The organism is Pseudomonas sp. SWRI111, assembly GCF_014268555.1.
GTDB classification, from domain to species: Bacteria; Pseudomonadota; Gammaproteobacteria; order Pseudomonadales; family Pseudomonadaceae; genus Aquipseudomonas; species Aquipseudomonas hamedanensis.
This window is the reverse complement of record NZ_JABWQQ010000027.1, coordinates 1-57,671: the sequence shown is the minus strand read 5'-3', so window position 1 is coordinate 57,671 and position 57,671 is coordinate 1. Positions and strand designations below refer to the sequence as shown.

Below are 57,671 nucleotides of genomic sequence, written 5' to 3'. Positions count from 1 at the left end.
CACAAGCCCACCGACGGTTTTGTCGAGGAGGCGCGCAACCAGCAGGAGGTGCGCTACAAAATCATCTCCGGCATGGTTCGCGACTTCCCCAATCAGGTCGCCATCGCCTACACCCCGGATGACTTCCGCCGTCTGCACGGCGAAGGCAAGTTTGCCATCTTCATCAGCATGCTTAACGCCTATCCGCTGGGCAACGATCTGGACCTGCTGGACACCTGGGCTGCGCGCGGCATGCGCATGTTCGGCTTCAGTTACATCGGCAACAACCAGTGGAGCGATTCGTCGCGACCGCTGCCGTTTTTCAATGATTCCCCGGACGCCCTAAACGGCCTCTCGGAGGTCGGCAAGCAAGCCGTGCACCGCCTCAACGACCTGGGCGTGATCATCGACGTTTCGCAGATGTCGACCAAGGCCCTGGAGCAAGTCGCACAACTGAGCCGCACGCCTATGGTCGCCTCGCATTCGGCGCCGCGTGCCTCGGTGGATATTCCGCGCAACCTCAGCGACAAGGAGATGCAACTGATCAAGCAAAGCGGTGGCGTGGTGCAAGTGGTCGGTTTCTCGGCCTACCTGCGACCGCTGACCCAAGGCACCCAGGACAAACTCAACGCCCTGCGCGCACGCTTTGATCTGCCACCGCTGCCGAACCTGGCGATGGCGTTGATGCCGGGCGATCCGATCATCGCCGCGTGGCCGGAACAGAAGTTCGGCCAGTACGCCGGCCAGCTGTACGCAATCCTCGAAGAAGAGCCGAAAGCCACGCTCAAGGATCTCGGCGATGCGATCGATTACACCGTGCGCAAAATCGGCATCGACCACGTCGGCATCGCCTCGGACTTCAATGAGGGCGGCGGCGTCAAAGGCTGGGAAAACGTCGGCGAGATCCGCAACGTCACCGCCGAACTGTTGCAGCGCGGCTATTCCGAAGCCGACATCGCCAAGCTCTGGGGCGGCAACTTCCTGCGCGTCTGGGACCAGGTGCAAAAAGCTGCGAAACCCGTGGCCAGCCTGAATTCTTCTTTGCGAGCAGAAGCGAACCGTCCCCATGACTGACCGTCGTACTTTTCTCAAACAGGCCGGCATCCTTGCCGCCAGCCTGCCGCTGGGCGCTGCCGTTCACGCCTCGGCGCCAGGCGCCGCAGCGATTGCGACAGCCGTGCCGAAGGACAAGTGGGCGCAACTGCGCCAACTGTTCAATCAGGATCCCGCCTACCTGCACTTCTCCAACTTTCTCATCACTTCGCACCCGCGTCCGGTGCAGGAAGCCATCGACCGGCACCGCGCAACCCTCGACCGCAACCCGGGCTTGATGATGGATTGGGACCTCGAGGAAACCTGGAAGCACGAGGCCGAGGTGCGCGAATGGGCCGGGCGTTATCTGCAAGCCAAACCGGCGCAGATCGCCCTGACGGGCAGCACCACCGAAGGTCTCGCCGCGATCTACGGCGGTATTCATGTGCGTGCGGATCAGGAGATTCTCACTACCGTTCACGAGCATTATTCGACCGAGTTCAGCCTCGACTTCCGGGTGAAGAAGCAAGGCACGCAGGTTCGCAAGATCAAACTGTTCGAAGACGCCCATCGGGTCTCGACAGAGGAAGTGCTGAGCGCGATTCGCCAGGCGATTCGCCCCAACACTCGGGTGTTGGGCATGACGTGGGTGCAATCGGGCAGCGGCGTGAAACTGCCCATCGGCGAGATTGGCAAACTGGTCGATGAGGTCAACCGCACGCGCGCCGACGCCGACCGGATTCTCTATGTGGTCGATGGCGTTCACGGCTTTGGTGTGGAAGACCTCAGCTTCCCGGACATGCACTGCGATTTCTTCATTGCCGGCACCCATAAATGGATGTTCGGCCCGCGCGGCACCGGGATCATCTGTGCCCGTTCCGAGCAGCTCAGGGACGTCACGCCGAGCGTGCCGACGTTCTCTCAAGACACCGACTTCGCCACCAGCATGTCACCCGGCGGCTATCACGCCTTCGAACATCGCTGGGCGTTGAGCGAAGCGTTCAAGTTGCATCTGCAACTGGGCAAGGCCGAGGTGCAGGCACGCATCCATGAACTCAACACGTATCTCAAGCGACGCCTGCAAGAACATCCGCAGATCGAGCTGGTGACGCCGCTGAGCCCGGCACTGTCGGCCGGGTTCACCTTCTTCCGGGTCAAGGACCGCGACTGCGACAAAATCGCCGCCTACCTGATGAAAAACCGCGTGGTGGTCGATGCCGTGGAACGCGACGTCGGGCCGGTGGTGCGCACCGCGCCGGGCCTGCTCAACACCGAAGCGGAAATCGATCGATTCATGACGCTGCTGGTCACGCAGCTATGACCTTCACGACTGTTGTCTTCCCTTGCTCGAGACCCCACATGAACAGTGACATGCTTATCCCAACGCGACGCGTCCCGACCTTGAAACTGCTGGCAGGGCTGGCGCTGAGCGCATCGCTCGCCGGCCTGTTGCCGGGCACCGCCGCGGCCGCCGAACCGCTGCCGGCGGGCAAGGTGTTCAAGGACTGCAAAAATTGCCCGGAAATGGTCGTGTTGCCCGCGGGCAAATTCACCATGGGCACCCCGGAAACCGAAGTCGGCCGCGAGCCCGACGAAGGCCCGATGCACGAAGTGACGTTTGCCAAGGCATTCGCCATGAGCCGCTTCCAGATCACCGCCGGTGAATGGGACAGCTACGTCAAGGAAACCGGGGTGAAGATCGCCAACGGCGATACGCGCCCAGGTCGCGAATGCGTGGCAAGCAAACCACGCTATAAACAGGAACCGCGGCAACCGGCGGTGTGCATGGATTTTGCCGACGTGCAGGCGTATGTCGCCTGGCTGTCGAAAAAGACCGGGCAGAACTACCGCATGGTCAGCGAAGCCCAACGCGAATACGCCGCGCGCGCCGGCTCGACCGGGCCCTTCCCGTTCCCGTTCGATGCAGCGGGCGAATACAGCATCGCCAAGCATGCCAACACCTACGGCCCGACCGATGGCTACAGCTTCAGCTCGCCGGTGGGTAGCTATCCGCCGAACGCCTTTGGCGTGTACGACATGCATGGCAATGTCTACGAATGGATCGCCGACTGCGAACATCCCAACTATGTTGGCGCGCCAACCGATGGCAGCGCCTGGGTCGAACCCGGTTGCGAGTCGTACAACATCCGCGGCAACGACTGGGGCGAAGCGCCGGTATTCTCGCGCTCTGGCAACCGCAACAATATCTACCCCTCCACCCGGGGCGACTGGATCGGCTTTCGCGTAGTGCGCGATCTCTGAAACGCGCCGAAACGACAAGATCCGGGTGCGAGCGAGCTTGCTCGCTAAAGCGCACTGTCAGCTACAGATGCATCGCCTGACCTGACGCCTTCGCTAGCAGGCTCGCTCCCACAGTTTTTGTGCCGAACCCGGTCAGAACCATCACCATAAGCCTGTGTGGGAGCGAGCTTGCTCGCGAAAGCGGTGGGTCAAGCGGTGGAGATGTTGACTGTGCTGGCCTCTTCGCGGGCAAGCCCGCTCCCACAGGTTCTTGTGCCGGACCCGGTCAGGAACATCACCACAAGCCCGCTCCCACAGGTTCTTGTGCCGAACCCGGTCAGGAACATCACCACAAGCCCGCTCCCACAGGTTTTTGTGCCTGCCCCCGGTCAGGAGCATCACCACAAGCCAGTGTGGGAGCGGGCTTGCTCGCGAAAGCGGTGGGTCAGGCGGCAGAGATGTTGACTGTGCTGGCCTCTTCGCGGGCAAGCCCGCTCCCACAGGTTTTCGTGCCGGACCCCGGTCAGGAGCATCACCACAAGCCAGTGTGGGAGCGAGCCTGCTCGCGAAAGCGGTGGGTCAGGCGGCGGAAATGTTGGCTGTGCTGGCCTCTTCGCGAGCAGGCTCGCTCCCACAGGTTTTTGTGCCAGCCCCCGGTCAGGGACACCATCACAAGCCAGTGCGGGAACAAGCTTGCCGACTCCCACAGCTTTGACGACCTGCGGGCCGCCGTCAGTCGCTGACCGTCTAAATTAAGCGCTTTACCAGACGTTCTATTGGGTATCTGTCTCCACGACCCAAGGAACTGTTCCCCCATGTCCCAGCCCCCACGCGGTGCCATCCACGAATTGTTCACGCTTCTCAGGCCGTTCAGGCTCGTCGTCATTGTGTCGATCCTGCTGGGCATGGTCGGCGGCCTCAGCGTGACGGTGCTGCTGGCGACGATCAATTCGGCGCTGCATTCCGAAGCCGGCCTGACCCAGGGTGTCGTCGCCCTGTTTGCCGGGCTCTGCCTGCTGGCGCTGCTCAGTTCGATCTGCTCGGACATCGGCACCAACTTCGTCGGCCAACACATCATCGCCACCTTGCGCAAACAGCTGGGCGAGAAAGTCCTGTCGGCACCGATCGAGCAAATCGAGCGCTATCGCAGCCATCGCCTGATCCCGGTGCTGACGCACGACGTCGACACCATCAGCGACTTTGCCTTCGCCTTCGCTCCGCTGGCGATTTCCCTGACCGTGACCCTCGGCTGCATGGGTTACCTGGCGATGCTGTCGTGGCCGATGTTCCTGATCATGGTGGTCGCGATCATCATCGGCACCGGCATTCAGTATTTCGCTCAGGGTCGAGGTATCCAGGGCTTCATGGCCGCGCGTGACGCCGAAGACGAACTGCAAAAGCACTACAACGCCATTGCCGAAGGCGCCAAGGAACTGCGCATCCACCGGCCGCGCCGTCAGCGCATGTTCGTTGCCGGCATCAAAACCACGGCCGAGTTCATCTGCCGCACGCAGATCCGCTCGATCAACACGTTCGTGATCGCCAAGACGTTCGGCTCGATGCTGTTCTTCGTGGTGATCGGCCTGGCGCTCGCCTTGCAGACCTACTGGCCGAGCGCCGACAAAACCGTCATGAGCGGTTTCGTCCTGGTGTTGCTGTACATGAAAGGCCCGCTGGAACATCTGGTCGGGACTCTGCCGATCGTCAGCCGCGCGCAAATCGCGTTCCGCCGTATCGCCGAGTTGTCGGAACAGTTTTCCTCGCCCGAACCACACCTGCTGCTCGACGACCACGGCCAGAAAGCCCCGGCCGTTACCCGCCTCGAACTCAAGGACGTCAGTTATGCCTTCCCTGCCGTGCCGGGCAGCGAGGCGTTCCGTCTGGGCCCGGTCAATCTGACAATCGAACAGGGCGAGATCATTTTCATCGTCGGTGAAAACGGCTGCGGCAAGACCACCCTGATCAAGTTGCTGCTGGGCCTGTACCCGCCGCAACACGGTGAAATCCGCCTTAACGGGCAGCCCGTGAACGCCGAGAACCGCGACGATTACCGCCAGTTGTTCACCACGATTTTTGCCGACTACTACTTGTTCGACGACGTGGTGCAAGGCGATACGCACATCCCCGATGACGCCAACAAGTACCTGCAACGCTTGGAAATCGCCCACAAGGTCAGCGTGCAGGACGGCAGTTTCACCACCACTGACCTGTCCACCGGGCAACGCAAGCGTCTGGCGCTGGTCAATGCCTGGCTCGAAGAACGGCCGGTGCTGGTATTTGATGAATGGGCGGCGGACCAGGACCCGACCTTCCGGCGGATTTTCTACACCGAGCTGCTGCCGGACCTCAAGCGGCTGGGCAAAACCATCATCGTGATCTCCCACGATGACCGTTATTTCGACGTCGCCGACCAATTGGTGCGCATGGAAGCGGGTCGCGTGATGACGGAGCTGGCGCCGGCCTGACCGCGGAACAGTACGTGCGGACAATCCCGTCGCTGGCGATAGACGATTTTTTCGCAGTGTGCGGGATTTATTTTTCCGGTTTCATCGGGTTGTTGCGTCTAATTATCATTAACTACAAAACTGCACACGCCTTTCAGGAGCATTTGAAGTAATGCACAGCCCATCCTTGTCCCGCGCACCACTGGCCACGGCGATCCAGCGTCAGACTCAGCGCCAGGTGATCCTGCCCCGCGCCCTGCTGACTACCCTGCTTCTGCTGGGTGCCGGTGAGGTCCTTGCGGCGCCGACCAGCATCAACGTTGCGGCCCAGCCGTTGTCCAGTGCCTTGCAGCAACTCGGGCAACAGTCCAACTTGCAGATCATCTACGACCCGCAGCTGCTGCAAGGGCTGAAAGCCAACGCGGTGTCCGGCACTCTGGAGCCGGAAGAGGCCTTGCACCGTCTGCTGCTGGGGAGCGGCCTGACGTACCAGATTACCGGTAACACAGTGTCGTTGACTCCGGTCAGCGGCGCTGCCGGCGATGCCATGCAGTTGGGCGCGATCTCGATTTCCGGCAAGGCACCGGGCTCGCAGACCGAAGGCACCGGGCTGTACACCACCTACTCGTCGAGTAGCTCGACGCGTCTGAACCTGACGCCGCGGGAAACGCCGCAGTCGGTCACCGTGTTGACCCGCCAGCGTCTGGATGACCAGAAGCTGACCAACCTGACCGACGTGCTCGACGCCACCGCCGGCATCACCGTGACCCGCAACGGCATGGGCACCGAGAACGACACTTACTGGTCGCGCGGCTCGCAGATCCAGAACTTTGAAGTAGACGGCGTACCCACATCCACGCGTCTGGACAACTACACCCAAAGCACCGCCATGTACGACCGCGTGGAAGTCGTCCGAGGCGCGACAGGCCTGATCAGCGGCCTGGGCAACCCGTCGGCGACCATCAACCTGATCCGCAAGCGTCCGACCGCTGAAGCTCAGGCCAGCGTTACGGGCGAGGCCGGCAACTGGGATCGCTACGGCACCGGCATGGACGTTTCCGGCCCGCTGACCGAATCCGGCAATGTGCGTGGGCGGCTGGTCGTCGATTACAAGACCCAGGGCTCGTGGGTTGATCGCTTCAAACAGGATTCGCAACTGGTCTACGGCATCACCGAGTTCGACCTCAGCGAGGCGACACTGCTGACCGTCGGCTTCAGCTACCAGAAAACCCAGGTCGACTCGCCGATGCGCGGCGGCTACCCGTCGTATTTCACCAACGGCGAAAAATCCCACGTTCACCGCTCGCTGAATACCTCGCCGGACTGGTCTTATAACGACCACGATCAAACCAACTTCTTCACCTCCGTCGAGCATCAGTTCGATAACGGCTGGAGCGGCAAGATCGAATACGGCCATACCGAGAACAAATTCGACCAGCTCTATGCGGTGGCCACCGGCACCCTCGACCAGGCCACCGGCTCCGGCACGGGTCTGCTGCCGGTCCGCTGGTCCGGTACGCCGCGCCAGGACAATATCGACGCCTACTTCACCGGCCCGTTCTCGCTGTTCGGTCGCGAGCATGAGTTGATCCTCGGCGTAACCGCGACCAACTACAAGGAATCCACACCGAGCTACGGCGACTGGCTGCGTGACTACAGCTTCAACGTTCCGGACATCAGCCACTGGGACGGCAACTCGCCAAAACCGGCCACGCCTGTCGTCAGCAAGGGCCACATGGAAGAGAAGCAACTGGGTACTTATCTGACCTCACGCTTCCACGTCACCGACGACCTGACCGTCATCCTCGGCGGCCGTCTGACTGACTGGAAACGTGACACCGACACCCAGCCATACGGCGGTGAAGCGAGTACCGTGAAGGAACGTGAAACCGGTATCTTCACGCCCTACACCGGTGTGGTGTACGACCTGGATGACAACTGGTCGCTGTACGCCAGTTACACCAAGATCTTCAACCCACAGGCGTCCTACGTTCGCGACATCAACAACAAATCGCTCGCACCGACCGAAGGCAAAGGCTACGAAGTGGGCGTCAAGGGCACGTTCTTCGACGAGAAACTCAACACCAGCCTGGCCTTGTTCAAACTTGAGCAGGACAACCTCGCGGTGTGGATGTCTGACACCCAGGCTTATCGCCTGGAGCAAAGCACCGAGACCAAGGGCGTTGAACTTGAGCTGAACGGCGAACTGGCTGAAGGCTGGCAAGCGTCTGCGGGCTACGCCTACAGCGTCACCACCAACGCCGACGACGCGCGCATCGTCACCAACGCGCCGCGCCACATGCTCAAGACCTTCACCTCGTATCGCCTGCCCGGCGCGCTGGACAAGGTCACCGTCGGCGGTGGCGTGAACTGGCAATCGAAGATCGGCGAAGACCTGCGCTACTACGAACAAGGCAGCTACGCGGTCACCAACCTGATGGCGCGTTACGACATCACCAAGAACCTCAGCGCCTCGCTCAACGTCAACAACCTGTTCGACCGCGAGTACTACTCGATGGTCTACTACGACGGCATGTACGGCGCTCCGCGCAACTTCATGACCAGCTTCAAGTACAGCTTCTGATCCCGGGCCACGGCCTGAAGAAACGCACCGTCTGACGGTGCGTTTTTTTATGCCCGCCGTTCATCGGCAACAAAAAAGGCCGGAGGGTTTGCCCCGCTCCGGCCTTGGTGTGTGACAGGTCAGTCTTATGGGTAGAGCGCCTCGCGCAACACTTCGGTCAGCTCCTGATACACGCTTTCAATCTTGCCAGTGACCATCGGCATGCGCAGGAAGTCGTGTACCAGTGCGGTGTATTCCTTGCACTGCACCGCCACACCGCTCGCCTGCAGACGTTGCGCATACGCATGGCCTTCATCGATCAACGGATCGAAGCCGGCGAGCGCCAGGTGAACCGGTGCGACACCGCCCAGGTTCGGCGCCAGCAACGGCGAGAAACGCCAGTCGGCGCGGTCTTCTGCTGTGCGCGCGTAATGATCGTAGAACCACTCCAGCGTCGGATTTTCCAGCAGATAACCTTCGCTGAACAGTTCCCGCGATTCCGTGCTGCGCGACGCGTCGGTCACTGGATAACACAGCAGTTGCAGACACGGTTGCAGCGCCTGCGCACTGGCCGCCGCCTCAATCGCCAGCACCGTCGCCAGGGTAGCGCCGACGCTGTCACCGGCCAATGCCAGCCGCGAGCTGTCAAGGTTCAGCGCGCCAGCCTGCTGCGCCAGCCAGGTCAGCGCGTCGGCGGCATCGTGCAACGCCGTGGGGAACTTGAACTCCGGCGCACGACGATATTCCACCGCGACCACGGCGCAGGGCGTGCGGTGACAGAACTCGCGGCAAATACCGTCGTGGGAATCAAGACTGCCCACTACAAAACCACCGCCGTGGAGGAACACCGTCACTGGCAGCGCCTGCTTGCTGTCGGTGATTGGCGTATAGATCCGCACCGCCAGCGAGTCGCCGTCACGGGTCGGGTAACTCAGATCGCGCGACAGCACCTGCGGTACTTGCCAGCGCATGCGCGCCGAAGATTGCTCGAACGCTTGCCGCGCCTGTGCCGGCATCTGCTGATGAAAAGCCTGCGTAGCGTCTGTCTGGTTGGCCTCGACCAAGTCGAGAAACGCAGCGATTTCCGGATTCAAAGACATTAAGGACATCCTGGTGCGGCCCGCAGGCCGCCCCTCTATCGAAGGTTGAAAAAGGCTCATGCCGACTGCGCCAGACAGTGTTCGATCAGGGCTTGCAACTCGCGCTGGTAATCGGCCATGAGGCGCTCGACGGTGCTGGTCCGGTAACGCCGTGTGCTGTAAATGCAGCGGAACGCCAAACGGCCGTTGTACACCTGCCCCACCAGTTCCAGCCAGTTGGCCATGCCCGCGTCCATGTCATAGCTGTCGCCGATGTTGTCATCGGCCGGCACCAGCAAGGCCTGCTCGTCAAAGCTCTGATCGAACTGCCCCAGATAGTTGAAAGTCACGCGCGCCTGCGGCAGTGCCGCCAGACGCTGCGCCAGCGGCGCGCCCGCCATGTGTCGCAACGCGCCGTAGCCGACCCCCTTGTTGGGCAGACTCTGCAGTTGATCGCGCACCGTGACGATCGCCTCGCCGATATCAGTGTCGTGCCCGGGCGCCAGACGCACCGGGAACATGGTGGTGAACCAGCCCAGGGTGCGGCTCAGGTCGAGGTCCTCGAAAAGGTCTTCGCGCCCATGCCCCTCAAGTTGCACCAGCACCGACGACTCATCGTTCCAGCGGCACAGCACGCGACCCAGCGCGGTCAACAACAGGTCGTTGATCTGCGTCTGGTAAACCGCCGGTGCCTGTTTGAGCAGACTGGCGGTCAACGTTTCATCGAGGTTCATCACCGCCTCGGCGCGATGGCGCACCAGATTCTTGCCACGCGGGTTGTCACAACGCAGCTCTTTGCCGGGCTGGTCGAGGGTTTGCAGCCAGTAATCCAGCTCCTCGTCAATCAGCGTGCGGGTGTGCGCGCTGAGGTGTTCGGCCCAATCGCGAAAGCTGCTGGTGCGCACCGGCAGTTCGGGTTCGGCGCCCAGGCAATAGGCGTCGTATGCGGTTTGCAGATCCTGCAACAGAACCCGCCACGACACGCCGTCGATCACCAAGTGATGGATGACCAGCAACAGCCGCGCCTCGCCGTCCGGCAGCGTCGCCAGCAAGCCACGCACCAGAGGTCCCTCGCCCAGCTTCAGGCTGCGCTGCGCCTGATTGGCGAGCACTTCCAGTTCATCCTTGTCGGCCACTTGATGCACCCACAGCAACGGCGTCTGCCGGGCCTGTTGCCGGCACGCTTCGAGGCTCTGGTAATGCTGGGTCCAGACGCCGCCCTCGCGGACGAAGCGCAGGCGCAGCGCATCGTGCTGCTCCAGCATGGCCATCAGCGCTTTCTCCAGCGCCACGGCATCGAGCGCTTGTCGCGACCGCAGGATCAGCGCCTGGTTGAAGTGGTGCGGCGCAGCCATTTCCTCGTCGAAGAACCACTGCTGGATCGGGATCAGCGGGAACGCGCCCTCGCGCACCGCCCGAGTCTCCTCGGCGCTGGCACGGTGAACCGCTTGCTGGTCGAACAGATTACCGATGGTCTGGAACCGCATCAGGTCGCGCAGTTTCAGATCGAGTTTGAGCTGCGGATGGTTACGCGCCCGGGAGATCACTTGCAGGCTCAGAATCGAGTCGCCACCGAGTTCGAAGAAATTGTCGCTCAAGCCCACCTGCTCAACCTGCAGCACTTCTGCCCAGATTTGTGCGAGCAAGGCTTCTTCCTCAGTGCGCGGTGCCACGTACTGTTCAAGCTGCACCTGCGGCTCTGGCAAGGCTTTGCGATCGAGTTTGCCGTTGGGCGAAACCGGCAGCCGCGCCAGACACATGATCTGCGCCGGCACCATGTAATCCGGCAAGCGTGCCCGCAGTTCTCTCTTGAGCCGCTCGACAGTGCGCGCCTCATCATCGCTGGCACACACCACATAACCGAGCAGTTGCTTGCCGGACACACCGTCACGGGCAATTACCACGGCGTCGGTGACCCCGTCCTGCAAGCGCAGGCAGGCTTCGATTTCGCCGAGTTCGATACGGAAACCGCGCACCTTGACCTGATGGTCGGCGCGGCCGACGTAATCCATCACGCCGTCATCCCGCAGGCGTACCAGGTCGCCGCTGCGATACAGGCGACTGCCCGGCGCACCGAACGGGTCCGGCACGAAACGTTCGGCGGTGATCGAAGCTCGCCCGTGATAACCCCGGGCGACCCCGTACCCGCCGATGTGCAGTTGTCCGGACAGACCGGCCGGCAACGGATTCAGATCATCGTCCAGAATCCACAGCGAGCGCTGACCGACAACGCGCCCGATCGGCGCATACGCTGCGGCGCAAGGCTCGTCGTGGGCGGCTTTCCAGAGCATCGGGGTGACCACGGTTTCGGTCGGCCCGTAGCCGTTGGTGATGTATTGCGGACGCAGGACGCTGCGCACCTCTTGCAGGGTCTGCTCCGGCACCGCGTCGCCTCCCAGGCAATAGATGCGGACCTTGGGCGCGCTCGAACCACTGGCCTGCACGTATTCGGCGACTTGCTTGAGATAGGCCGGCGGAAAACAGGCAATGTCGATCGACAGGGTCTGCAACGCGTGGCTGGTCTGCTCCGGCGTCCACAGTTCATTGTCGCGCAGCACCAGCGTGCCGCCGAACGCCAGCGTAGTCAGCCAACGTTCATGGGCACCGTCAAACGCGAACGACATGAAATGCAGTTCGCGGGTGGTGTGGTCCATTTCATACAGCTCGCGGATCGCCTGGCAGTGCATGCTCAGCGGGCCGTGGGTGACCGCCACGCCCTTGGGCAAACCAGTGGAACCGGAGGTGTAGATCAAATACGCCAGGGTGTCTTCGCACACCGCCACCGGCGGCGCCGTGTCTGGGTAAACGCTGCCGTCGAAACCATCGAGGTCAACCCGTGGCAACCCGTGCGGCAACGGCAGACGCGCCGACAATTGGCCACGACTGATCATCAGCGCCATGCCGGAATCTTCGATCATGAAGGCCAGGCGATCACGCGGATAGTCGATGTCCAGCGGCACATAGGCCGCGCCGCTCCTGAACACCGCGAGCAACGCCACGAGCATGTCCAGCGAGCGCTCCAGCGCCACGCCGATCAACACTTCCGGCCCCGCACCGTGGGCAATCAGGTGATGGGCGAGGCGGTTGGCCTGGCGGTCCAGTTCGGCGTAGCTCAGTACCTGTCCGGCACACTCTACGGCGTGGGCCTGCGGGCGATGGCGGGCATGCTCGGCGATCATCAGCGGCAGCCATTCGCGCTGCTCGCGTGGCGCCGGCTCACGGCCCCAGGCTTGCAAGGCGTGCCATTGCTGCGGCGCCAGACGTTGCAGGTTGCCGAGGTATTCGTGCGGCGTGTCGAGCATCGCTTGCAGAGTGACTTCCATGGTCTGGCGGATACGCTGCACCGCTTCGACACTGAAACAGTCGCGCAAAAACAGGTACTCGATGGACAGTTCTTCGTTCAGATGCACCGCCAGGTCCATCGGGAAGTTGGTCACGTCGTGGTTGGCCGAAGCGCCGAACCGCAAACCGCCCTTGGCTTCTTCCAGACGACGGTCGATCGGGTAGTTCTCGAACACAATGATGCTGTCGAACAACATTTGCCCGCCGTGCCCCGACCAGCGCTGAATATCCGCCAGTGGCGCGTGGGCGTGGTCACGCAGATCAAGGTTGTAGGCTTGCAGTTGCGCCAGCCAGTCACTGAGGCGCTGCGCCGGTTGCAGGATCTGGATCACCGGCAAGGTGTTGATGAACAGGCCCAGCATGCTGTCAGCATTGGCGAGCCCTTCCGGACGCCCCGCGACCGTCGCACCGAAGGCCACGCTGCTTTGCCCGGTGTAGCGTTGCAGCACCAGCAACCACGCCCCCTGAATCAGCGTGTTGGCGGTGATGCCGTGCGCCCGGCAGTGCTGCTGCAGTCGGCGGGTCTGTTGCTCATCCCATTTGGTGTACAGCGCTTCGTGGCCGGCTGCGGTGTCGACGTGACGCGGATGCATGGCCTGGCTCAGCGCCGTCGGCTCGGCCAGGGTTTGCAGATGGCCGCGCCAGAACTGTTCGAGGCGTCCCTGATCCTGGCTTTGCAGCCATTCGATGAAATCACGGTAACGGCCGCTGTCCCCCACCACTTCGCCGCTGGCGTAGTGCTGCAACACCTCACCGAACAACTGCGAACTGCTCCAGCCGTCCATGAGAATGTGGTGGCTGGTCCAGATCAGTTGGTGACTGTCTTCATCCGTGCGGATCAACAGCAAACGCTGCAACGGCACCCGGTGCAACTCGAAACCACGCGCACGTTCCTCACGGGCACGCTCGGCCAGACGCTGCTCGCCAATGTCCTGGCCGCGCCAGTCAAGCACTTGCAGATCGACTTCGGCGTGGTGCTGCACGACCTGGATCGGCGACGTCTGCCCGCCCTGCCAGTGGAACGACGTGCGCAGAATCGCGTGGCGCCCGATCACGTGCTGCCAGGCGCGACGGAAGCGCTCCGGGTCCATGCCTTCGACCGGCAGGTTGATCTGGTTGATGTACAGGTCATCGCCGTCGTCGGACAGCGTGTGGAACAACATGCCCTGCTGCATCGGCGACAGCGGATAAATGTCTTCGATGTCCGCCACGGCGAGCGGCAAGGCGTCGAGTTGCGCCTGGGTCAGTGCCGCCAGCGGGAAGTCAGACGGCGTGATGCCGCGATTGCCCGGCGCGCAGCAATGCTCGATCAACGCTGCCAGCTCAAGCGCGTAGTCATCGGCCAGACGCTGGATGGTCGCTTCGTTGAACATCTCGCGACTGAAGGTCCAGCTCAACTTGAGTTCGGCGCCATACACCTGACCGCTGACTTCCAGCCAGTTGCTCAACGGCGCCAGCGGACTTTGCTCGCGACCGGCGCTCTCTGCCGCCGGGACAAACAGTGCGGCTTCATCGAACTGACTGTCGAACTGGCCGAGGTAGTTGAAGGTAATCCGCGCATCGGGCAGATCTGCCAGCGCGGTGCGTGCAGCCTCGTCGCCCAGGTACCGCAAGGCACCAAACCCCAGGCCTTTGTTGGGGATCGCGCGCAGTTGTTCCTTGACCTGTTTGATCGAACTGGCCAGTGGCGTCTGTGGTGTCAGGCGCACCGGGTAGAGGCTGGTGAACCAGCCCACGGTGCGGCTCAGGTCGATGCCCTCGATCAGCTCTTCGCGGCCATGACCTTCGAGCTGAATCAAGGTCGAGGCTTCGCCGGTCCAGCGGCAGATGACCCGTGCCAACGCCGTCAGCAGCAAGTCGTTGACCTGGGTGCGATACGCCGCCGGAGCCTGTTGCAGCAGTTTGCGCGTCAGCTGTTTATCCAGCTGAGTGCGCACGCTCGATGCCAAATGGTTGTGAAGCCGCCCGTCGCGGTTGTCGCGCGGTAAATCCTGCGGTGCATCGAGCAACTGCCCGCGCCAGAAATCCAGCTCGCCAGCCAGATTAACCGTGTGCGCCTGCAAGGCTTCGGCCCAGTGCTTGAACGCGCTGGTCTTGGCCGGCAGTTTCAGCGTTTGCCCGGCCTGCACTTGGCGATAAGCGTCTTGCAGGTCTTCAAGCAACACGCGCCACGACACACCGTCGACAGCCAGGTGATGGACCACCAGCAACAGGCGCTGGCTGCCATCGGCCAGGCTCAGCAACATCGCGCGCAACAGCGGACCGTTTGCCAGATCGAGGCTGCGCTGCGCTTCGTCGCAAGCCGCTTCGACTTCATCGGCATGGTTCAGCGCGGTCTGCCACAACAGCGGCTGCCGGTCATCGACGGCCCGGTGTGCGGCAGTCCAGTCGTGTGGGTTGGGCGTGAAGGTCAGGCGCAAGGCATCGTGGTGACGAACCAAGGCTTGCAGCGCCTGCTCCAGCGTTTCCCCGTGCAAGGCTTGCGCAGGCTTGAGCAGCAAGGACTGGTTCCAGTGATGGCGCTCGGGGATGTCGCTGGCAAAAAACAGCTGTTGGAACGGTAACAGCGGCGTGCTGCCGGTCACCGGGCTCTGATCGATTTGTACAGCACCTTCGCCCAGCGAGGCGACGGTCGCCAGGCTGCGGACGGTCTGATGCTGAAACAAGTCTTTGGGAGTGAAATGCACGCCGGCCTGACGGGCGCGGCTGACCACCTGGATCGAAATGATCGAGTCGCCACCGAGGGCGAAAAAGTTATCGCTGACGCCGACCTGCGCAAGGCCCAGCACCGACTGCCAGATGTCCGCCAGTTGTTGCTCCATGGCGTTGCCGGGCGCCTGGTATTGCGGCTGGGTGGTACTCGCATCGGGTTTCGGCAAGGCCTTGCGGTCGAGCTTGCCGTTGGGGCTCAACGGCATCTGCTCGAGCGCCAGCCATTGGGTCGGCACCATGTATTCCGGCAGTTGCTGCTGCACGTGCGCGGCCAGCGCTTCGCGCCAATCAGTGTCCTCTTCGGCCAGCACGACGTACGCCACCAACTGCTTGCCATCGATGACCAGCACCACCGCTTCGCGCACCGCTGGATGTTCGAGCAGGCGCGCTTCGATCTCGCCCATTTCGATGCGCAAGCCGCGCAGCTTGACCTGATGGTCGATGCGTCCGGCGTATTCGATCACCCCGTTGTCGCGGTAGCGGGCCAGATCACCGGTGCGATAAATCCGCTCGCCCTTGCCATAAGGGCTGACGGCGAAACGCTCGGCGGTCAGCGCCGGGCGCTGGTGATAACCACGGGCCAGGCCCTCGCCTGCCAGATACAGCTCGCCGAGGACGCCGACCGGCACCGGTTGCAGTTGTTCATCGAGGATGTAGCAAGCGAGATTGGCGATCGGCTCACCGATCGGCACGCTGTCGCGCCCCTCGTCGACACACGTCCAGTGGGTCACGTCGATGGCCGCTTCAGTCGGGCCATAGAGGTTGAACAGCCAGGCCTGCGGCAGCTTGGCGAACACTTGCTGCTGGGCGTCGGCCGGCAGCGCTTCGCCCGAGCAGACAATGCGCTTCAGGCTGGTGCACGTCGCCACCTCGCCATCCTGCAGGAACGCCTGCAACATCGACGGCACAAAGTGCAGCGTGGTGATCTGTTCGCGCTTGATCAGGGCCACCAGCGCCGCCGGGTCACGGTGATCGCCCGGGGCCGCGACAACCAGCCGCGCGCCGGTCATCAGCGGCCAGAAAAACTCCCAGACCGACACGTCGAAACTGAACGGAGTCTTTTGCAACACGCTGTCGTCGGCGCCCAACCGATAGGCCTGCTGCATCCAGCACAGACGGTTGGTCAGCGCCGAATGACGGTTGCCGGCGCCCTTGGGTTTGCCCGTGGAGCCCGAGGTGTAAATCACGTAGGCGAGGTTTTCGCCATCGACTGTCACCTGCGGATCGCTCGCGGGATACCCTTGCAACTCGCCGACCGTGTCCAGCGCCAGGGTTTGTACGGTATCGGTCAGCGGCAAGCTGTCGAGCAACGCCGCCTGGGTCAGCAGCAACCGCACGCCGCTGTCTTCGATCATGTAGCGCAGGCGTTCCTGCGGATAATCCGGGTCAAGCGGGACGTAAGCGCCACCGGCCTTGAGCACCGCGAGCAGGCCGACGACCATTTCGACCGAACGCTCCAGCGCGATGCCCACCAGCGACTCCGGGCCGACGCCCATGTCGATCAGGCGATGCGCCAGGCGATTGGCCCGGGCATTGAGTTGCGCGTAACTCAGACGCGTCTCGCCAAAGGCCAGCGCCGGGGCGTCAGGGGTTTGCGCGACTTGCGCTTCAATCAGTTGCTGGATGCTGGTGATCAGCGGGTAGCTCGTCGCCGTGTCGTTCCAGCCTTGCAGGATCGCTTGGCGCTCCTGCGCGGTGAGCATCGGCAAGTCACCGAGCGCTTGTTGCGGTTGCGCGACAATCGCCCGCAACAATGCCAACAGATGCCGGCCCATGCGCTCAATGGTCGCGGCATCGAACAGATCGGAAGCGTAGATCAGCGAAGCACCGAGGCCCTGCGCCGATTCGTGGGTTTCCAGCGTCAGGTCGAGTTGCGCCTGATGCGTATCCCAGCTCATCGGTTCGACATGCAACTGTTCAAGCGACGCGTTCGCCCCTTGCGCGCCGCTGGCCGTCTGGTGGTTGAACATCACCTGGAACAACGGACTGCGACTGAGGCTGCGCTCCGGTGCCAGTGCCTCGACCAATTGTTCGAACGGCAACTCCTGATGCGCCTGCGCACCCAGCGCCGCTTGCTTGACCTGTTGCAGCAAGGCACTGAATGACAGACGCGAATCGAGCTGCGCACGCAGCACCTGGGTGTTGACGAAGTAGCCGATCAGGCCTTCGGTTTCAGTACGGTTACGGTTGGCGTTAGGCACGCCGACGCGGATATCGCCCTGCCCGCTGTAGCGATGCAGGAAAGTCTGAAACGCCGCCAGCAGGACCATAAACAGCGTCACGCCTTCACGGCGGGCGATGGCTTGCAGGCCATGGTTCAACTCAGGATCGATGTGCAGGTCCAGACGCGCACCGCGGTAACTCTGCACCGCCGGCCGTGGCCGGTCCTGCGGCAATTCGAGCACCGGTTGCTCACCGCCCAGTTGCGCGACCCAGTAGGCCAGTTGCCGTTCGCGCTCACCGGCCTCCATCCAGCTGCGTTGCCACAGCGCGTAGTCGGCGTACTGGATCGGCAAGGCCAGCAGCGTCGCGGGCTGGCCGCTGCTGTAGCCGGCGTACAGGTTGATCAATTCATCGACCATCACGCGCATCGACCAGCCATCGGAAACGATGTGGTGCTGGACCAGAATCAACACATGATCCTCGGCCCCCAGCTGCAGCAGTTTTACCCGCAGCAACGGCCCATCGGCCAGATTGAACGGCTGCTGGATTTCGGCTTCGATGAGCCGTTGCAAATCGGCATCGCCGGTATCGGCGGGCAGATTCTGCCGGACGATGCTCAGCAAGGCGTCCTCGGCAATCACTTGCCGCGGGCGTTGGCCGTCGTCGACGAACACCGTGCGCAAGGTCTGATGGCGTTCGATCAGGCTGTCGAAAGCGCTTTGCAGCGCCATGACGTCGAGCGTGCCACGCAGGCGCAGCGCCATCGGAATGTGATAAGCGGCGCTGGTCGGCTCCAGTTGCCAGAGAAACCATTGACGTTCCTGCGCATAACTGAGGCCCAGGGTGTCGAACGCCGACTGCACTTCGGGAATCGGCAGGTTGGCCGGGGACACGCCCTCGGCAAGCATCTTGGCCAAGTATTCCTTGCGCTTTTCCAGCGGCAGGGTAATGAAACGGCGGGCGATCCGCGTGGCGACGTTAACGTCCATTCACGCGTCCTCCATTTCATCTAGCAGGTCTTCGAGCAGGCTCAGTTTCGACGCCGTGACCTGTTCGCCGTGACCTTGCAGTTGCGCCACCAGATCGCCGAGTACCGGGTACTGGAAAATGGTTTGCGGGAGCAGCTTCATACCGAGTTCAAGTTGGATGCGCGACACAATGTTTATCACCAGCAGGGAGTGACCTCCCAGTTCAAAGAAATGGTCGGTCAGACCGACCCGATCGAGTTTCAGCACGTCACTCCAGATTGCCGCGACCTGTTGCTCCAGCTCGCTGACCGGGGCGACATAGGCGCGCTGCCACTGGCTGGCATCGACCGTCGGCAGGGCCTTGCGATCGAGCTTGCCGTTGGCGGTCAGCGGCAGTTGCTCAAGCAGCAACAGGTGCGCCGGGATCATGTAGTCCGGCAGATCCTGACGCAGGCGCAGGCGCACCTGTTCGCGCCAGGCGCCCTGCTCCAGCGGATCGAGCGCTGATGCGGCGACGATATACGCCACCAACTGCACGCCGCCGGCCCCCGGTTGATCAAGCACCACCGCTTGGCGCACGTCTGGCAAGGCCAGCAAACGCGCTTCGATTTCGCCCAGTTCGATGCGGAAACCGCGGATCTTCACTTGATGGTCGATGCGCCCCCGGTACTCAATGCGTCCGTCCGCGCAGTACCGCGCCAGGTCGCCGGTGCGGTACAACCGCTGCCCTGACGTGCCGAACGGGTTCGGCACAAAACGCAATGCACTGAGGTCGGTGCGGTTCAGATAACCGCGTGCCAGGCCGGCGCCCGCCACGTGCAGTTCACCGATGCAACCCCGAGCGACCGGATTGAGATCGGCATCCAGCACGTACCACGACAGGTCAGGAATCGGCGCGCCCAACGGGCTGCCGACGGCAGTCTCAAGGTCGGCCAGCGACAATGGTCGATAGCTGACGTGCACGGTGGTTTCGGTGATGCCATACATGTTGACCAGCTGTGGCGCGCGGTCGCCGAAACGTTCGAACCACGGCCGCAGGCTCTTGACCTCCAGCGCCTCGCCGCCGAACACCACATAGCGCAGCGACGGCTGCAACCCGGGCGCCGATTCGCAGGCGACCTGCATCAGTTGCTTGAACGCCGACGGCGTCTGGTTCAGCACCGTCACCTGCTCGCGACAGAGCAAGGCATAGAAGTCCTGCGGTGAACGACTGATGTCCTGCGGCACGACCACCAGACGCCCGCCATGCAGCAATGCACCGAAAATTTCCCAGACCGAAAAGTCGAACGCGTACGAGTGAAACAGCGTCCAGCAATCCTCAGGGCCGAACTTGAACCAATCTTGCGTGGCCTCGAACAGACGCAGCGCATTGGCGTGGCTGAGCAAGGTGCCCTTGGGCTTGCCGGTGGAACCGGAGGTGTAAATCACATAGGCCAGGTTGGCGCAGTCGACGTGGGTCTGCGGATCCTGTTCCGGCTGGCCTTCGCCGCCATCGTCCAGCGACAAACGCGTCACTTGCGGGCCGGTCGCGACGTGGTCGAGAACACCGTGACCACTCAACAACAGCCCGATGCCGCTGTCCTCGATCATGTAGTGCAGGCGCTCGGCCGGGTATTGCGGGTCCAGCGGCAAGTAGGCGCCGCCAGCCTTGAGGATCGCCAGCAAGCCGACAATCATCTCCACAGAGCGCTCGGCGGCGAGACCGACCAGCACGTCGGCGCCGACGCCGCGCGCCATCAGCGCATGGGCCAGGCGATTGGCCCGGCGGTTGAGTTCGGCATAACTCAGTTGCTGTGCGTCAAGGCTCACGGCAATCGCGTTCGGCGCCTTGCGTGCTTGCGCTTCGATCAAACGGTGCAATGGCTGCTGCGGGTTCCAGTGCTGCGGCGCCGGGTTCCAGTCGCGCAGGCTCTGCTCGATCGTCGACTGTTCAAGCATCGGCAACTCGCCGATCAATTGTTGCGGCTGCTGGCAAATGCCGCGCAGCAACGCCTGCCAATCCATGGCCATGCGCGCGATGGTGGTGGCGTCAAAGAGGTCGGCGGCATACACCATCGAGGCGTAGAGCCCCTCAGCCGACTCTTCGGTATTGAGGGTCAGATCGAACTGGGCCATCAAGCTGTCCCAGTTCACTTCGCTGATCTGCAGGCTGTGCAGTTGCGCCAAGGCGCTGGTGCGACGGGCCTTGGCCTGATGGTTGAACATCACCTGAAACAATGGGCTGTGACTGAGGCTGCGCTCCGGTTGCAGCACTTCAACCAGTTGCTCGAAAGGCAAATCCTGATGGTCCTGTGCACCGAGCGCCGCTTGCCGGACTTGTTGCAGCAAATCGCTGAAACGCACCCCGCCGCTGACGTCGGCGCGCATGACCTGAGTGTTGACGAAGAAGCCGATCAGGCCTTCGGTTTCGACTCGGTTGCGGTTGGCGACGGGCACACCAACGCGGATATCGTTCTGGCCACTGTAGCGGTGCAGCAAGGTCTGGAACGATGCCAGCAAGAGCATGAACAGCGTCACGCCTTCGCGGCGGGCCACTTCGTTCAACGCGTCACTCAATGCGCCATCCAGCGCCAGTTCAAAACGTCCGCCGCGCAGACTTTGCGTGGCCGGGCGGGGACGATCCAGCGGCAGTTCCAGCAGCGGTTGCTCGCCGCCCAATCGGGCCAGCCAGTAATCGAGTTGGCGCTCGCGTTCGCCGGCCTCCATCCATTGGCGCTGCCACAGCGCATAGTCGGCGTACTGGATCGCCAGCGCCGGCAATTGAGGCGTGTCGCCACGGCTGTAAGCGGCGTACAGCGCAATCAGCTCATCGACCATCAACTGCATCGACCAGCCATCGGAGACGATGTGGTGCTGGACCAGCACCAGCACATGGTCGTCAGCGCTCAGTTGCAGCAATGTGGCGCGCAGCAACGGACCTTGTTGCAGGTCGAACGGCCGGCTGATCTCGGCTTCGACCCGTGCCTTGAGGGCGGCGTCGTCGCTGTTGGCGGCCAGGCTGTGGGTTTCGATCGCCAGGCTGAACGGCGCCAGAATCGATTGGCGAGTACCGTCGGCGTCTTGCAGGAACTGCGTGCGCAGGCTTTCGTGACGCTCGATCAGTGTGTCGAAACTGCGTTGCAGCGCGGGTTGGTCCAGCGGCCCGTGCAGGCGCAGCGCGGTTGGAATGTGATAGGCAGAACTGTCGCGGTCCATGTGCCACAGGAACCATTGGCGTTCCTGGGCGTACGACAACGGCAGCGGTGCGCCGCGTTGCACCGCCACCAGCGGCGGTTGCTGCGCTGCCTTTTGCGCCTCGCTCAGATACGCGCAAAAGGCGCCGAGGGTGTTGTGTTCAAACAGCGCCTTGAGCGGCACGTCGCGCTGCAAGGTCTGGCGCACCCGTGACAGCACTTGAGTGACCAGCAGCGAATGGCCGCCAAGCTCAAAAAAGTTGTCGCTCATCCCTACGCGTTCAAGCTTGAGTACCTCGGCCCAGATCCGCGCGGTGTGCTGCTCCAGTTCGCTGACCGGCGCAACGTAACGTTGCTGCATCAGACTGGCGTCGGGCTTGGGCAAACCTTTGCGGTCGACCTTGCCGTTCGGCGTCAGGGGAATCTGCTCGAGCAACAGCAAGTACGCCGGAACCATGTAGTCCGGCAGGCTGCGCTTGAGGCTGGTGCGAATCTGCTCACGCCAGGCACTTTCCTGCGCGGCGTCAACGGTTTGCGCGGCGACGACGTAACCAACCAGTTGCGCGCCGTTCGGGCCGTCCTGCGCCAGTACCACCGCCTCGCGCACCGAATCGAGCGCCATCAGCCGCGCTTCGATCTCGCCCAGCTCGATGCGAAAGCCGCGCACCTTGACCTGATTGTCGACCCGCCCTTGATAATCGAATACGCCATCGGCCCGCAGACGCACCTGATCGCCACTGCGGTACAGGCGCGCGCCCGGTTCGCCGAACGGGTCCGGGACGAACCGCTCGGCAGTCAGCGCCGCACGGTCCAGATAACCACGGGCGACGCCATAGCCGCCCAGGTACAACTCGCCGGCCACACCCTGCGGCACCGGGTTGAGTTCGGCGCTGAGCACCCAGGTGCTGCGCTCGCCGACGCGCTGGCCGATGGGCGCATACGCCGCGCCGCAGGCAGTATCGCGATCGGCTTTCCACAGCAGCGGCGTGACCACGGTTTCGGTCGGGCCGTAACCGTTGATGATGTGTTGCGGCGCCAGGGCGCGACGCACGCGCTCGAAGCTGTCGTTCGGCACCGCGTCGCCGCCGAAACAATAGATGCGCACCTTCGGCGGATGGCCTTCGCTCTCGGCGAACTCCGCCAACTGCTGCAAATAAGCCGGAGGGAACGCGACAACGGTGACACCGTGACGCTGCATCGCGCGGTAAGTCTGCTCGGCGGTCCACAGGCTGTCGTCACGCAACAACAGGCTTGAACCATGGGTCAGTGGTGTTATCCAGCGCTCATGCGCGCCGTCGAACGCGAACGACATGAAATGCAGTTCGCAATCGTCCGGGGTCATCGCGTAGCGCTGACCGATCGCCTGGCAGTGCATGGCCAGCGGACCATGGGCCACGCAGACACCTTTGGGCTGACCGGTCGAACCCGAGGTGTAAATCACGTACGCCAGGCTGTGTTCGTGCACCTCGACCGCCGGCGCCGTGTCGGGAAATTCGCCGGTGTCCAGGGTATCGAGGCAAAGGTTCGGCAAACCCGCCGGCAACGGCAACTGAGTGATCAGGCTGGAGTCGGTGAGCAACAGCGCCATTCCCGAGTCGTCAATCAAATAGGCCAGACGCTCGCGCGGGTAACTGGCATCCAGCGGCACATAGGCCGCACCGGCCTTGAGCACCGCCAGCATTGCCACGAACATCTGCGCACTGCGCGGCAACGCAATGCCGATGCGCACTTCCGGCCCCGCGCCAGCGATTTGCAGACGCCATGCCAGGCGATTGGCTGCCGCGTCGAGTTCGGCAAAACTCATTTGCCGCTCGCCACAACGCACCGCCACAGCGTGCGGCTGGCTCGCGGCGATGCGGGCAAAGCGCTGGTGCACCGCCAGCCGCTCCATCGGCAGCAACGCGTTGCTCTGTTGCAGTTGCGCGAACTCGTCGCGGCCGAGCATTGGCAACTCGCCAATGCGCTGACCGCTGTCGGCCACGATGCCGGCCAGCAGGTTCTGCCAGTGCTCGGCCATGCGCGCAATGGTCGTGGCTTCGAACAAGTCGGTGGCAAACACCAAAGAGGCGCTGAGGCCCGCGGCGGATTCATACGTGTCGAGAGTCAGGTCGAACGGCGCGGTGTGGCTGTCCCAACGCACCGGCTCGACGCTCAGCCCCGGCATTTGCAGCGGTTTGTGCGTGGCCGGCGCTGCAGTCTGGTGGTTGAACATCACCTGGAACAACGAACTGCGGCTGAGGCTGCGAGTCGGCGCCAGCGCTTCGACCAATTGCTCGAACGGCAAATCCTGATGTGCCTGGGCGCCGAGCGCGTGCTGCTTGACCTGCTGCAATAGCTCGCGAAACGGCAGTTGTTCGTCGAGCTCGGCACGCAACACCTGGGTGTTGACGAAGAAGCCGATCAGACCGGCAGTTTCGCTGCGATTGCGGTTGGCAATCGGCACGCCGACGCGAATGTCGCCCTGGCCACTGTAGCGATGCAACAGGGTCTGGAACGACGCCAGCAACAACGTGAACAAGGTCACGCCTTCGCGCCGGGCAACCTCCTGAAGACCTTTGCTCAAGGCCGGTGGCAAGTCAAAATCGAGGCTGCCACCGCGCAAACTCTGGCTCGCCGGACGCGGATGGTCCAGCGGCAACTCCAGCACCGATGCCTCGCCAGCGAGGCGCTCGGTCCAATACGCCAATTGTCGCGCGCGCTCGCCCGCCTCCATCCAGCTGCGCTGCCATAGCGCATAGTCGGCGTACTGGATCGGCAGCGGCGCCAACGTCACCGCGTGGCCGCGACTGAGCCCGGCATACAACTGGATCAGCTCATCGACCATGATTTGCATCGACACGCCGTCGGAGACGATGTGGTGCTGCACGGCGACCAACACATGTTCCGCGGGCGCCACGCGCAACACGCGAATCCGTAGCAGTGGCCCTTGCAGCAGATCGAACGGCTTAGCCATTTCCGCCTGGATCAGCGCCTTCAACGCCGCGTCGTCAATGCCCTGCACATCCTGCACCGGCAATGCCAGTTCAAACGGCGCCTGAATGCTTTGCAGCACCCGGCCCTGTTCGTCGAGAACGAAGCCGGTACGCAGGCTTTCGTGACGCTCGATCAGCGCCGCGAAGCTTGCCTGCAATGCAGGGAGGTCCAGTGCCCCGCGCAGACGCAGGGCGGTGGGAATGTGATAAGCGGCGCTGTGCGGCTCCATCTGCCAGAGGAACCACTGCCGCTCCTGGGCATAGGAAAGCAACAGGGGCTCGTCGGCACCACGCCGGAAAACCGGGGCGATGCCATAGAGGTTGACTCCCTGTTTGCCCAGTAGAATCGCCAGCGCCTTGCGTTTCTCGGGAGAAAGCGCGCCTACCGATTCAATCAACTCCTGCATGCCGTGGTCCTCGTTAGGAAATCAGTTTTTCAAGTTCATCTGCTGATAAACGATTGAGAGCCTCCAAGGATTTAGCCAAAACATCATGAACGGGCTGCGAATCGGGTTGCAGGGCTTGTACCGCCTCGCTGAAAGCCGCCAGATCGGCACTGCCGAACAGGCTCGCCAGGGGGATTTCGACACCCATCACCTCGCGCAGACGCAGCACCACCTGAGTCGCCAGCAGCGAATGGCCGCCCAGCTCGAAGAAGTTGTCGCTGAGGCTGACCCGCTCAAGTTTCAGCACCTCGCCCCAGACTTCAGCGATTTGCTGCTGGAGTGGACTGGCGGGCGCCACGTAGGCGTTCTGCAACAGTTGCGCGTCGGGTGGCGGCAGGGCACGGCGATCCAGTTTGCCGTTCGCGGTCAGCGGCAGGCTGTCGAGCAACAGCAGGTGCGCAGGCACCATGTAGTCCGGCAGATTGCCCTTGAGTGCCAGACGCACCCGCTCACGCCAGGCGCCCTGCTCTGCCGGCTCGACCGGTTGCGCCGTGACGAGATACGCCACCAGTTGCACGCCGCCAGCACCCGGCTGATCAAGGACCACAGCTTGACGAACGCCCGGCACGGCAAGCAGTTGCGCCTCGATTTCACCCAGCTCGATACGGAAGCCGCGAATCTTGACCTGATGGTCGATGCGGCCGCTGTATTCGATCCGCCCATCGGCGCAATAGCGCGCCAGGTCGCCGGTGCGATACAAGCGCTCGCCATCCTCGCTGAACGGGTTCGGCACGAAACGCAGGGCGCTGAGGTCGGCGCGGTTCAGATACCCCCGCGCCAGACCGGCACCGCTGACGTGCAATTCACCGATGCAACCCTTGGCGACCGGATTGAAATCGGCATCCAGCACGTACCAGGACAAGTCCGCTATCGGCTCACCCAACGGACTGCCCGCCTCGTTGTGCAAGTCCGCCAGCGACAGCGGCCGATAAGTGACGTGCACGGTGGTTTCGGTGATGCCGTACATATTGATCAGTTGCGGCGCGCTGTCACCGAAGCGCTCGAACCATGGACGCAGGCTCTTGACCTCCAGCGCTTCGCCGCCGAACACGACATAGCGCAGCGCCAGTTCTGCGCTCTGCCGGGAGTCGGTCGCCACCTGCATCAGTTGCTTGAACGCCGAAGGCGTCTGGTTGAGGACGGTGATTTGCTCGCGGCAGAGCAAGTCGTAGAACTCTTGGGGCGAGCGGCTCACCGCGTGCGGCACGATCACCAGACGCCCGCCGTGCAGCAGCGCGCCGAAGATTTCCCAGACCGAGAAGTCGAACGCGTAGGAGTGGAACAGCGTCCAGCGGTCTTCGGCACCGAAGTTGAACCCGCGCTCGGTGGCCGCGAACAGGCGCAATACCTGTTGGTGCGCGAGCAGCGTGCCTTTCGGTTTGCCCGTGGAACCGGAGGTGTAAATCACATAAGCGAGGTTGTCACTGTCGACCGCCACCTGCGGGTCGCTTGTCGGGTAACCGTTGCCCGCCTCGCCCAACAGCAAGGTCTGGACGTTGTCCGGCAAGGCCAGATGCGCCAGCACGCCCGGCTGCATCAATAGCAGGCTGATGCCGCTGTCCTCGACCATGTACTGCAACCGTTCCGCCGGGTATTGCGGATCCAGCGGCAGGTAAGCGCCGCCAGCCTTGAGGATCGCCAACAGGCCGACGATCATCTCGATCGAGCGCTCGGCCGCCAGGCCCACCAGCACGTCCGGGCCGACACCGCGCTCGATCAGCGCATGGGCCAGACGGTTGGCGCGGCGGTTCAGTTCGGCGTACGTCAGTTGCTGTTCGTCGAGGCTCAGTGCAATGGCATCGGGCGCGCGCTGCGCCTGCGCGCTGATCAACTGATGCAGGCTGGCGGTCTGCGGGAACGTCGCGCTATTGCGGTTCCAATCGCGCAGCACTGCTTGCTGCTGCGCGGCATCCAGCAGGTGCACGTCGCTGACCCGCTCTGCTGCCGATGCGCAACTCAATTGCAGCAACAACTGCTGCATGTGCCCGGCCATCTGCTCAATGACCGCCGCGCTGAAATAACGCCGTGCGTAGGCGAATTCCAGCGACAGCGTGTCGCCCAGATCGACCAGCACGGTCAGCGGCAGGTTGGTCTGTTCATGGCTCGACACCTGACCGAAGCGCATGCTTGGCGGCGCGCCTTTATCCAGTGCCGCCGACACCGGGTAGTTCTCGAACACCAGCAGGCTGTCGAACAACCCTTCGCCGCCCTGACCGGCCCAGCGCTGGATATCGAACAAAGGCGTGTGTTCGTATTCGCGCAACGCCAGGTTTTGCGACTGCAAGGCCTGCAGCCACGCGCCCAGCGCTTGTTCCGGACGCGGCGCGGCGATCACCGGCAAGGTATTGATGAACAACCCGACCTGATGCTCGACACCCGGCAAATCGGCCGGGCGCCCCGACACCGTTGCGCCGAACGCCACGGCCGACTGACCGGTGTAGCGCTGCAACAGCAACAGCCACGCGCCTTGCACGACGGTGTTGAGCGTGACTTTGTGGTGGCGGGCGAACTCGCTCAGGCGACGTGTCTGCTGAGGGTCGAGCAGTTGCGTGTGACGGCCCTGGCCGCTGTCCTGCGCCGACGCGCCGTCAGCCCAGACGCGGGCAAGCAAGGTCGGTTCATCAAGCAGGCTCAGCTGGGTTTTCCAGAAGGTTTGCGCGGCCTGCGCATCCTGGCGTTGCAGCCAGCCGATGTAGTCACGGTAGCGGCCGACGCGGCTCGGCAACGCCTGACCGCTGTAGCGTTGCAACACTTCGCCGAGCAACTGCGAATTGCTCCAGCCGTCCATCAGGATGTGGTGGCTGGTGTAGATCAGTTCATGGCAATCGTCGGCCGTGCGCACCAGCAGCAGACGCAGCAGCGGCGCCACGCTCAGATCGAAGCCGTGCGCGCGCTCGGCGCTGGCCAGATCCTCGAGCGCTTGCGCCTGCCCGGCCTGACCGCGCCAGTCCTGCACGCTGAACGGCAACAGCGCCTGACGCTGCACCACTTGCACCGGTTGTGCTTGCTCGCCGGTCCAGATGAAACCGCTGCGCAGCACCTCGTGGGCCTGCACCGTGGCTTGCCAGGCGTCACGGAAACGCTCGACATCAAGGCCGTGCACGCTGACGCGCATCTGGTTGATGTAGTCGCCGCTGCCTTCGGCGAACAGGCTGTGGAACAGCATGCCCTGCTGCATCGGCGACAGTGGATAGAGGTCTTCGACGTCGCGGGCGACCAGCGCCAACCCGTCCAGTTGCGCCTGTTGCAGCGGCGCCAGCGGGAAGTCCGACGGCGTAAAGCCGCCGTTGACAGGGCTCACGCAATGCGCAATCAGCAGGCTCAACTCGGTGGCGTAGTCGTCGGCCAGACGCTGGACGGTGGCTTCGTCGAACATCTCGCGACTGAAGCTCCAGTCCAGACTCAATTCGCCGCCATACACCTGACCGTTGAGCGACAGCCAGTTGCTCAACGGTGCGCTGGCGCTTTGCTCGGCGCCGGCCTTCTCGGCGCTCGGCACAAACAACGCGCGCTCATCGAACTGACCGTCGAACTGGCCGAGGTAATTGAAGGTGATCCGCGGCATCGCCAGCTCGGCCAGGGCGGCCCGCGCCGGGGCATCGCCCAAATGACGCAAGACGCCGAACCCCAGGCCTTTGTTCGGCACGTTGCGCAGTTGCTCCTTGATTGCCTTGATCGAGTCGTCGAGACGCTCCTGCGGGGTCAGGCGCAGGGGGAACAGGCTGGTGAACCAGCCGACGGTACGGGTCAGGTCGATGTCATCGAACAATTCTTCGCGGCCATGGCCTTCGAGCTGGATCGAGGTCGCCGGTTGCCCGGTCCAACGGCAGATCACGCGCGCCAGCGCGGTCAGCAGCAGGTCGTTGACTTGCGTGCGATAAGCGCTCGGCGCGTCTTGCAGCAGTTGCCGGGTCAGGCCCGCATCAAGGCGACTCTGCACGACCACGGCATGGCGGTTTTCCAGGCTGCCGGCCGGGTTGTCACACGGTAGTTCGGCCAGTGCGCCTTGCGCCTGCCAGTAAGCGAGTTCGGCCTGCAACGGCGCGGTCTCGGCGTATTGTTGCAGGCGCTCGGCGAACACCTTGAAGGCGCTGGTCTTGAGCGGCAGTTGCACCGTTTGCCCGGCCAGATGCTGGCCGTAGGCAGTCTGCAAATCTTCCAGCAGAATGCGCCACGACACACCGTCGACCGCCAGGTGGTGAATGACCAGCAGCAAACGCTGTGAACCGTCGGCCATCCGTGCCAGCACCGCACGCAGCAAGGGCCCGCGCTCGATGTCCAGTGAGCGCTGGGCTTTGTCGCCCAAGGCGTCGAGCGCCGTCGCGTCGGCGACATCCGCCTGCCACAGCACGCCGTCCTGCCAGTCCGCCGGCAAATGCAGCGCGTCCCAGCCATGCGCGGCCTGTTCGAAACTCAGACGCAACGCATCGTGATGCTCCAGCAACGCCAGCAAGGCGCGCTCCAGCGCCGGGGCATCCAGCGCTTGCGCCGGACGCAGCAGCAATGACTGGTTCCAGTGCGAACGCTGGGCAATCGCCTGGGCAAAGAAATCATGCTGAATCGGCAGCAACGGCGTTGCGCCGCGCACCGCCCCCTGATCGATCAGCGCCACGGCCTCGGACTGCTGCGCCACGCGCGCCAGACCTTGTACGGTCTGATGCTGGAACAGCGCCTTGGCACTGACGTGAATCCCCGCCGCACGCGCCCGGCTGACCACTTGAATCGACACGATCGAGTCGCCGCCGAGTTCGAAGAAGTTATCGGTGATGCCCACTTGCGCCAGCTTGAGCACGTCTTGCCAGATCGTGACCAGCGCCTGTTCCAGCGCATTGCGCGGCGCCACATACGTGGCTGGCACGGTGCTGAAATCCGGCGCCGGCAAGGCTTTGCGGTCGAGCTTGCCGTTCGGCGTCAGCGGCAGTTGCTCAAGGAACATCAACTGCGCCGGCAGCATGTAGTCCGGCAGGGTTTCCTTGAGCCAGTCACGCAACGTCTGATCCAGTGACGCTGCCTGCGGATCCGCCTTGCTCACCACATAACCGACCAGTTGCGTGCCGGTGTTGCCTTCCCGCGCAACGACCACCGCTTCGTGAACATCGGCGTGGGCCAGCAGGCGTTTTTCGATTTCGCCAAGCTCGATACGGAAACCGCGGACTTTGATCTGGTGATCGACGCGACCGAGGTATTCGATCTGACCGTCAGCCTGATAACGCACCAGGTCCCCGGTGCGATACATGCGCTCGCCCGTGCGGCTGAACGGATTCGGCAGATAACGCTCGGCCGTCAGGTCAGGGCGCAGCAAGTAACCGCGGGAAAGACCCGCGCCGGCCAGGAACAACTCGCCGACGACCCCCAACGGCACTGGCTGCAGACGGGCATCAAGCACGAAACTGTCGGTGCCGGCCAACGGCCGACCGATGCTCGGCTGGCCACCGGCTTCGCGCCGCACATAGGTCGAGTACGTGGTGTCTTCCGACGGGCCATACAAGTCGTAGACGTGTTGCAGCGTCGGGTGGCTGTACAAGGCATCGACCAGCGATTGTTTCAGCGGCTCGCCCGCAAGGTTGATGATGCGCACGCTCGGCGGGATCTGCCCGGCCTGATGCAGCGCAGCAATCGCCGACGGCACGGTGTTGATCAGGCTGACCCGATCACGCGCCGGCAGGTCCGGCAGTTGCAGCGCGTTTTGCGCGAGGACGAAGAAGCCGCCACCGGCGAGGGTCACAAACAGTTCCCACACTGACAGGTCGAAGCAGATCGACGTCGAGGCCAGTACCCCCTGCAGATCCTCACGGGTGTAGACGCCGTGCGCCCACTGAATCAGCGCCGCCGCATTGCGATGGGTGATCGCCACGCCTTTGGGCTTGCCCGTGGAACCGGAAGTGTAAATCACGTAGGCAAGGTTATCCGGGCTGGTGAGCGCCGGCAGATTGTCGACGGGCGACACATCATCGGCCTCGGCAGTCACCGCCAACACACGCAGGCCCGGCGCCGCGAGCGCAGCCAACGGCGCGTCGGCACCCACCAACAACAGCACCGCCCGGCTGTCTTCGAGCATGTAGCTCAGGCGTTCGGTCGGGTAGCTCGGGTCGAGCGGCACATAGGTACCGCCGGCCTTGAGCACGGCCAGCAGCGCAACAATCATCTCCACCGAGCGCGGCAAGGCCACGCCAACCCTCACTTCGGCGACGACGCCCAGCTCGCGCAATTGCACGGCCAGGCGATTGGCGCGGCTATTCAACTGTGCATAGCTCAGTTGCTGTTCACCGAAAATCATCGCCAATGCCTGTGGCGTCGCCGCCACTTGCGCCTCGACCAGCGCTGGTACGGTGAAACCGGTCGGCTGCGGCAGCTCCTGGCTGTTCCAGTCAGCCAGGATCAGTTGCTGTTCGGCAGCGTCGAGCAACGGCAAATCGCCAATCGCCCGCGACGCGTCCTGACTCACGGCGCGCAACACATTGAGCCAGTGCCGCGCCAGTTGCTCGATCGTCTGGTGCTTGAACAGGTCGGTGGCGTACGTCAGCGATGCCGACACACCGCCCTGCACCTCGGCGGTGTCCAGCGTCAGGTCGAACTGTGCCGCGGCGCTGTCCCAGGCAACCCCTTCCATCTGCAAACCGGCGAGGCCGACGGGCTGATGCTGAAGGTTCTGGTGATTGAACAGCACCTGGAACAACGGGCTGTGGCTCAGGCTGCGCTGCGGTTGCAGCGCATCCACCAGTTGCTCGAACGGCAAGTCCTGATAGGCCTGGGCCTCCAGCACCGAATGCCGAACCTGTTGCAGCAACTGCTCGAAACCGTGGTCTGGCGCGATCTCGGCGCGCTGCACCTGGGTGTTGACGAAGAAACCGATCAGGCCCTCGGTCTCCAGGCGATTACGGTTGGCCACCGGCACGCCGACGCGAATGTCGCGCTGGCCGCTGTAGCGGTGCAGCAAAGTCTGGAACGAGGCCAGCAGAAGCATGAACAGCGTCACGCCTTCGCGCTGTGCCAGGGCGTCAAGCGCGGACACCAGATCGGCCGGCAGTGCGAAGTCAAAACGTGCACCACGGAAACTCTGCTGCGCCGGACGCGGGAAGTCGAACGGCAGCTCCAGCACCGGTTGCTCGCCACCCAGGCGATCACGCCAGTAGGCCAATTGCCGGGCGCTTTCACCGTCATTCATCCATTGACGCTGCCACGCCGCGTAGTCGGCGTACTGCAAGGTCAGTGGCGCCAACTGCACATCGCGCGCCTCGCTGAAACCGGCGTATAGACGCACCAGTTCATCGACCATGACTTGCATCGACCAGCCATCGGAAATGATGTGGTGGGCGGTGATGACCAGGACGTGGTGCTCGCTGGACAACTCCAGCAACAGCACGCGCAATAACGGCCCCTGGAGCAGATCGAACGGCCGCTGGATTTCGGCCTCGACCCGCGCCTTCAGCGCTGCAGAACTGCTCTGGGAATCAAAAACCGCCCGCTCGATGATTAACCGTTCGGTCGGGCGAATGACTTGCAGGGTCTGCGTCGGTTGCTCGACAAACACCGTGCGCAGCGATTCGTGGCGCGCCACCAGCGCCTGAAAAGCCTGATCCAGCGCGCCAACATTCAAGTGCCCGCGCAGGTGCAACGCGGTCGGCACGTGGTACGCCGCGCTGTCCGGCTCCAGTTGCCAGAGGAACCACTGACGTTCCTGGGCAAACGACAAGGGCAGCGGGTGGCCACGTTCCAGCGCGACCATCGGCAGCACACGGCTGGTTTGCAGCGCCGCGCAGGCCTGGGCAAAAGCGCCGAGGCTCGGCTGCTCGAACAACACCCGCAACGGCACGTCGAGCTCCAGTTCATGGCGCACCCGGGAAATCACTTGGGTCGCCAGCAAGGAATGACCGCCGCGCTCGAAGAAGTGATCGTCCAGCCCCACCGGCGCGAGGTGCAGCACCGCCTCCCAGATCGCCGCCAACTGTTGTTGCAGTGCGGTTTTCGGCGCTACGTAAGCGTATTGGCTTTGACTCAGGTCGACCTTCGGCAACGCTTTGCGATCGAGTTTGCCGTTGTTGTTCAACGGCAACGCCGCCAGCAGTACCAGATGCGCCGGCACCATGTATTCCGGCAAGGATTGACGCAGCGTGGTTTTCAACTGGTCGAGCCATGCCGTTTGTGCCAGCGGGTCGTCCGCCCGCCGAGCCGGCTCGGTCGCGACGACATAGGCCAGCAGTTGCGCGCCGCCGGCGCCGTCCTGAGCCACCACAGCCGCTTCGCGCACCTGATCAAGCGCTTGCAGGCAGGCTTCGATTTCGCCCATTTCGATGCGAAAACCGCGGATTTTCACCTGATGGTCGATGCGCCCGACGTATTCCAGCGCACCGGCCGCGTTGTAGCGCGCCAGGTCACCGCTGCGATACAGACGCGCGCCCGGCTCGCCGCCGAACGGGTCCGGCAGGAAACGCTCGGCGGTCAGCGCCGGGCGGTCGAAATAGCACTGCGCCAGACACGCTTGCGCGCCGATGTACAGTTCGCCGACGCCTTCGGCCGCAAGCAACTCGCCCGCCGCATCCAGCACATACAACGCGCGTCCCGCCGTGGCCTGACCAATCGGAATACCGAAGGTGTCGCTGGCATCTTGCAGACGGCATTCATGCACGCTGGACACCACCGTCGCCTCGGTCGGACCGTAGGTATTGAGCAGCCGCACATGGCCCAGACCCGCGGCGTGCCACAGGCGCAAGCCCTCGACGGACATCGCCTCGCCACCGACGTGAACCTGACGCAGCTGGCCCAGCCCCGCCACGCGGCCGTTGGCGCATTCGCGCGCCAGCAAATACCAGTACGCCGCCGGCAAGTCGGCGAGTGTCACCTGGTGCGCAACGATGGCAGCGGCCATCTGGCCGACATCCCACGGCTCGTCGCCGCGCATGACCAGCGCCGCGCCGACACACAGCGGCGGGTAGCACTGCTCGACGAAACCGTCGAAGCTGAAGGTCGCAAATTGCAGCACGCGATCCTCGACGGTCAGTCGCGAATAATCGGCAGCGGTCTGGCAGAATTCGCGCAGCGCGCCATGATCGATCGCCACGCCTTTGGGTTGCCCGGTCGAGCCGGAGGTGTAGATGACGTACGCGAGGTCCGCCGCGACTGCCTGGTTGTCTGGATCGGTGTCGGCATAAGCGGCCAGCTCAGCCTGCAGATCGCCAAGGCTCAGACGCGTCAGCGTGGTCGGCAGCGGCAGGTCAGCCAGCAAATCGGACTCGCACAGCAACAGATCGAGACGGCTGTCACCGATCATGTAGGCGAGACGCTCAGCCGGGTATTGCGGATCAAGCGGCACGTAGGCCGCAGCGCTTTTCAGGACCGCCAGCAGGCTGACGATCAACTGCGGCCCGCGACGCATCGCCAAGCCAATGCGCTGGCCGGGCGCGACGCCAAGCGCCAGCAAGCGATGGGCCAGGCGGTTGGCCTGCGCGTTCAATTCGCCGTAGCTCAGCTGTTGCTCGCCGACTTGCAACGCCAACGCGTGGGGCGTCGCAGCCGCCTGGGCGGCAAAGCGTTGGTGCACCAGCGCTTCGCTGCGCAGTTGCAGCGGCAGCGGTTGACTGGCGGCCAGCACCTGCGCGCGCCCCGCATCGTCCAGCAACTGCAACGCGCCGAGACGGATGTCAGGGGTCGCAACCATTTGCGCGAGCAAGTGCTGCAGATTGGCGCTCAACTGCGCCACTTGCGCGGCACTGAAACGCGCGGTGTCGTAGCTGAATTCCAGGCTCAGGCCGGCGGCCAGTTCGATGCCCAGGGTCAGCGGATAATGGGTGCGTTCGTGGTTGTGCAGGTCGCCGAAAGACAACCCGGCCGGCGCGCCGCGCTTGAGCGCTTCGGCCACCGGGAAGTTTTCGAATACCAACAGGCTGTCGAACAGCGCCGTGCCTTGGTGCCCGGCCCAACCCTGAATATCGTAGAGCGGCACATGTTCAAACTCGCGCATGCTCAGGTTTTGCGCCTGCAACTCGCCGAGCCACTGGCCCAGTGGTTGGTCCGGCGCTGCGCCGCAGACCATCGGCAGTGTATTGATGAACAGCCCCAGCTGTTGCTCGATGCCCGGCAATGCCGCCGAACGACCGGCAACCGTGGCGCCAAACGCCACGTAATCCTGACCGGTATAGCGTTGCAGCAACAGCGCCCACGCCGCTTGCATCACGGTGTTCAGGGTGACTTTGTGCTGGCGGGCGAAATCCGCCAGCGCGCGGGTGGCGGCCTCATCGAGCGCAACGATCAGCTCTTCACTGCCCTGCCCGGCAACCGGTGGGCGCAAGGCTTCGGCGAGCAGCGTCGGCGTGTGCAGCGGAGCCAGCGCGGCCGTCCAGAACTGCTCACCGGCGCTGGCCGATTGTTGCTGCAACCAGCCGAGGTAATCGCGGTATTGGCCCAGCGGTTTGCCCGGCGCTTGCCCAGCGTAGTGCTGGATCACTTCGGCGAGCAATTGGGCGTTGCTCCAGCCGTCCATAAGGATGTGATGACTGGTGTAGATCAGGTGCCAGGCGTGCGCACCGCTACGCACCAATTGCAGACGCAACAGCGGCGCGGCGCTCAACTCGAAACCCCGCTCGCGCTCGGCATCGGCCAAGGCATCGAGGTCGGCATCGGTCTGCTCGATCACCTGCAATGGCAGCTCGACCTGCCTATGAATCGCCTGATGCGCGCTGTGCAGGCCCTGCCAGTGAAAACTGCTGCGCAGGATGTCATGACGCGCCAGCGCCGCTTGCCAGGCTGCGCTGAAACGCACGAGATCGAGGCCGTTAATGTCCAGGCGCAACTGGTTGATGTAAGCGCCAACCTGCGGCTCGTACAGGGTGTGGAACAGCATGCCCTGCTGCATCGGCGACAGCGGATACAGGTCTTCAAGCGCCGGCAGCGTCAGCGGCAAATCGTCGAGTTGCTGCTGGGTCACGCTGGCCAGCGGGAAGTCAGACGGTGTCGCCTGCCCGGCCGGGGTCCGGCAGCAATGGTCGATCAGCGCCTTGAGTTCGTCGGTATAAGCGCTGGCCAACGTTGCGATGGTCGCGGCATCGAACATCTGCTCGCTGAAACCCCATTGCAGGGCGAGTTCGCCGCCATACACCTGGCCTTCGACCGTCAGCCAGTTGGCCAGCGGCGCCTGCTGGTCTTGCGCCGTACCGCTGCGTTCGCGGGCCGGTTCCCAGAGCGCAGCCTCGTCGAACTGGCGATCAAACTGGCCGAGGTAATTGAAGGTGATGCGCGGCGGCGTCAGCGCGGCGAGCGACTGCTGCACCGCTGGCTCACCGAGGTAACGCAGCACGCCATAACCCAGGCCTTTGCCGGGCACCGCACGCAGTTGCTCCTTGATCGACTTGATTGAGGCCGACAGGCTATCGAGCGGTTGCAGGCTGACCGGAAACAGGCTGGTGAACCAACCCACGGTGCGGGTCAGGTCGAGGTCATCGAACAAGTCTTCGCGGCCATGCCCTTCCAGCTGGATCAGTGCCGAGGGCTGACCGCTCCAGCGGCAAATCACTCGCGCCAGGGCGGTCAGCAGCAGGTCATTGACCTGGGTGCGATAAGCCGCCGGCGCGGTTTGCAGCAGTTGCCGGGTGAGGTCGCTGTCCAGGCGCACTTCGATTTTCTGCCCGAAACGGTTTTCCAGGCTGCCGTCGGCGCGGTCGCATGGCAACTCGGCCGCCGCCGTTTGTTGCTGCCAGTACGGCACTTGGGAACTCAGTTGCGGCTGGTAATCATGCAGGTGTTCAGCCCATGCCTGATAAGCGCTGGTCCGCGCTGGCAGCACCACGCCGCCGCCACTTTCCAGTTGCGTGCAGGCCTGCTGCAAATCTTCCAGCAGCACGCGCCAGGAAACACCGTCGACCGCCAGGTGATGGATCACCAGCAACAGGCGTTGTGTGTTGTCGGCCATTTGCACCAGCAGCGGCCGCAGCAACGGACCGGCGTGCAGATCAAGGCTGCGTTGCGCTTCATCGCACAATGTGGCGAGTGTGGCGGCGCTGTCCGCCTGGCGCTGCCACAAGCCGGATTCGCTGACGGTCTCGGCGTAGGCCTGCTGCCAGCCTTGCGCGGTTTCAGTGAAACGCAGACGCAATGCGTCGTGCTGGTTGAGCAGTTGCGTCAGCGCGCGCTCCAGCACATCGGCCCGCAGGGTTTGCCGTGGAGTCAGCAACAGCGACTGGTTCCAGTGTCCACGCACCGCCATCGGTTGATCGAAAAAATGATGCTGCACTGGCGTCAGCTGCACCGCGCCAGTGGCGGGAGCCTGCTCTTGAGTGGTTTGCTGGTCGAACGTGGCGACCAGCGCCAGACTGCGCACGGTCTGGTACTGGAACACATCACGCGGGCTCAGGCGAATGCCGGCCTGGCGGGCGCGGCTGACCACCTGGATCGAAATGATCGAGTCACCACCGAGCTCGAAAAAGTTGTCGTCCAGGCCGATTCGTTCAGCGCCCAACACCTGCTGCCAAATCGCCGCGAGGGCTTTTTGCAGGTCGTCCTCAGGTTCGATAAATGCCTGCTGAACGGCCGCTTCCGGCTCCGGCAAGGCACGGCGATCGAGCTTGCCGTTGGCGGTTACCGGCAGTTTCAGCAGCGGCATGAAATACGTCGGCACCATGAATTCCGGCAGGCCGGCCAGCAGCCACGCCTTGAGAGTTGGCTGCCATTGCGCGTCCGGCTCGACGTCAGCGAGCACCAGATACGCGACCAGATGCTTGCCGCCCTGCACCAGCACCACCGCCTCGCGCACCGATGGATGTTGCATCAGCCGGGTTTCGATTTCGCCCAGTTCAATGCGCAAACCGCGCAGCTTGACCTGATGGTCGAGACGGCCCAGGTATTCGATCACGCCATCGGTGCGTTGGCGCACGCGGTCACCGGTACGGTACAACCGCGCGCCGACATGGAACGGGCACGGCACAAAACGCTCGGCGGTGAGCGCCGGACGCCGATGGTAACTGCGTGCGAGACCCGCACCGCCCAGGTACAACTCACCGGCCACGCCAGCCGGCACCGGGGACAATTGCGCATCCAGCACGTGGGTGCGCAGGTTGGCGATCGGCTCGCCAATCGGCACGCTGTCGGCGCCCTCGTCGACGCAGGTCCAGTGAGTCACGTCGATTGCCGCTTCGGTCGGGCCGTAAAGGTTGTAGAGCCCGGCTTGCGGCAGCTTGGCGAACACTTGCAACTGCGCGTCCAGCGGCAGCGCTTCACCGCTGCAAACGATGCGTTTGAGACTGCTGCACGCCACGACGCCCGGCTCGTGAATAAACGCCTGGAGCATCGACGGGACGAAGTGCAGCGTGGTGATGTGATGTCGGCCGATGGTCTCGATCAGCCGCGCCGGCTCACGGTGCTCGCCCGGTGCCGCCACCACCAGACGCGCACCGCTCATCAATGGCCAGAAGAATTCCCAGACCGAAACGTCGAAACTGAACGGGGTCTTTTGCAACACTGCGTCGCGCTGATCCAGCGCATAGGCTTGCTGCATCCAGCACAAGCGGTTGACCAGCGCGGCGTGACTGTTGCCAGCCCCTTTCGGTTTACCGGTGGAGCCGGAGGTGTAAATCACATAGGCCAGGTTCAGGCTGTGCATCGGCACCTGCACCCGCGTATCGCTGTAGCGCGCCAGCCAGTCGTCGTCCCGATCAAGGGCGATCACCGTCAGCCCTTCGGCCGGCAAGCGTTGCAGCAGACTGCTTTGGCTCAACAGCAGCGTAATCGCGCTGTCCTCGATCATGTAGGCCAGGCGTTCCTGCGGGTACTCAGGATCCAGCGGCACGTAGGCGCCGCCGGCCTTGTGGATCGCCAGCAGGCCGACGACCATTTCAATCGAACGCTCCATCGCGATGCCCACCAGTCCATCCGGACCGACGCCCTGCTCACGCAGCAGATGGGCCAATTGGTTGGCACGGGCATCCAGCTGCGCATAGCTCAGCTCGGTGTCACCGAACGCCAGCGCCGTGGCGTGGGGGGTGCGATCGACCTGAGCCTCGATCAGTTGGTGCATGCACTGTTCGAGCGGATAGCGTTGTGCGGTGTCGTTCCAGTCGTGAACCAGCACTTGCAGTTCATCTGCGTCGAGCAACGGCAGCTCGCCGATACACTGCCCGGCATCACCGACCATCGCCTGCAACAGACGCGTCCAGTGCCGTGCCATACGTTCGATGGTGGAGGCTTCGAACAGATCGCTGGCATAGGTCAGCGCCGCGCGCAGCTTGCCGCCCTGCTCATAGGTGTCCAGGGTCAGGTCGAATTGGGTCGTGCGGCTCTGCCAGTCGAGCGCGCTCAGTTGCAGCCCCGACGCCGTGGTCAGCGCCGCCAGATCGGCGACCTGCGGCTGGTGGTTGTACATCACCTGGAACAGCGGCGTGTGGCTCAGGCTGCGCTCCAGTTTCAGCGCCTCGACCAGTCGCTCGAACGGTAGATCCTGATGCGCCTGGGCGCCCAGCGCGGTGTCCTTGATGTTGCGCAGCAGATCGGCGATGCGGGTCTGGCCATCCAGCTCGGTGCGCAGCACCTGGGTGTTGACGAAGAAGCCGATCAGGCCTTCAACTTCGGCGCGGTTACGGTTGGCGATCGGCACGCCGATGCGGATGTCGTTCTGCCCGGTATAGCGATGCAGCAGCACATTGAAAGCGCCCAGCAACAGCATGAACAAGGTGATGTTGTGCTTGCGCGCGGTGCTGCGCAGTTGTTGCGCCAGCTCGCTGTCGAGGGTGAATTCATGGCGGGTGCCGCGATAGCTCGGCACGGCCGGACGCGAGTGATCGGTCGGCAGTTCCAGCACCGGGTGTTCATCACCCAGGCGCGCCTGCCAGTACTCCAGTTGCCGTGCCTGCTCGCCCGCCTCCAGCCAGCGCCGCTGCCACAACGCGTAGTCGCTGTACTGGATCGGCAACGCCGGCAGTTGCGGTTCGGCGCCCGCATCATGGGCGTCGTAGCAACGGGTGAATTCGTCGATCAGGACATTCATCGACCAGCCGTCGGAGACGATGTGGTGCAGGGTCAGCAGCAACACATGCTCGTGCTCGGCCAGGCGCAGCAGTTTCACCCGCAGCAAGGGTCCGCACGCCAGATCGAACGGCTGCAGCGATTGCGCTTCGACCTCGCGCAGTACCGCCTGCTCACGCGCCTGCGCCGGCAACTCGCGCAGATCGACCTGCTCGACGCGCAACGGCGCACTGCCCGGCACCTGCTGCAAACGGTCATCGGCCTGACGCTCGAACACCGTGCACAAGGTTTCATGACGCGCCGCCAGACTGGCGAACGCCTGCTCCACCGCTACGGTGTTGAGAGACCCCTTGAGCCGCACCGCACCGGGCAGATTGTAGGCGCCACTGTGCTGATCCAGTTGCCAGAGAAACCACATGCGCTGCTGGGCGTAGGACAACGCGTGACGGTCCTCGGCCGCGACACCGGCGGGAATCGGGAATTGCGCGAAATCCACACCTTCCTTGTTCAGCGCAGCCAGGAACATCTGGCGCTTTTCCAGGGGCAACCCGATAAACCGGCGAGCGAGTTTCAAGGAGTCTTCAGCATTCATTTCTAAGCATCCGGATCAGTAGGCAGGAAGCACAAAGGCACGTCGTCCCTATAAAACGAATGCAGACCGGAAAAATTAGCGAATGAGAACAACTGTCACGCGGGGGGCAAAGCGCAGGCTTGCGGATATGAAAAACCCCTGTAGGCGTGAGCCTGCTCGCGGTAGCGGTATTCCAGACAATGATGATTTGACTGATACACCGCTATCGCGAGCAGGCTCACTCCTACAGGTTTCGAGCCGATTTCGGAGTGATTACACAGCAGCCAGCGCACCCAGCCGGCGATGATGAACGTCCAGATGCCCCTTTATCAGGCGCAGCACTTTGGCTTCGTGCTCATGGATGAAAAAGTGCCCGCCGGCAAACATGTCCACGGAGAAACTGCCGGCGGTCTCCCGGCTCCAGCCGATCAACTGTTCGGTGGTCGCACGGTCCGTGCTGCCGCCAAGCACATGGACCGGGCAATCGAGCAGTGGCCGCTCGACCGGGCGATGGCTGCCGCACAACAGGAAGTCGGCACGCAGGATCGGCAGGGTCAGGCTCATCAATTCCTGGTTTTCCAGGGCCTCGGCGCTGGTGCCCTGCAGCGAGCTTAATTGCTCCAGCAACTCGGCATCGGTTTTGGGGCGCGCCAGGTCACGATCGTATTCGTCGCGCAGACTCGGTGCGGCGGTACCCGAGGCAAACAGCGCCACCGGCGGCGGACAACCCAGGGCGCGCAAGGCGTGCGCCAGTTCAATGGCGAGCAGCGCGCCCAGACTGTGACCGAACAGGGCATAAGGCGCTTGCAGCGAACCGCGCAGCTCACGGGCCAATTGCTGCACCAGCGCCGGCATGTCGGTCTGCAACGCTTCATCGAAACGCATGCCGCGCCCCGGTAATTCCACAGGCTGTAACTTTAGCCACTCGGGCAGTTTGCGCCGCCAGCGGCTGTACACCATGGCGCTGGCCCCCGAATACGGCAGGCACAGCAGTGTCAACTGAGTCACCGCGCTCACCTCCAAAAAATCCATATTGCTAACAGAACGCACGAGCGCGGCTGAAAGTTAACCAGCGCGGTAAATTTCCCCGCACATGGCACGTCTCCTGTTCACGCCAAAACCAACAAGAGGCATCGCCGTGGACCTGCAGACGATTCTGAGTTTACTGTTCGCCAATGCCAGCGCCGTCGGGATTGAAGGGGTCTTTCAATTCGTGTTTGCCCCGCATCAGGCCTTCTGGTCGGAAATTCGCCAGACCACACGCACCGAAGCCGGACGCCATGCAAGCCCGGACGTGACCATCGAAGTGGCGGAAAAAGATTTCATGGGCATCATGGCCGGCACCGCCAACGTCGAGGAGCTGTTCGCCAGCGGTCGCCTGAAGATTGGCGGCAACATGGGCCTGGCAACGATGCTGCCGCAGATCATCGACCATGCGCGCAGCGGTGCCGCCACCGTGGAAAAGGTCGACATGAACAAGCGCTACCCGACACCGCCGCGGGTCAGCGAACGACTGACCGCGCGCCTGCCGGTGCAGACCGTGGTCGAACGCATTGCGCGCAGCGAACTGTCGGTCGAGCAGTTCAAGCGCGATTACCTGCCCAACGGCGTTCCGGTGGTTATCAGCAATGCCCTGCACGACTGGCCACTGTTCAAGCTCAGCCGCGAAGAATCGCTGGTGCATTTTGCCCAATTGCAAGGCATCACCCGCCACGGCGACTACGTGAAAAAGACCTTTTCCACCGAGCGTGATTTTCGCTCCACGTCGATGGCCGATTTCATCGCCTCGCTGGACCGCCCGGCCGTCAAAGGCCCAGACGGCGAGCCGCCGGCATACATGGGCAACAACATTTTGCCGGCGCAGTTGCTGGAACAGATCCAGTACCCGCCCTACTTCGACTCATCGCTGTTCATCCCGCCGCGCATCTGGATCGGCCCCAAAGGCACGCTGACGCCATTGCATCGCGATGACACCGACAACCTGTTCGCGCAGGTCTGGGGCCAGAAGAAATTCACCCTCGCCGCCCCGCATCACCGCGCGGCACTCGGTACATGGTCGACGGCACCACAGGGTGGCCTGGACGGCTGCGACTTCAACCCGGACGCGCCGGACTATGAACGCTTCCCGGCGGCGCGCGAGGTGACATTTCTGCGGGTGACGCTGGAGGCTGGGGATTTGCTGTTCTTGCCGGAGGGCTGGTTCCATCAGGTGGAATCGGTGTCGACGTCGTTGTCGGTCAACTTCTGGGTCAACTCCGGCCGGGGCTGGTAACTCATATCCCCTTGTGGGAGCGGGCTTGCTCGCGAAGGCGCCGGGTCAGTGACATTGATAGTGACTGACCCACCGCCTTCGGGAGCAAGCCCCCTCCCACAATGGAATTTCATTTCAAGTGGCGGAAACTTTGAAACGCTGAAACCAACACCACCGCCCCCGCCGCAATCGCCAGCCAAAACCCGCTGCGCGCGCCAAACGCATCCACCAGCGCGCCCGATCCGGCGGCGCCGATCGCCACGCCAATACTCAACCCCGTCACCAACCACGTCAGGCCTTCGGTGAGTTTGGCCGGCGGCACGATGCGTTCGATCAGGGCCATCGCCACGATCAGCGTCGGCGAAAAGAACAGCCCGGCGACGAACACCGCCAGCGACAAGCCGACAATATTGCTCGCCCACAGCAACGGTAACGTGGTCACTGCCGTCGCCACACCGCCATAGAGAAACAGTCGCGGCAACGGCAGCTTCGAGCGCATCGCACCAAAGGCGATGCCGGCCAGGCACGAGCCGATGGCATACACCGACAAGACAATGCTCGCCGCCGCTGGCTGGCCCTGCTGCTGGGCGAAAGCGACGCTGACCACATCGATCACCCCGACGATGACGCCCATGGCGAGCATCAAGGCCAGCAGCCACTGGACGTCCGTCGAACGAATGATCGACCGCTGATGCTCAGACTCATGCGGATGCACCGGCGGCTCGGTGCTGCGCTGGGCGACGAACACCGTCACGCCGATTGCCAGCGCCAACAACGCCGCCAACGGCCCGGCCTCGGGAAACACCGCGACGGACAAGCCCACCGACAGCGGTGGCCCGACGATAAAGCAGACCTCGTCGAGCACCGACTCCAGCGCATAGGCCGTCTGCAATTGCGGCTGGCCACGGTAGATCTCAGTCCAGCGCGCCCGCACCATCGCCGACATGCTCGGCATGCAGCCGGCCAGCGCGGCGCAGCCAAACAATGTCCAGTTCGGCGCCTGCATTCGCGTGCACAACAGCAGCATCAATAACCCGCCGCCACCGGTCAACGCCGCTATCGGCAGAACCTTCCCCTGACCGTAGCGATCAACCAGCCGCGACACCTGCGGCGCGCAAAATGCCGTTGCCAGGGCAAACGTCGCCGCCACCGCGCCGGCCAACGCATAGCCGCCGGTCAATTGCGCGAGCATGGTGATCACGCCGATGCCGGTCATGGAGATCGGCATGCGCGCAATCATCCCGGCCAGCACAAACGCACGGGCGCCAGGGGCGGTGAACAGTTCGCGGTACGGGTTTGCCATGGGGACTGCCTCATCAAGGGCAGCCAACTTGCCATAGGGTTCAAGCGCGTGGAAGCGGCGAATTGTTAGTGGAATGTGAAGCACTCTTCGCGAGCAGGCTCGCTCCCACCAGTGGATTTGCGGCGCGCACAGATCCTGTGGGAGCGAGCCTGCTCGCGAAGGGGCCAGCGCAATCACCGCATCCACCCAATGAACTCTCAGCGCCTGCCATCAGTCAGCTACTTAAGTCTCTTGAATCAAGGCGTAAATCGTCATGCAGATTTCCCTCGCTCAACAGGTAGCGCTGGTCACCGGCGCCAGCTCCGGCATCGGCCACGCCGCCGCCCAGGCACTGGCCGCCGCCGGTGCCGCCGTCGTCATCAACTACAACAGCAGCGCCAGACCCGCTGAAGAGCTGGCTGCGAAAATCAACGCCGAGGGCGGCAAAGCGCTCGCCATCGGTGCCGATGTCTCGAAAGAAGACGAAGTCGAGCGGCTGTTTACCGAGACAGTCGACGCCTTTGGCTCGCTGGACATTCTGGTGGCCAATTCCGGTCTGCAAAAAGACGCCGCAGCGGTGGACATGACGCTCGACGACTGGAACACGGTGATCGGCGTCAACCTCACCGGGCAGTTTCTCTGCGCCCGCGCGGCGTTGCGGATTTTCCAGCGTCAGGGCGTGCGCGAAGGCGTATCCCGGGCCGCCGGCAAGATCATTCACATGAGTTCGGTGCACCAGCGCATTCCCTGGGCCGGGCACGTCAACTATGCGGCGTCCAAGGGTGGCGTCGATCAATTGATGCAGAGCCTGGCCCAGGAGGTCAGTCACCAGCGCATCCGCATCAACAGCATTGCCCCGGGGGCGATTCGCACGGCGATCAACCGTGACGCCACTGAAGGCGCGGCGGGAGAGAAACTGCTCGAACTGATTCCCTACGGCCGCATCGGCGACGTCGAAGATGTCGCCAACGCAGTGGTCTTTCTCGCCTCCGATCTGTCTGACTATATCGTCGGCACCACGCTATTCATCGATGGCGGCATGAGCCTCTATCCGGGATTTCGCGGCAATGGCTGATCATCATCCGGAACGCCAAAGCGCCATCGATGCCCACGGCATCATTGGCGACATGCGCAGTGCGGCGCTGGTCAACGACAGGGGCAGTGTGGATTTTTTCTGCTGGCCGGAGTTCGACAGCCCGTCGATTTTCTGTTCGCTGCTGGACACCCCTGAAGCAGGGATTTTCCAGCTCGCACCGGACTTGCCCGGCGCCCGGCGCGAGCAGATTTATCTGCCCGACACCAACGTCTTGCAGACTCGCTGGTTGAGTGAACAAGCGGTGGTCGAAATCACTGATCTGTTGCCCATCGGCGACCATGAAGATGCCCTGCCGCTGTTGATGCGCCGCGTGCGCGTGGTCAGCGGAGAGGCGACATTCCACCTGCGCTGCGCGGTGCGCCATGATTACGGTCGCGCCGATACCCAGGCGCAGTGGCACGATAAGGACGTGACGTTCAGCGCCGCCGGCCAGCCGTCACTGCGCCTGGCCTCGGATCAGACGTTAACGCTAGACGCCAACGCGGCGGTGGCGCAGTTCACCCTCAAGCAAAATGAAACCGCCGCGTTCATGCTCGGCGCCAGCGACGACCCGCGCTTCGCCGCAGGGGCCGCTGAACTGTGCCTACAGCGCACCTTGCTGTTCTGGCGCGGCTGGATCGGCCAGTCCAACTACCGCGGTCGCTGGCGAGAAATGGTCAACCGCTCGGCCCTGGCCCTGAAACTGCTGACCTCGCGCAAGCACGGCGCGATCCTCGCCGCCGCCACCTTCGGTCTGCCGGAAACCCCCGGCGGCGAACGCAACTGGGATTACCGCTACACGTGGATCCGCGATGCGTCGTTCACGGTGTATGCGTTCATGCGTTTGGGTTTTGTCGATGAAGCCAACCACTACATGCAATGGCTGCGTGGACGGGTCAGCGATTGCTGCGGCAAACCGATGAAGTTGAACATTCTCTACGCCATCGACGGCCGCCAAGAGCTGCCGGAGACCGAACTGACGCACCTGTCCGGCCACGGCGGCGCAACACCGGTGCGCATCGGCAACGGCGCCTTTGAGCAAATCCAGCTGGACATTTTTGGCGAGCTGATGGACGCGGTTTATCTGGTCAACAAATACGGCGACGCGATTTCCCATGAAGGCTGGAAGCACGTCTGCGAAGTGGTCGATCAGGTCTGTGAAACCTGGCAGACCGAGGATGTCGGCATCTGGGAAATGCGCGGCGAGCAGCATCACTTTCTGCACTCACGCTTGATGTGCTGGGTGGCGCTGGACCGCGCCATCCGTCTGGCCTCGAAACGCTCGCTGCCGGCACCGTTCGCCCGCTGGGATAACGTTCGGCAAGCGATATACGCCGACATCTGGGACAACTTCTGGAATGAGGAACGCGGACATTTCGTCCAGCACAAGGGTGGCACCGCGCTGGATGGCTCGATGCTGTTGATGCCGCTGGTGCGCTTCGTCAGTGCCAAGGACCCGCGCTGGCTGTCGACGCTCGCAGCAATCGAGAAAAGTCTGGTGCGCGACGGCATGGTTTATCGCTACCGCAACGACGACGGCAATGTCGATGGCCTCAGCGGCACCGAAGGCGCATTCGCCGCATGCTCGTTCTGGTACGTCGAATGCCTGGCCCGCGCCGGGCAAGTGGAAAAAGCGCATCTGGAGTTTGAACAGTTGCTCAGGTATGCCAATCCGCTGGGGCTGTATGCCGAAGAGTTCGACAGCCATGGGCGGCACTTGGGCAACACGCCGCAAGCGCTGACGCATCTGGCGTTGATCAGTGCGGCGAGTTTTCTGGATCGCAAGTTGAGTGGGGAAAAGAGTTCCTGGCAGCCGTAAATCTCGCCACCGTCTGTAGGACATATTCCACAAAACTGTGCTTTACCAGGCCAAGTCCTACGCAGCCATCAGCAGAATAATTCCCTTTGTGGCGAGGGAGCTTGCTCCCGCTGGGTCGCGAAGCGGCCCCAAACCCTGCGTCTCCATCCGTCCAGAGGGACCGCATTGCCTGGCTTTGCGCCTGCTGCGCAGCCGAGCGGGAGCAAGCTCCCTCGCCACAAAACCCGCCTGTCATGGGGATTACACCGCCTCAACATCCCTTGGACTATTCTCCCCCTGCAACTTGCAGTCACACCCGGAAATACCCTGTTGCCAGCGGTTACATCCGCACCTACCATCCAACGCAACGGGCACAGCGGAGCTGTCCAACCACCCCCGAATTCAAGGAACCGGAATGCCTCACCACGTCCAGCGCAGCATCGACTCCCCTCTTCGCACCGGGCTGACCCGCACCCAGCTCTGGGAAGCCGCCGATAAAGGCCTGATCAAATGCTGGGAAATCGGCCGCCAGCGTGCCGAGCGCTTTCCCGATCTGGCTCAGCGATGCCTTGCAGGCGAATTGCCGGTACTCGGCTGGAAAGGTGGCGTCAGTCGCAGCCTGAAGAAAAACGAGAAATACGGCTCGCTGAAATATCTCGCGCAGTGGCAGGGTTTGCGTGGTGAGGATCTGGATATTGACTTGGCTGAGGAACGTTCGCTGACATGCTCGCGGACGAACATGAAAGTGACGTTTACCCCGGATCGGACCAAGTATTTCAATCAGGTGGCGGAAGTTGAGGCTTAAGGAGAGGCAGGGATGGTCGACTTACATCAGGAATTTCAAAACAGCCGCTTCTTCCACGAAGCGCGGATTGACAGGCGTTCAGCAGACGCACTCGCAGGCATCGCAGTCGGGCTTGCGGCGGACGGCAAAATTAATCAGCAAGAAGCCGAGTTCCTCAAGAACTGGATTGAAACGCACTTGATCCATCTGGAAGATCCGGTGGTCAACATTCTCTATAGACGTCTGGCCAGCATGCTTAACGATGGGGTACTGGATGCCGACGAGTCTGTGGAACTGTTGGGACTGCTCCATCAATTCACTGGTTTGCCCGTCGGCGCCGCAACAATGTCATATGCGCCGACGAGCCTTCCTTTCGATACTCCCGCCCCAGAACTAAGTTTGCCTAATCGAGTGTTCTTGTTCACCGGCGTAATGTCGTATGGACCACGCAAGGAATGTGAATCCTTGATTGTCGAGCGAGGTGGACTGATCGGTAGTTCCGTCAGTAAGAAGGTTCACTATCTCGTCGTCGGCAACATCGGCAACGAACAATGGCTCCACAGTAGCTACGGCCTCAAGATTAAAAAAGCCGTTGAGCTGAGAGAAAACGGTATACCGATCGCTATTATTGGCGAAGATCACTGGTCGAAAGTGTTGTTCGGATAAGTCGATTTCAAGATGCTGCGTGATCCGCAGCGCTAACCGAAAACCGCTCGCGATAGGCCTGTGGCGTGACGCCAATAGCACGGAGAAAACTGCGCCGCAGTGTTTCTTCACTGCCAAACCCGCAATTGGCTGCGATGCGTTTGACCGGCAGGCCGGTATCGCTGAGCAAACGCCGCGCCGTTTCCACCCGGATCAATTCGATGGCCCGGGCCGGGGTCTGACCGGTGTCGGCGCGGTAGTGGCGGATGAAGCTGCGTTCGCTCATGCCGGCCTGTTCGGCCAGCGTGGGAATGCCGAGGTCGCACGCAAGGTTTTCAGCGATCCAGGCGTGCAATTCATCGAAGCGGTTGCCTTGATTTTGCAGTGACAGCGTGACGCTGAACTGTGACTGCCCGCCCGGTCGTTTGAGGAACACCACCAAGTGGCGCGCGACGTCCAAGGCGATGTCGCGACCGAGGTCCTCTTCGACCATCGCCAGCGCCAGATCGATGCCGGCCGTGACCCCGGCCGAGGTCCACACCGGGCCGTCATTGATGAAAATCGGATTGGCTTCGACGCGCAGCCTGGGATGTTGCTGCGCCAGTTGTTCGCAACGCGTCCAGTGCGTTACCACGCGGCGGCCGTCGAGCCAGCCACTGGCCGCCAGCAGAAAGGCCCCCGTGCACACCGAGGCCACGCGGCGGCAGCCAGCGGCATGTTCGCGCACCCAATCGACCAATGGCGCATCTTCAGCCGCCGGATAAATGCCCCAGCCACCGGCGATGATCAGCGTGTCGCTGGGCGCCTGCGGCAGCGGTTCGGCCAGCACCGCCAGCCCCGCCGACGACATCACCGCCCCGCCCTCGCTGGCAATCACGCTTGGCGCATAAGGCGTCGGCAAGCCGCGCTGACGGGCAAGATCGTTGGCCGAAGCGAACACTTGCAATGGCCCGGTGACATCGAGGATCTGCATGTTGGCGAACGCGAGGACGTGAATGGCTTTGGGCATTTGGCGTAATTCGTGGGGTGATTGGCGTATGCGCCAGAACCTACGCGCCTACAGTCAAGCCGTCCACCCCCTCAATGGAGAAAAACACCATGACGTTGCAGATCGGTTTTCTGTTGTTTCCGCAGGTCCAGCAACTCGACCTGACCGGCCCGTACGATGTGCTCGCTTCGCTGCCGGGGGTGCAGGTGCATCTGGTCTGGAAAGACCTGATGCCGGTCACCGCCAGCACCGGCCTGCTGCTCAAACCGACGACAACGTTTGAAGACTGCCCTTGCCTGGACGTGATCTGCGTGCCCGGCGGTGGCGGTGTCGGGCCGCTGATGGAGGATGAACAAACGCTGAACTTCATCAAACGTCAGGCCGCACAGGCCCGTTACGTGACTTCGGTGTGCACCGGCTCGCTGGTGCTTGGCGCGGCCGGCCTGCTGAAGGGCAAACGCGCGACCACGCACTGGGCGTATCACGATCTGCTGCCGACGCTGGGGGCGATTGCGGTAAAGGATCGGGTGGTTCGCGACGGCAATCTGTTTACCGGTGGCGGGATTACCGCCGGGATCGATTTCGCTCTGGTGCTGGCGGCAGAACTGGTCGATGCCGACACGGCGCAGCTGGTGCAATTGCAGCTGGAATATGCGCCGGCACCGCCGTTCAATTCGGGTAGCCCCGAGGCCGCGCCGAGTGCGATTGTCGATGAGGCGCGCTTGCGTGCGGCGCCTTCGTTGAAGTTGCGCACGGAGATTACCGAGCGCGCGGCTGCCAGGCTCAACCTGCGCTGATCTCGAACGCCCACCGAATCCTGATTGAAATAATGATCCACCATGTGGGAGCGGGCTTGCTCGCGAATGCGGTGTCACAGATACAGTTATGCCGACTGACACACCGCTTTCGCGAGCAAGCCCGCTCCCACAATGGGTTTTGTGTCGAACCGTCAGATTTGCGACGTTCCCCATCCCCGCCACACCTTCACTTGTCCCCACCCCCTCGCCCGTGTAGAAAGCCCCTTCCAGAATTTCGCACAAGGACTTTCGATGAAGGCGTTGCCATGGCTCTATCTCGCGCTTCTCGGCCTCGGTTACGGATTGGCCCTGAGCTACGGCCAGCTCGGCTGGCTGGCACTGATCTCTGTCGGGCTTTTGTTATTCGCCGCGTTCGCTGTGCGCCAGCAACAGGTGCCGGTTGCGCGTTGGCTCGGCCATGGCCTGTTTATCGTGCTGGCTCTCGCGCTGGCGATGCACTGGCTGCCAGGTTTCGCCAACGGTCGCGCCATCGACCCGCAACGTTTCACGGACGATGCTGTGCCATTCGCGATGTACCTCAACCTCGACAAACCGCTGATTGGCTTCTGGCTGTTGCTGGTCTGCCCGTGGATTGTCGCGCGACGTTCGTTGCGCCTGAGCGTCTATGCCACCGCCCTCGCCCTGAGCGCGGTCCTCGCCCTCGGCGGCGCATTGTTGCTCGGCGTGATCACTTGGGCGCCGAAGTGGCCTGATCAGGCCTGGCTGTGGGTGCTGAACAATCTGCTGCTGGTGACGCTGGTCGAGGAAGCGCTGTTTCGCGGCTATCTACAGGGCGGACTCAGTCGTCGCCTCAAACACCTGCCCTACGGCGACAACCTCGCGCTGCTGTCGGCTTCGCTGTTGTTTGGCCTGGTGCACGCCGGCGCCGGCTGGACCTGGGTGTTGCTGGCGGGACTGGCCGGGGTCGGCTATGGTCTGGCCTACCGTTTCGGCGGACTGGGCGCGGCGATCGCCACGCATTTCGGCCTGAATCTGCTGCACTTCGGTCTTTTCACCTATCCGATGCTGGCCAGTTGATGCAAGCGCCGTTTTGCGACGGCCTACTTAAATCTGAAAAAAAACTTCAATAAAAACCTGTCAGCGCCGACAACCTTTCAAAGCCTTGCGGATTGAAAAACCATGCGTAACAACCAGCCCATTACACAACGCGAGCGGACTTTTCCTGCTCAGCAACGGTTGATTTCCACCACCGATGCCAAGGGCGTGATCACCTACTGCAACGACGCGTTCGTTGAAATCAGCGGGTTTTCGCGGGAGGAACTGATCCGGGCGCCGCACAATCTGGTCCGTCACCCTGACGTGCCGTCGGCGGTGTTCTCGCACATGTGGGGCACATTGAAACAAGGCTTGCCATGGATGGGCATTGTCAAGAATCGCTGCAAATCCGGTGACCACTACTGGGTTAACGCCTACGTCACACCGGTGTTTGATGGCAGCCAGGTGATCGGTTACGAATCGGTGCGCGTCAAGCCCACCGCCGAACAGATTCGCCGCGCCGAAGCGCTCTACCAACGCATCAATCAGGGCAAGTCGGCGATTCCTTCGACGGACAAATGGCTACCGATCCTACAGGACTGGTTGCCGTTCATTCTGGTCAGCCAGTTGAGCTTCATGATCGGCGCGACGCTCAACTCGCAGTGGGGCTTCGCCCTCGCCGCCGGTTTGTCGGTGCCGCTGGGCCTGATGGGCCTGCAATGGCAACAGCGCGGACTCAAGCGCCTGCTGCGCCTGGCCGAACAGACCACTTCCGACCCGCTGATCGCGCAGATGTACACCGACAGCCGTGGCGCGCAGGCGCGTCTGGAAATGTCGATCCTCAGCCAGGAAGCCCGCCTGAAAACCTGCCTGACCCGTCTGCAGGACACCGCCGAACACTTGACCGATCAGGCCAAGCAGTCCGACGCTCTGGCGCACAACAGCTCGACCGGCCTGGAACGCCAACGCGTGGAAACCGAACAGGTCGCCACCGCCGTCAACCAGATGGCCGCCACCACCCAGGAAGTCGCCAGCCACGTGCAGCGCACCGCTGACGCCACCCAGGAAGCCAATCGCCTGACCGGCCGCGGCCGCGACATCGCTGGCGAAACCCGCGAAGCCATTCAGCGCCTGTCCGTGGTCGTCGGCGAAACCGGCCTGACCGTGACGCAACTGGCCAAGGACAGCGACGAAATCGGCGGCGTGGTCGACGTGATCAAAGGCATCGCCGACCAGACCAACCTGCTCGCCCTCAACGCCGCCATCGAAGCGGCGCGTGCCGGTGAAATGGGCCGTGGCTTTGCCGTGGTGGCTGACGAAGTTCGCCAACTGGCGCAACGCACCAGCGAATCCACCGGGCAGATCCATGCGCTGATCGCCAAGCTGCAACAGACAGCGTCGAGCGCCGTGCAAACCATGGAAGCCGGGCATCGCCAGGCCGAAGAAGGCGTAGCGCGGGTGCTGGAAGCGGATCAGGCACTGGTCGGCATCAGCGAAGCGGTCGCCAACATCACCGACATGACCACCCAGATCGCCGCGGCGACCGAAGAGCAAAGTGCCGTGGCTGAAGAAATCAGCCGCAACATCAGCAATATTTCGGAACTGGCGGACCAGACCTCGGAACAGGCGCATAACTCGGCGTTGCTGAGTGAAGAGCTGACCAAGACTGCGAATACACAGTATTCGTTGGTGGCGCGGTTTAACCGCTGACAGCAAAAGATCGCAGCCTTCGGCAGCTCCTACAGATAATCGATGTAGGAGCTGCCGCAGGCTGCGATCTTTTAACCTTGAAAGCCCGGACGGCGAAAGCTGCCCGGTTTTTTTTGGTTCCGGGATTGCTGACGTCTGGCAGACCGCTATCGCGAGCAGGCTCACTCCTACACTGGATCTGCGGTGGCCACCCATTATGTGTCCGGCCACGGCCTCCTGTAGGAGTGAGCCTGCTCGCGATAAGGCCTTTTATACCTCACAGGATCATCACTCCATGTCCAGTCGCTTCCGAGCATTCTCGAGCAAGCATCCGCTCATGGTTTTTTCGCAATCACACCCGCCATGTATCCATGCAAATCACGAAAAATCCTTAACGCTCCAGATATGCGCCGGGATCTTCACGCCGTTCTCCTGCAAGTTTTTCGGTATTAGATTGCCGTTCGGGCGCAGGAATTCGATCGCCACGATAGTGGCACATTAATAGCCGCTACCCCTTCAGAATTCCTGCATGCGGACGACAACCTCCGCAAATCCATTCCTTGTTATGAGTCCTTCATGAAGAAGTTCGCTGTCCTGATGTTCGCCGTTCTGTTCCTGGCCGGATGCGCCAACCAGAAATTCAAGCCCGAATACCGTACCCAGATCCACACCGTGAAAATCCTCCCGGTGTCATGGAAACCCCGGGAAATGAGCTATATGGGCCGCGAACAAGCATGGGGCGCCGCCATTGGCGCGGGCGTCGGCACCGGCGTAGGGCTGGCGGCGGGCGCTGGCAAAATCGGTACGGCGGCACTCGGCGGTGCCGGTTTTGCCGCTGGTTTGAAGGCCGGCGACCTGGCCTCCATGTCGACTGTCGATGCGATTCTGTACAACATGGAAACCGCCAACATCAACCTCGGCGACTTGGTGAAAAAGAGCTTCGAAGAAAAACTCGCCGCCAGCGGCCGCTTCAAAATCGTCGGCGACAACGAACCAGCGGACGCGCAGATTGAACTGACCGTATTCAACTGGGGCTTCGCCCTGACCCAGGGCTTCAGCAGCGTGGTTTACCCGACCATCGCGGTCAACGGTGTGATGAAGCGCGGCGACGAGTTGATCTGGCAGCGCAACGAGCCGATCACCGCGTTTAACGGCGCCAACACCTACGGTTATGAGCCGCTGCGCTATCGCACCGAACCGGAACTGGTACGCACCGCGTTGACCGGTGTTTCACAGATTGTCGGCGACTATCTGGTCAAGGATTTGAACGAGTAAGGGTGATGGCGCTGCGCTGAGCCCAAGCAGGGTTATATGAATCGTAATGCCTCTTTCAATCGATCCCCCGGAGAGTTCTGTGCAGCGCATCATTCTTTGCATCAACACATTGCTGCTGGCCGCTTGCGTCACCCAGCCCAAAAATACCGACCGCCAGGCAGTGTTGCTGGCCCAGCCGTTGACGCCCAACAGCCTGATGCGTGAAGGCGAAGTCATCAACTTTCAGGTGATCGAGCCGCGCGATCCGCAATCCGTGATGGTACAGCGCTTCCAGTACTCGGCGGCCTGCAACACGGCGCAGATCAAAGTTTGTGGAGTCTGGCAAGCCGCCATCGCGAGCAGGCTCACTCTTACAGTTGATCTGCGGTGATCGCAGATTTTGTGCCTGATCACGATCCCCTGTAGGAGCGAGCCTGCTCGCGAAGAGGCCTTCCCTGCCGACGACGACCTCACTCAAGCAATGCAGACACTGCCTACAACTCGCCCAGAATGCGCCGACTGGTGCTCGCTGAGGCTAGGTTCTATCGTTTGCCGGTCAAAACTTATTCACATAAGCTGGTCAGCATGAATACACATCCTTCGGAGGCTCCGATGGCCACCACCCGAAAAACCGACAAACCCAGCAAAAAGGAAGTTCGCGAAGAACTGACATTCCTTGATGTTCGGCAAGCCGCGCGTGATGGGCAGAAAGTGTTCGATAAATTTGTGATCACTGGCAGGCTACTCATTACCGAGTAAATCAAAAAGATCGCAGCCTTCGTCGGCTTTTGCACGGTAACTGTAGGAGCCGCCGATTGCTGCGATCTTTAGATCTTGGAAGCCCGGACGGCGAAAGCTGTCAGGGCTTTTTGTTTTGATCTGAAATAGTGGGGTCTGGCAAGCCGCCATCGCGAGCAGGCGAAGGCCTACATTGGGTTTGCGGCGACCATAGATTGTGTGCCTGATCACGATCCCTGTGGGAGCGAGCCTGCTCGCGATGAGGCCATAACAGCCAGCGAAATTATTGAGGCAACTTCAGCTTATCCAGCAACCGATTGACCAACAGCTCGTTGAGCATGATCACCGGTTGCAGCGCCAGCAGCGGTTTACGCTCCGGGCCGCCTATCGAGTTGGCGATATTACCGGCCATGGCATGCGCGTATGAAAGCGACTCGCAGGCCTCGATCAACAGGGTTTCGTCATCCAGCGAGGGATCGACAACATAGACGGGGCGATATTTTGGCGAACCTGGCGGTGCTGCCAGGTCTTCAAACGACGGGTGGCGGCCATGCGCGGGTTGGTAGACCGGTCGATACGGAAACCCGGCGCTCACGAATGAGCCCCACGCATGTCCACCATATAAAACGCAGCCGCAAAAAGAGACTGAATAAGGTGGCGCCATACGGCGGTACCGAAGCGGGCTACCAAACCCGATCGCTGAAGTTGTCAGTGACCGAGAAACGATAAAGCCAACCTCATAGCCGTGTAAGCCGGCGGATTCTGGCGTACGCGTAGCTAATGACGCAAGGTGTTGTAGCCCTTGTGGCGTAACGGTTCGTGTCTTTTAAACACTTCAGAAAAAATTACGGTTACCCGTGCGATGCAACCGCCCTATGAAGTATTTTGCGGCGAAACCCGTCACTCTGGGCGTAATAACCGATAAAAACAACCTGTCAACTATTACAGTAGCCATCAACATTGAACACTTCTAGTGTGGGGTCATAAAACCACGACGTTCACACCGTGCGAACGGGAGGGAGAACAACATGACTGCCGAAAATGTTTTTATTTCACGCCCTGGTACCGAGGACCGGTTTAACTGGAATTACGGCAGCGACGTTATAAACGCAACAACAGTGCTGCTGTTCGAAACCCAATTCCCCGGCAGCCCGATTTCATGGAATTTCCTTGGTATGACCGGTACGGATGGCGCCGGGAATGTGCACGGTTATCACTTAAGTATTCACAAAGCAGAAGACCTCATTGAGCGAACGTTTACGCTGGCAGATGGGCTCTTCTGCAGGTTTTTTAAATCCCAAAAAATAGGTAGCTCTTATGGTCGATCCTATACATCGCCCAACCGCGCTGAACTAACGCTTAGATTCGATCTGACCACGGGCATCGCTGTCGGCGATTACAACGCTTTTTTCAGATCCACTCCGGAAGCTCGCCAAGTACCAAGGGGGACCTTTAAGCTGAGCCTTTACAATCCCGAGCACTCTCAAAGGCCCAGTACCGAAGAAATATACAAGTTACAAACAGCGTATCGTCTTTCTGAAAGGCGTAATGATCGCAGCGAGCGATCATCACTTCGTAAAGACAGCCTAGATAACGGCACAACGTTGCTGTAGCCCTTGCGCCGTAACGATTTTTGTAGCTCAAACATGCTTTCCGAGTGATTTTAAAGCGCAGACGATGCCGCATATAGCTGGGTCTTGTGAATTGTCTGGAAGGCAGTTTTCGGGAGCAGGCTCGCTCCCACTTTGGAAATGATCGAGAACACAGTTTGTATCCGACGACAACCCCCTGTAGGAGTGAGCCTGCTCGCGAATAGGCCATAACAGCCGGCGAAATTATTGAGGCAACTTCAGCTTGTCCAGCAGTCGATTGACCAACAGTTCGTTGAGCATGATCACTTTTTGCAGCGCAAGCAGTGGTTTGCGTTCCGGGCCGCCTATTGAATTGGCGATGTTGCCGGCCATGGCGTGGGCGTATGAAAGCGACTCGCAGGCTTCGACCAACAGGGTCTCGTCATCCAGCGAAGGATCGACAACATAGACGGGGCGATATTTTGGCGAATTTGGTGGAGCCGCCAGGTCTTCGGGCCTGAGGTAGTAATCGAGGGCGCGGTCGGTGGCTTCTTTGACTTTTTGCGGGTCGAGCGCGCGGTCGTGGGGGATTGGCGGGTTGGGGGTTACTTTGAACATGGGCGTGCTCCAGTTTCGGATATCGGGAGCCAGCACCCTCGCTACCAAACGAAGGGTGGTGGCCATACGCAGGTTGGTAGACCGGTCGAAACGGGAAACCCGGCGCTCGCAAAGGAGCCCCACGCATGCCCACCATAAAAGCCGAGCCCCGAATCGGGACTGCATACGGTGACGCTAGACAACGGTTTCGACGCGGGCTACCAAACCCCATCACTGTTTTTCAGTGACAGACAAACGATATAGCCCACCGCCTAACCACGTAAGCCGGCGGATTCTGGCGTACGCGTAGGCAACGGCGCAAGGAGTTGTGGCCTGGATGGCGTAACGGATCGTGTAGTTTAAACGTGGTTATTTGATGATGTTTAAGTGCTGGGATTGCCTTTGACAGTCAGATGGCTTGATGTCGTCTGGAAGAGAGCTTTCGCGTGCAGGCTCGCTTCCACAGTTTTTGGCTGCTTGATATTGATGTCTCGATGCAGGACCTAGTGTGGGAGCGGGCTTGCTCGCGAAGGCGGTGTGTCAGGCAACCGAGAGGTTGGCTGTGCAGGCCTCTT

General features: G+C 62.3%; 26 protein-coding genes and 1 pseudogene (1 of these 27 running past the window's edge). 17 read left to right on the top strand and 10 right to left on the bottom strand.

The features are described from left to right. From pvdM to HU755_RS23920, 5 genes are all read left to right on the top strand, one after another. Positions 1–1,053, top strand: the 3' portion of a protein-coding gene (gene pvdM / locus HU755_RS23940; protein ID WP_186637218.1) for a pyoverdine-tailoring dipeptidase-like protein PvdM. 336 nt of this gene lie to the left of the window's left edge; 1,053 of the gene's 1,389 nt are visible here — the last part of the coding sequence; the start codon falls outside the window, past its left edge; it ends in the stop codon at positions 1,051–1,053. After that, positions 1,046–2,332: an aminotransferase class V-fold PLP-dependent enzyme gene (locus HU755_RS23935; RefSeq protein WP_186637209.1), complete on the top strand. Its 1,287-nt coding sequence runs from the start codon at positions 1,046–1,048 to the stop codon at positions 2,330–2,332. The genes pvdM and HU755_RS23935 overlap by 8 nt, the downstream gene beginning before the upstream one ends. Before the next feature lie 50 nt (positions 2,333–2,382). Beyond that, positions 2,383–3,273, top strand: a complete 891-nt coding sequence (locus HU755_RS23930; RefSeq protein ID WP_186637206.1) for a formylglycine-generating enzyme family protein — start codon at positions 2,383–2,385, stop codon at positions 3,271–3,273. A gap of 794 nt (positions 3,274–4,067) precedes the next feature. Then, positions 4,068–5,717 (top strand): cyclic peptide export ABC transporter, encoded by a 1,650-nt coding sequence (locus tag HU755_RS23925; protein WP_186637203.1) that lies wholly within the window; start codon positions 4,068–4,070, stop codon positions 5,715–5,717. Between the two features lie 151 nt (positions 5,718–5,868). Beyond that, positions 5,869–8,280 (top strand): TonB-dependent siderophore receptor, encoded by a 2,412-nt coding sequence (locus tag HU755_RS23920; RefSeq protein ID WP_186637200.1) that lies wholly within the window; start codon positions 5,869–5,871, stop codon positions 8,278–8,280. 125 nt (positions 8,281–8,405) lie between these two features. Here HU755_RS23920 and HU755_RS23915 read toward each other — a convergent pair whose 3' ends face one another. The 5 genes from HU755_RS23915 to HU755_RS23895 form a co-directional block, all read right to left on the bottom strand. Continuing rightward, the gene (locus tag HU755_RS23915; protein WP_186637197.1) at positions 8,406–9,359 is read right to left on the bottom strand and encodes an alpha/beta hydrolase; all 954 of its coding nucleotides are present in this window, start codon (positions 9,357–9,359) and stop codon (positions 8,406–8,408) included. Between the two features lie 56 nt (positions 9,360–9,415). After that, the gene (locus tag HU755_RS23910; RefSeq protein WP_186637195.1) at positions 9,416–18,544 is read right to left on the bottom strand and encodes a non-ribosomal peptide synthetase; all 9,129 of its coding nucleotides are present in this window, start codon (positions 18,542–18,544) and stop codon (positions 9,416–9,418) included. Then, the gene (locus tag HU755_RS23905) at positions 18,545–25,075 is read right to left on the bottom strand and encodes a non-ribosomal peptide synthetase (RefSeq protein WP_186637181.1); all 6,531 of its coding nucleotides are present in this window, start codon (positions 25,073–25,075) and stop codon (positions 18,545–18,547) included. It lies immediately after the preceding gene. 13 nt (positions 25,076–25,088) lie between these two features. Further along, on the bottom strand, positions 25,089–40,652 hold the full coding sequence (locus tag HU755_RS23900; protein WP_186637168.1) for a non-ribosomal peptide synthetase: 15,564 nt from the start codon (positions 40,650–40,652) through the stop codon (positions 25,089–25,091). Positions 40,653–40,904: 252 nt separating this feature from the next. Next, positions 40,905–41,639 carry an alpha/beta fold hydrolase gene (locus HU755_RS23895; protein ID WP_186637165.1) on the bottom strand — a complete coding sequence of 245 codons (735 nt, stop codon included), beginning with the start codon at positions 41,637–41,639 and terminating at the stop codon, positions 40,905–40,907. Positions 41,640–41,769: 130 nt separating this feature from the next. Between HU755_RS23895 and HU755_RS23890 the strand changes: the two genes are divergently transcribed. Then, positions 41,770–42,903 carry a cupin-like domain-containing protein gene (locus tag HU755_RS23890; RefSeq protein WP_186637164.1) on the top strand — a complete coding sequence of 378 codons (1,134 nt, stop codon included), beginning with the start codon at positions 41,770–41,772 and terminating at the stop codon, positions 42,901–42,903. Positions 42,904–43,012: 109 nt separating this feature from the next. Here the strand turns inward: HU755_RS23890 and HU755_RS23885 are convergent, their stop codons facing one another. Further along, positions 43,013–44,185 carry an MFS transporter gene (locus HU755_RS23885; RefSeq protein ID WP_186637163.1) on the bottom strand — a complete coding sequence of 391 codons (1,173 nt, stop codon included), beginning with the start codon at positions 44,183–44,185 and terminating at the stop codon, positions 43,013–43,015. A 253-nt stretch (positions 44,186–44,438) separates the two neighbouring features. On the opposite strand from HU755_RS23885, the gene HU755_RS23880 reads away from it, so the two are divergent. From HU755_RS23880 to HU755_RS23865, 4 genes are all read left to right on the top strand, one after another. Further along, complete coding sequence (locus HU755_RS23880) at positions 44,439–45,239, top strand: SDR family oxidoreductase (protein WP_186637162.1); 801 nt, start codon at positions 44,439–44,441, stop codon at positions 45,237–45,239. After that, entirely contained in the window at positions 45,232–47,058 is a 1,827-nt protein-coding gene (locus HU755_RS23875) for a glycoside hydrolase family 15 protein (RefSeq protein ID WP_186637161.1), read from the top strand. The genes HU755_RS23880 and HU755_RS23875 overlap by 8 nt, the downstream gene beginning before the upstream one ends. Before the next feature lie 394 nt (positions 47,059–47,452). Then, a complete protein-coding gene (locus tag HU755_RS23870) occupies positions 47,453–47,842 on the top strand; it encodes a hypothetical protein (protein ID WP_186637159.1) in 390 nt (129 codons plus the stop codon). Positions 47,843–47,854: 12 nt separating this feature from the next. Further along, entirely contained in the window at positions 47,855–48,487 is a 633-nt protein-coding gene (locus HU755_RS23865; RefSeq protein ID WP_186550974.1) for a BRCT domain-containing protein, read from the top strand. A gap of 7 nt (positions 48,488–48,494) precedes the next feature. Here HU755_RS23865 and HU755_RS23860 read toward each other — a convergent pair whose 3' ends face one another. After that, positions 48,495–49,475: a GlxA family transcriptional regulator gene (locus tag HU755_RS23860; protein ID WP_186637157.1), complete on the bottom strand. Its 981-nt coding sequence runs from the start codon at positions 49,473–49,475 to the stop codon at positions 48,495–48,497. A gap of 89 nt (positions 49,476–49,564) precedes the next feature. Between HU755_RS23860 and inhA the strand changes: the two genes are divergently transcribed. The 3 genes from inhA (at position 49,565) to HU755_RS23845 (ending at position 52,957) form a co-directional block, all read left to right on the top strand. After that, positions 49,565–50,251, top strand: coding sequence for an isonitrile hydratase (inhA, locus tag HU755_RS23855; RefSeq protein ID WP_186622426.1), 687 nt, complete (start codon positions 49,565–49,567; stop codon positions 50,249–50,251). A gap of 252 nt (positions 50,252–50,503) precedes the next feature. Beyond that, entirely contained in the window at positions 50,504–51,289 is a 786-nt protein-coding gene (locus HU755_RS23850) for a CPBP family intramembrane glutamic endopeptidase (protein ID WP_186637155.1), read from the top strand. A gap of 102 nt (positions 51,290–51,391) precedes the next feature. Continuing rightward, on the top strand, positions 51,392–52,957 hold the full coding sequence (locus tag HU755_RS23845) for a PAS domain-containing methyl-accepting chemotaxis protein (protein WP_186623115.1): 1,566 nt from the start codon (positions 51,392–51,394) through the stop codon (positions 52,955–52,957). A 314-nt stretch (positions 52,958–53,271) separates the two neighbouring features. On the opposite strand, the pseudogene HU755_RS27580 reads toward HU755_RS23845, so the two are convergent. Then, positions 53,272–53,425 (bottom strand): annotated as a pseudogene (locus HU755_RS27580) (cytochrome C); the annotation flags it as partial. An 87-nt stretch (positions 53,426–53,512) separates the two neighbouring features. Here HU755_RS27580 and HU755_RS23840 point away from each other — a divergent pair. From HU755_RS23840 to HU755_RS23830, 3 genes are all read left to right on the top strand, one after another. Then, on the top strand, positions 53,513–54,211 hold the full coding sequence (locus HU755_RS23840; RefSeq protein WP_093102949.1) for a hypothetical protein: 699 nt from the start codon (positions 53,513–53,515) through the stop codon (positions 54,209–54,211). A gap of 79 nt (positions 54,212–54,290) precedes the next feature. Further along, positions 54,291–54,581, top strand: a complete 291-nt coding sequence (locus tag HU755_RS23835; protein ID WP_186637152.1) for a hypothetical protein — start codon at positions 54,291–54,293, stop codon at positions 54,579–54,581. A 221-nt stretch (positions 54,582–54,802) separates the two neighbouring features. After that, positions 54,803–54,949: a hypothetical protein gene (locus tag HU755_RS23830; RefSeq protein WP_186623113.1), complete on the top strand. Its 147-nt coding sequence runs from the start codon at positions 54,803–54,805 to the stop codon at positions 54,947–54,949. Positions 54,950–55,211: 262 nt separating this feature from the next. On the opposite strand, the gene HU755_RS23825 is transcribed toward HU755_RS23830, so the two are convergent. Then, complete coding sequence (locus tag HU755_RS23825) at positions 55,212–55,523, bottom strand: hypothetical protein (protein ID WP_238350039.1); 312 nt, start codon at positions 55,521–55,523, stop codon at positions 55,212–55,214. 433 nt (positions 55,524–55,956) lie between these two features. Here HU755_RS23825 and HU755_RS23820 point away from each other — a divergent pair, with 433 nt between their 5' ends. Beyond that, entirely contained in the window at positions 55,957–56,541 is a 585-nt protein-coding gene (locus HU755_RS23820) for a hypothetical protein (protein ID WP_186637149.1), read from the top strand. 222 nt (positions 56,542–56,763) lie between these two features. Here HU755_RS23820 and HU755_RS23815 read toward each other — a convergent pair whose 3' ends face one another. Continuing rightward, on the bottom strand, positions 56,764–57,117 hold the full coding sequence (locus HU755_RS23815) for a hypothetical protein (protein ID WP_186637146.1): 354 nt from the start codon (positions 57,115–57,117) through the stop codon (positions 56,764–56,766). Positions 57,118–57,671: the final 554 nt, after the last annotated feature.

What these genes read in the sequence shown, in the direction of transcription:
- HU755_RS23935 (WP_186637209.1), top strand. Translation starts at nt 1,046, where the DNA reads ATGACTGACCGTCGTACTTTTCTCAAACAGGCCGGCATCCTTGCCGCC.
- HU755_RS23930 (WP_186637206.1), top strand. Translation starts at nt 2,383, where the DNA reads ATGCTTATCCCAACGCGACGCGTCCCGACCTTGAAACTGCTGGCAGGG.
- HU755_RS23925 (WP_186637203.1), top strand. Translation starts at nt 4,068, where the DNA reads ATGTCCCAGCCCCCACGCGGTGCCATCCACGAATTGTTCACGCTTCTC.
- HU755_RS23920 (WP_186637200.1), top strand. Translation starts at nt 5,869, where the DNA reads ATGCACAGCCCATCCTTGTCCCGCGCACCACTGGCCACGGCGATCCAG.
- HU755_RS23915 (WP_186637197.1), bottom strand. Translation starts at nt 9,359, where the DNA reads ATGTCTTTGAATCCGGAAATCGCTGCGTTTCTCGACTTGGTCGAGGCC.
- HU755_RS23910 (WP_186637195.1), bottom strand. Translation starts at nt 18,544, where the DNA reads ATGGACGTTAACGTCGCCACGCGGATCGCCCGCCGTTTCATTACCCTG.
- HU755_RS23905 (WP_186637181.1), bottom strand. Translation starts at nt 25,075, where the DNA reads ATGCAGGAGTTGATTGAATCGGTAGGCGCGCTTTCTCCCGAGAAACGC.
- HU755_RS23900 (WP_186637168.1), bottom strand. Translation starts at nt 40,652, where the DNA reads ATGAATGCTGAAGACTCCTTGAAACTCGCTCGCCGGTTTATCGGGTTG.
- HU755_RS23885 (WP_186637163.1), bottom strand. Translation starts at nt 44,185, where the DNA reads ATGGCAAACCCGTACCGCGAACTGTTCACCGCCCCTGGCGCCCGTGCG.
- HU755_RS23880 (WP_186637162.1), top strand. Translation starts at nt 44,439, where the DNA reads ATGCAGATTTCCCTCGCTCAACAGGTAGCGCTGGTCACCGGCGCCAGC.
- HU755_RS23875 (WP_186637161.1), top strand. Translation starts at nt 45,232, where the DNA reads ATGGCTGATCATCATCCGGAACGCCAAAGCGCCATCGATGCCCACGGC.
- HU755_RS23870 (WP_186637159.1), top strand. Translation starts at nt 47,453, where the DNA reads ATGCCTCACCACGTCCAGCGCAGCATCGACTCCCCTCTTCGCACCGGG.
- HU755_RS23865 (WP_186550974.1), top strand. Translation starts at nt 47,855, where the DNA reads ATGGTCGACTTACATCAGGAATTTCAAAACAGCCGCTTCTTCCACGAA.
- HU755_RS23860 (WP_186637157.1), bottom strand. Translation starts at nt 49,475, where the DNA reads ATGCCCAAAGCCATTCACGTCCTCGCGTTCGCCAACATGCAGATCCTC.
- inhA (WP_186622426.1), top strand. Translation starts at nt 49,565, where the DNA reads ATGACGTTGCAGATCGGTTTTCTGTTGTTTCCGCAGGTCCAGCAACTC.
- HU755_RS23850 (WP_186637155.1), top strand. Translation starts at nt 50,504, where the DNA reads ATGAAGGCGTTGCCATGGCTCTATCTCGCGCTTCTCGGCCTCGGTTAC.
- HU755_RS23845 (WP_186623115.1), top strand. Translation starts at nt 51,392, where the DNA reads ATGCGTAACAACCAGCCCATTACACAACGCGAGCGGACTTTTCCTGCT.
- HU755_RS23840 (WP_093102949.1), top strand. Translation starts at nt 53,513, where the DNA reads ATGAAGAAGTTCGCTGTCCTGATGTTCGCCGTTCTGTTCCTGGCCGGA.
- HU755_RS23830 (WP_186623113.1), top strand. Translation starts at nt 54,803, where the DNA reads ATGGCCACCACCCGAAAAACCGACAAACCCAGCAAAAAGGAAGTTCGC.
- HU755_RS23820 (WP_186637149.1), top strand. Translation starts at nt 55,957, where the DNA reads ATGACTGCCGAAAATGTTTTTATTTCACGCCCTGGTACCGAGGACCGG.
- HU755_RS23815 (WP_186637146.1), bottom strand. Translation starts at nt 57,117, where the DNA reads ATGTTCAAAGTAACCCCCAACCCGCCAATCCCCCACGACCGCGCGCTC.